Source organism: Rhizobium sp. X9 (assembly GCF_018873185.1).
Classification (GTDB): Bacteria; Pseudomonadota; Alphaproteobacteria; order Rhizobiales; family Rhizobiaceae; genus Agrobacterium; species Agrobacterium oryzihabitans.
This window is the reverse complement of record NZ_CP071312.1, coordinates 519,044-576,714: the sequence shown is the minus strand read 5'-3', so window position 1 is coordinate 576,714 and position 57,671 is coordinate 519,044. Positions and strand designations below refer to the sequence as shown.

48 protein-coding genes, 1 pseudogene and 1 riboswitch (1 of these 50 cut by a window edge) are annotated in these 57,671 nt (G+C 60.4%); of the genes and pseudogenes, 40 read left to right on the top strand and 9 right to left on the bottom strand.

The annotated features are described in order from the left end of the window. From JZY08_RS17580 to argE, 4 genes are all read right to left on the bottom strand, one after another. On the bottom strand, positions 1-700 hold the beginning of the coding sequence (locus JZY08_RS17580; RefSeq protein ID WP_216332856.1) for an aldehyde dehydrogenase. Its footprint begins 764 nt before the window's first position; only the first 700 of its 1,464 coding nucleotides appear in the window; the start codon lies at positions 698-700; its stop codon lies beyond the left edge, outside the window. A gap of 269 nt (positions 701-969) precedes the next feature. Continuing rightward, on the bottom strand, positions 970-1,326 hold the full coding sequence (locus tag JZY08_RS17575) for a cupin domain-containing protein (protein ID WP_035243536.1): 357 nt from the start codon (positions 1,324-1,326) through the stop codon (positions 970-972). Positions 1,327-1,352: 26 nt separating this feature from the next. Then, positions 1,353-2,276, bottom strand: coding sequence for a glyoxylate/hydroxypyruvate reductase A (locus tag JZY08_RS17570; RefSeq protein WP_216332855.1), 924 nt, complete (start codon positions 2,274-2,276; stop codon positions 1,353-1,355). A gap of 24 nt (positions 2,277-2,300) precedes the next feature. Beyond that, complete coding sequence (gene argE / locus JZY08_RS17565; protein WP_216332853.1) at positions 2,301-3,425, bottom strand: acetylornithine deacetylase; 1,125 nt, start codon at positions 3,423-3,425, stop codon at positions 2,301-2,303. 229 nt (positions 3,426-3,654) lie between these two features. On the opposite strand from argE, the gene JZY08_RS17560 reads away from it, so the two are divergent. From JZY08_RS17560 to JZY08_RS17540, 5 genes are all read left to right on the top strand, one after another. Next, positions 3,655-4,533, top strand: coding sequence for a GNAT family N-acetyltransferase (locus tag JZY08_RS17560; protein WP_003500464.1), 879 nt, complete (start codon positions 3,655-3,657; stop codon positions 4,531-4,533). Positions 4,534-4,572: 39 nt separating this feature from the next. Further along, positions 4,573-4,808: riboswitch (cobalamin riboswitch) on the top strand. 165 nt (positions 4,809-4,973) lie between these two features. After that, entirely contained in the window at positions 4,974-5,996 is a 1,023-nt protein-coding gene (locus JZY08_RS17555; protein WP_216332851.1) for an ABC transporter substrate-binding protein, read from the top strand. After that, a complete protein-coding gene (locus JZY08_RS17550; RefSeq protein ID WP_216332849.1) occupies positions 5,993-7,021 on the top strand; it encodes an iron ABC transporter permease in 1,029 nt (342 codons plus the stop codon). The genes JZY08_RS17555 and JZY08_RS17550 overlap by 4 nt, the downstream gene beginning before the upstream one ends. Next, the gene (locus JZY08_RS17545) at positions 7,018-7,818 is read left to right on the top strand and encodes an ABC transporter ATP-binding protein (protein WP_216332847.1); all 801 of its coding nucleotides are present in this window, start codon (positions 7,018-7,020) and stop codon (positions 7,816-7,818) included. The genes JZY08_RS17550 and JZY08_RS17545 overlap by 4 nt, the downstream gene beginning before the upstream one ends. After that, entirely contained in the window at positions 7,815-8,282 is a 468-nt protein-coding gene (locus tag JZY08_RS17540; protein ID WP_216332845.1) for a pseudoazurin, read from the top strand. The genes JZY08_RS17545 and JZY08_RS17540 overlap by 4 nt, the downstream gene beginning before the upstream one ends. Positions 8,283-8,402: 120 nt before the next feature. Here JZY08_RS17540 and JZY08_RS17535 read toward each other — a convergent pair whose 3' ends face one another. Further along, a complete protein-coding gene (locus JZY08_RS17535; RefSeq protein WP_216332843.1) occupies positions 8,403-9,233 on the bottom strand; it encodes a class I SAM-dependent methyltransferase in 831 nt (276 codons plus the stop codon). 113 nt (positions 9,234-9,346) lie between these two features. Between JZY08_RS17535 and JZY08_RS17530 the strand changes: the two genes are divergently transcribed. The 11 genes and pseudogenes from JZY08_RS17530 to JZY08_RS17485 all read left to right on the top strand — a co-directional run bounded on the left by JZY08_RS17530 (position 9,347) and on the right by JZY08_RS17485 (position 22,298). After that, positions 9,347-10,480 carry an ABC transporter substrate-binding protein gene (locus JZY08_RS17530; protein ID WP_216332842.1) on the top strand — a complete coding sequence of 378 codons (1,134 nt, stop codon included), beginning with the start codon at positions 9,347-9,349 and terminating at the stop codon, positions 10,478-10,480. A gap of 96 nt (positions 10,481-10,576) precedes the next feature. Beyond that, a pseudogene (locus tag JZY08_RS17525) lies at positions 10,577-11,717 on the top strand (ABC transporter substrate-binding protein). Next, positions 11,714-12,781, top strand: coding sequence for an iron ABC transporter permease (locus JZY08_RS17520; protein WP_003500477.1), 1,068 nt, complete (start codon positions 11,714-11,716; stop codon positions 12,779-12,781). Before JZY08_RS17525 ends, JZY08_RS17520 begins: the two are co-directional and overlap by 4 nt. After that, on the top strand, positions 12,775-13,527 hold the full coding sequence (locus JZY08_RS17515; RefSeq protein WP_216332840.1) for an ABC transporter ATP-binding protein: 753 nt from the start codon (positions 12,775-12,777) through the stop codon (positions 13,525-13,527). Before JZY08_RS17520 ends, JZY08_RS17515 begins: the two co-directional genes overlap by 7 nt. A gap of 226 nt (positions 13,528-13,753) precedes the next feature. Next, on the top strand, positions 13,754-14,254 hold the full coding sequence (locus tag JZY08_RS17510) for an RNA polymerase sigma factor (protein ID WP_003500480.1): 501 nt from the start codon (positions 13,754-13,756) through the stop codon (positions 14,252-14,254). A gap of 111 nt (positions 14,255-14,365) precedes the next feature. After that, positions 14,366-15,361 carry a FecR family protein gene (locus tag JZY08_RS17505; protein ID WP_216332839.1) on the top strand — a complete coding sequence of 332 codons (996 nt, stop codon included), beginning with the start codon at positions 14,366-14,368 and terminating at the stop codon, positions 15,359-15,361. Beyond that, positions 15,327-15,653 carry a hypothetical protein gene (locus JZY08_RS27585; protein ID WP_253204133.1) on the top strand — a complete coding sequence of 109 codons (327 nt, stop codon included), beginning with the start codon at positions 15,327-15,329 and terminating at the stop codon, positions 15,651-15,653. Before JZY08_RS17505 ends, JZY08_RS27585 begins: the two co-directional genes overlap by 35 nt. After that, entirely contained in the window at positions 15,613-18,288 is a 2,676-nt protein-coding gene (locus tag JZY08_RS17500) for a TonB-dependent receptor (RefSeq protein WP_253204166.1), read from the top strand. The genes JZY08_RS27585 and JZY08_RS17500 overlap by 41 nt, the downstream gene beginning before the upstream one ends. Before the next feature lie 104 nt (positions 18,289-18,392). Further along, positions 18,393-19,148: a hypothetical protein gene (locus tag JZY08_RS17495; RefSeq protein WP_142170641.1), complete on the top strand. Its 756-nt coding sequence runs from the start codon at positions 18,393-18,395 to the stop codon at positions 19,146-19,148. Between the two features lie 14 nt (positions 19,149-19,162). Beyond that, positions 19,163-20,998 (top strand): type I secretion system permease/ATPase, encoded by a 1,836-nt coding sequence (locus JZY08_RS17490; RefSeq protein WP_216332835.1) that lies wholly within the window; start codon positions 19,163-19,165, stop codon positions 20,996-20,998. After that, positions 20,985-22,298, top strand: coding sequence for an HlyD family type I secretion periplasmic adaptor subunit (locus JZY08_RS17485; RefSeq protein WP_216332833.1), 1,314 nt, complete (start codon positions 20,985-20,987; stop codon positions 22,296-22,298). The genes JZY08_RS17490 and JZY08_RS17485 overlap by 14 nt, the downstream gene beginning before the upstream one ends. 24 nt (positions 22,299-22,322) lie before the next feature. Here JZY08_RS17485 and JZY08_RS17480 read toward each other — a convergent pair whose 3' ends face one another. Further along, on the bottom strand, positions 22,323-23,219 hold the full coding sequence (locus tag JZY08_RS17480; protein ID WP_216332830.1) for an SMP-30/gluconolactonase/LRE family protein: 897 nt from the start codon (positions 23,217-23,219) through the stop codon (positions 22,323-22,325). Positions 23,220-23,275: 56 nt separating this feature from the next. Beyond that, complete coding sequence (locus JZY08_RS17475) at positions 23,276-23,989, bottom strand: GntR family transcriptional regulator (protein WP_216332828.1); 714 nt, start codon at positions 23,987-23,989, stop codon at positions 23,276-23,278. A gap of 117 nt (positions 23,990-24,106) precedes the next feature. Here JZY08_RS17475 and JZY08_RS17470 point away from each other — a divergent pair, with 117 nt between their 5' ends. The 5 genes from JZY08_RS17470 to JZY08_RS17450 are packed head-to-tail and all read left to right on the top strand — an operon-like array spanning position 24,107 to position 29,718. After that, positions 24,107-25,159 carry a Gfo/Idh/MocA family protein gene (locus tag JZY08_RS17470; RefSeq protein WP_216332827.1) on the top strand — a complete coding sequence of 351 codons (1,053 nt, stop codon included), beginning with the start codon at positions 24,107-24,109 and terminating at the stop codon, positions 25,157-25,159. Further along, positions 25,152-26,168, top strand: a complete 1,017-nt coding sequence (locus JZY08_RS17465; protein ID WP_216332824.1) for a Gfo/Idh/MocA family protein — start codon at positions 25,152-25,154, stop codon at positions 26,166-26,168. Before JZY08_RS17470 ends, JZY08_RS17465 begins: the two co-directional genes overlap by 8 nt. After that, a complete protein-coding gene (locus JZY08_RS17460) occupies positions 26,165-27,244 on the top strand; it encodes a Gfo/Idh/MocA family protein (protein WP_082185702.1) in 1,080 nt (359 codons plus the stop codon). The genes JZY08_RS17465 and JZY08_RS17460 overlap by 4 nt, the downstream gene beginning before the upstream one ends. Position 27,245: 1 nt before the next feature. Beyond that, positions 27,246-28,970 carry an L-arabinonate dehydratase gene (gene araD / locus JZY08_RS17455; RefSeq protein ID WP_216332821.1) on the top strand — a complete coding sequence of 575 codons (1,725 nt, stop codon included), beginning with the start codon at positions 27,246-27,248 and terminating at the stop codon, positions 28,968-28,970. 37 nt (positions 28,971-29,007) lie between these two features. Further along, on the top strand, positions 29,008-29,718 hold the full coding sequence (locus JZY08_RS17450; protein ID WP_216332818.1) for a ribonuclease activity regulator RraA: 711 nt from the start codon (positions 29,008-29,010) through the stop codon (positions 29,716-29,718). 6 nt (positions 29,719-29,724) lie between these two features. Here JZY08_RS17450 and JZY08_RS17445 read toward each other — a convergent pair whose 3' ends face one another. Further along, a complete protein-coding gene (locus JZY08_RS17445) occupies positions 29,725-32,076 on the bottom strand; it encodes a LuxR C-terminal-related transcriptional regulator (protein WP_216332816.1) in 2,352 nt (783 codons plus the stop codon). A 136-nt stretch (positions 32,077-32,212) separates the two neighbouring features. Here JZY08_RS17445 and JZY08_RS17440 point away from each other — a divergent pair, with 136 nt between their 5' ends. The 19 genes from JZY08_RS17440 to JZY08_RS17350 all read left to right on the top strand — a co-directional run bounded on the left by JZY08_RS17440 (position 32,213) and on the right by JZY08_RS17350 (position 56,618). Next, a complete protein-coding gene (locus JZY08_RS17440) occupies positions 32,213-33,241 on the top strand; it encodes an ABC transporter permease (RefSeq protein ID WP_003500503.1) in 1,029 nt (342 codons plus the stop codon). Beyond that, the gene (locus tag JZY08_RS17435) at positions 33,241-34,122 is read left to right on the top strand and encodes an ABC transporter permease (protein WP_019564714.1); all 882 of its coding nucleotides are present in this window, start codon (positions 33,241-33,243) and stop codon (positions 34,120-34,122) included. The genes JZY08_RS17440 and JZY08_RS17435 overlap by 1 nt, the downstream gene beginning before the upstream one ends. A gap of 3 nt (positions 34,123-34,125) precedes the next feature. Next, entirely contained in the window at positions 34,126-35,772 is a 1,647-nt protein-coding gene (gene nikE / locus JZY08_RS17430) for an ABC transporter ATP-binding protein (RefSeq protein ID WP_216332813.1), read from the top strand. A gap of 17 nt (positions 35,773-35,789) precedes the next feature. Next, a complete protein-coding gene (locus tag JZY08_RS17425) occupies positions 35,790-37,346 on the top strand; it encodes a hydantoinase/oxoprolinase N-terminal domain-containing protein (protein ID WP_216332811.1) in 1,557 nt (518 codons plus the stop codon). Beyond that, entirely contained in the window at positions 37,339-38,472 is a 1,134-nt protein-coding gene (locus JZY08_RS17420; protein ID WP_216332808.1) for a DUF917 domain-containing protein, read from the top strand. Before JZY08_RS17425 ends, JZY08_RS17420 begins: the two co-directional genes overlap by 8 nt. Before the next feature lie 49 nt (positions 38,473-38,521). Continuing rightward, entirely contained in the window at positions 38,522-40,117 is a 1,596-nt protein-coding gene (locus JZY08_RS17415; protein ID WP_216333438.1) for an ABC transporter substrate-binding protein, read from the top strand. A 114-nt stretch (positions 40,118-40,231) separates the two neighbouring features. Further along, positions 40,232-41,308 (top strand): DUF917 domain-containing protein, encoded by a 1,077-nt coding sequence (locus tag JZY08_RS17410; protein ID WP_216332805.1) that lies wholly within the window; start codon positions 40,232-40,234, stop codon positions 41,306-41,308. Beyond that, positions 41,305-42,843, top strand: a complete 1,539-nt coding sequence (locus tag JZY08_RS17405; RefSeq protein WP_216332803.1) for a hydantoinase/oxoprolinase N-terminal domain-containing protein — start codon at positions 41,305-41,307, stop codon at positions 42,841-42,843. The genes JZY08_RS17410 and JZY08_RS17405 overlap by 4 nt, the downstream gene beginning before the upstream one ends. 47 nt (positions 42,844-42,890) lie before the next feature. Continuing rightward, positions 42,891-43,835: an isoaspartyl peptidase/L-asparaginase family protein gene (locus JZY08_RS17400; protein WP_216332801.1), complete on the top strand. Its 945-nt coding sequence runs from the start codon at positions 42,891-42,893 to the stop codon at positions 43,833-43,835. A gap of 115 nt (positions 43,836-43,950) precedes the next feature. Next, positions 43,951-44,856: a LysR family transcriptional regulator gene (locus JZY08_RS17395; RefSeq protein WP_216333437.1), complete on the top strand. Its 906-nt coding sequence runs from the start codon at positions 43,951-43,953 to the stop codon at positions 44,854-44,856. Positions 44,857-45,036: 180 nt separating this feature from the next. Next, on the top strand, positions 45,037-45,981 hold the full coding sequence (locus JZY08_RS17390) for an ABC transporter permease (protein WP_216332799.1): 945 nt from the start codon (positions 45,037-45,039) through the stop codon (positions 45,979-45,981). Further along, positions 45,978-46,796: an ABC transporter permease gene (locus JZY08_RS17385; RefSeq protein WP_216332796.1), complete on the top strand. Its 819-nt coding sequence runs from the start codon at positions 45,978-45,980 to the stop codon at positions 46,794-46,796. The genes JZY08_RS17390 and JZY08_RS17385 overlap by 4 nt, the downstream gene beginning before the upstream one ends. Continuing rightward, a complete protein-coding gene (locus JZY08_RS17380; RefSeq protein WP_216332794.1) occupies positions 46,793-48,427 on the top strand; it encodes an ABC transporter ATP-binding protein in 1,635 nt (544 codons plus the stop codon). The genes JZY08_RS17385 and JZY08_RS17380 overlap by 4 nt, the downstream gene beginning before the upstream one ends. Before the next feature lie 13 nt (positions 48,428-48,440). After that, positions 48,441-49,277: a serine hydrolase gene (locus JZY08_RS17375; protein WP_216332792.1), complete on the top strand. Its 837-nt coding sequence runs from the start codon at positions 48,441-48,443 to the stop codon at positions 49,275-49,277. A gap of 36 nt (positions 49,278-49,313) precedes the next feature. Next, entirely contained in the window at positions 49,314-50,858 is a 1,545-nt protein-coding gene (locus JZY08_RS17370; protein WP_216332790.1) for an ABC transporter substrate-binding protein, read from the top strand. Between the two features lie 128 nt (positions 50,859-50,986). Beyond that, the gene (locus tag JZY08_RS17365) at positions 50,987-52,429 is read left to right on the top strand and encodes a M20 family metallopeptidase (protein WP_216332789.1); all 1,443 of its coding nucleotides are present in this window, start codon (positions 50,987-50,989) and stop codon (positions 52,427-52,429) included. A 416-nt stretch (positions 52,430-52,845) separates the two neighbouring features. Then, a complete protein-coding gene (locus JZY08_RS17360) occupies positions 52,846-53,775 on the top strand; it encodes a sugar ABC transporter substrate-binding protein (protein WP_035243545.1) in 930 nt (309 codons plus the stop codon). A 236-nt stretch (positions 53,776-54,011) separates the two neighbouring features. Continuing rightward, positions 54,012-55,553: a sugar ABC transporter ATP-binding protein gene (locus JZY08_RS17355; protein ID WP_216332788.1), complete on the top strand. Its 1,542-nt coding sequence runs from the start codon at positions 54,012-54,014 to the stop codon at positions 55,551-55,553. Between the two features lie 33 nt (positions 55,554-55,586). Further along, a complete protein-coding gene (locus JZY08_RS17350) occupies positions 55,587-56,618 on the top strand; it encodes an ABC transporter permease (RefSeq protein WP_216332786.1) in 1,032 nt (343 codons plus the stop codon). A gap of 102 nt (positions 56,619-56,720) precedes the next feature. Here the strand turns inward: JZY08_RS17350 and JZY08_RS17345 are convergent, their stop codons facing one another. Beyond that, a complete protein-coding gene (locus JZY08_RS17345) occupies positions 56,721-57,476 on the bottom strand; it encodes a gamma-glutamyl-gamma-aminobutyrate hydrolase family protein (protein ID WP_216332785.1) in 756 nt (251 codons plus the stop codon). Between the last annotated feature and the right edge of the window lie 195 nt (positions 57,477-57,671).

Below are 57,671 nucleotides of genomic sequence, written 5' to 3'. Positions count from 1 at the left end.
AGCTGACCTTGGAGATATCAGGGTGCCCGGTGATGGCATTGCCAGTCACGGGCCCATCGCCGAGCACGATGTTGATGAGACCGGCGGGCAGTCCGGCCTTGATCGCCAGCTGCGCCATGAAAATACTGGAGAAGGGCGTCATTTCCGATGGTTTCAGTACCACGGCGTTGCCGGCTGCAAGTGCCGGGCCAAGCTTCCAGCCGGCCATGGACACCGGAAAATTCCACGGCGTGATGGCGCCGACCACGCCATAGGGTTCGGTCATGATCATGCCGAGGCTCGCATCGTCGGTCGGCACGAGATCGCCGCCTTCCTTGTCCGCGAATTCGGCGAAGAAGCGGATTTGCTCGGCGGTGACGGCGATATCGCCGGCGATCAGCTGGCCCACCGGCCGGGTTGAGGAGAGCGCCTCGATTTTCGCCAGCGTTTCGGCTTCCGCTTCGATCAGGTCGGCCCAGCGCTGCAAGACCTTGGTGCGCTCACGCGGCCGCACGCCGCCCCAGTTGCTGCTCTTCAGCGCGGCCTTGGCGGTCTGCACCGCCTCATCGACCAGCGCCGCATCGGCCTTCGGGCAGCCGGCATATTCGATGCCGTCCGAGGGGCGGTGCATGTCGATGCCATTTTTAGCCGGGATCAGCCGGTCGCCGATGAAATGGCCGATCGGCAGGGACAGGCTGTCTGGATCGAAGCTGAGCGTCATGGGGAATCCTCTGTGGATATGCCTTTACGCTACCCCCTGATGGCAAGCAGCATCCACCGACTGCGGTGTGGGTGGTGAACGAAAATCCTGTTTTGCAGGCGGCACACGGCGCAATCTTCGGCGCGCATAAGTCCCTCATTGAGAATTGCGGCAGCCGGGCCAAAAGACGATCAGGTATGATACCCATACCGGCATCGGTCTGACATCCTGTTGCGGGCTGGCGGTTTCCTGCACGCCAGCCCGCAATGCTTACAATTCCGCTTAACAAATTACCCGGTGACCGTAACGTAAATCTTGCGCACGGTTTCGATGGTCTTCCAGACGCCGACGAAGCCGGGCTTCATCACGAAGCTGTCGCCTGCGGTGTAACGCTGCGGTTCGCCACCATCCGGCGTGATTTCGATAACGCCCTCAACGATGTGGCAAAACTCAAAGGTCTCGCCCTTGATCGAGCGGTTTTCCCCGGGGGTTGCTTCAAAGATGCCGGTGCGCACGGTGCCGTCGCGGGCTTCGTCCAGCGCCCAAACCCTGGTTGTCGGATCGCCGGAGACAAGGCGTTCAGGCAGGACCTTGGAGGTCTTCGGCTCGAAAGCGGGGTGGGTGTCGATGGTCTTGAGAAGTGGCATGGGTGTCCTTTCCTGGAACGGGATGATCAATATCCGCGATTGCGGTCGACGAGGCCGAGCGGTTCGAGACCGGACTGGTATCGTTTGATGTTCTCGACAACGGTGCGGGCGGCGGAATGCGGCTGGGTGACGCTGGCGATATGCGGCGTCAGGAGAATTTTCGGGTGCGACCAGAAGCGATGGTCTTCCGGCAGGGGCTCCGGATCGGTGACATCGATGACGGCGCCTGAAAGCCAGCCGCTATCCAGCGTGTCGATGAGAGCCTCGTGGTCAAGCTGTTTGCCGCGCCCGGCATGAACCAGGCCAGCCCCTTCGGGCAGCATGGCCAGATGCTTGGCATTCAGAAGCCCTGTCGTCTCGTCGGTCAGCGGCAGCAGGCAGACGAGAATATCGCTGGTGGAGAGGATGGTGGCCAGCCCCTCAGCGCCATGGAGGCAGGTCACGCCATCGATGTCGCGCGGTGAGCGGCTCCAGCCGGAAAGCGGGAAACCGAAAGGTTTCAGCCGCTCCAGCGCCGCAACGCCCAGCATGCCGAGACCAAGAACGCCCACCCGGCACTCTTCCGCCTGCCGCTGCGGCAGGGCCTTCCACAATTGCTCGCGCTGCTGGTTCAGATAGACCGGCAGGTTGCGGTGAAGGGCAAGCACGCCGAGGCAGATATATTCCTGCATCATGCGGATGATGCCCTCATCCACCATGCGCACGACTTTCACCGTTTCGGGGATGGTCTCGATGTGAAACTGGTCGACGCCAGCGCCGATCGAAAACAGCACTTCGAGATTGCGATACCGGGCGATATCCTGCGGCACCGTCCAGGTGATGAGGTAACGGACGGCATCCGGATCGACACTGGACGCATCCATCGAAAACGGTAGATCAGGCAGCTCTGCGGCCAGAGCCTGCCGGAATATCTCGCCGCGCTTTGCGTCGGAATTGAAGAGAAATGTCATCTGAAATCCATGCTTCCCGAAGGTTTAAGCCGTGCAGCGGCGGCCAAGCGTTTCCAGTATCGACTGGCAGGCGGAAAGTTCGCTTGTCGTTATGAACTCGTCCGGTTTGTGGGCGCGGCCGATATCGCCCGGCCCGCAGATGATGGCGTCGATGCCCGCCGCCTGGAACAGCCCCGCCTCCGTGCCGTAGCTGACGGCGGCGAGACAAGCGGTGCCGGTCAGTTCCTCCAGAAGCAGGACGAGCGGAGTATCGGCCTCCAATGAAAGCGCCGAATAATCGCTCATCGGCGTCCAGTCGATATCGATGCCCTTTGCGGCAAATGCCTCCACGCTCTCCCGCACCGGCTGCAGCAGGGCAAGTGGCGAGACGCCTGAAATGGCCCGTGCCTCCAGCTCGATGGCTGAGAAATCGGGGATGATGTTGATCGCCTGACCGCCTTTGACCGTGCCGATCTGAAGCGAGGAATAGGGTGGCTCGAAGGTTGTTTCGAACGGTCCGCGCGTCAGCGCATCCGCCGTCTCGACGGCCTTCGCCATAATGCTCGTCATCAGGTGGATGGCGTTCAGGCCCTGATCGGGACGCGACGAATGGCCGGAGCGGCCACGGATGGTGATGCGTGCTGCGGCCTTGCCCTTGTGAGCGCGCACGGCCCGCATATGGCTTGGCTCGCCGATGATCGCCCCCGCCGGTCTCGTGCACAACTCCGGCAATCGGGCAATGAGGTGGGGAACGCCACGGCAGCCCGCCTCCTCGTCATAGGAAAAGGCAATGTGTATGGGCCGCTTCAGCGCCATGCGTGAAAAAGCCGGAGCTGCAGCGAGAACCGTGGCCAGGAAGCCCTTCATGTCGGTGGTTCCGCGTCCGTAAAGACGGTCCCCTTCGGTTCTGAGCGTAAAGGGATCGGAAGACCATTCCGGCTCTCCGGCGGGAACCACATCCATGTGGCCGGACAGAACATAGCCGGCGGCGTCGGCAGGTCCGAAGGTGGCAAACAGATTGGCGCGGTCGCCCTCGGGCCCCGGCAGCAGCGATACTGTCGCGCCTTGGCTCTCCAGATAATCGGCAATCCATCCGGCAATGTCGCCATTGGCGGTGCCAACCACCGATGGGAAACCGACAAGACGCTCAAGGATTTCGATTGCGTTCATGGCCGTCTCCGCTGGCCGGCCGCTTACGCTTGACCGGATTGTCATCGCAAAAGCTTAGAATGGTCTGCGGCGTTTATCTGCCGAAATGCGGATGATTTCGGTAGATTGTTGTGTCCTTCCAGTGCTTTCAGGAAATTCGTGCTGGTGAGGCTGGTTATCTTCGGGTGTCGTGGCTGGGCTGCCTGGACCGAATGACGGTTCCGCGCAGAAGGGATGAGGGCCTTTTGGTATGGACCTGCTCAAAGTCGATAGTTTCGAGTTGCGGACGGTGGATATCGCCGAAATGGATGCCGATCATCTGCATGCGCTTTCCATGGCTGTCGGGTGGCGTTATCACGCAAATGAATGGTGTTTCCTGCGCCAGTGCGGCGTTGGACTTGCCGCGCTGGACGAGATTGACCGCGTTGTCGCAACCGCGATGCTCTTTCCCTATGCCGAGGGTTTTGCAACACTCGGCATGGTCATCGTTTCCCCCCGCCTGCAGGGGCAGGGCGTCGCACCATGGCTGGTGCGGCAGTTGATCGCGAAATTCCCCACCGTCTCCCTGCGGCTGAACGCGACGGACGTGTCGCGGCGGCTGTTTTCCGGGCTCGGCTTTGTGGGAGATACGGAAAAAGTGCATCTCCTTCGGGGAAAGCCGCTGTGCCCTGTCGAAATGCCCACACCTGGTAAGAAAAGAAGGATCGAGCCACTGTCGGAAGATCATCTGGCGGACGTGGTGGCGATCGACCGGCTAGCCTTCGGCGTCTCGCGCCGTGGCGTCCTCCAGCGGCTTCTGAAGGAGAATACGGGTTACGGATTGTTCGAGGCGGATCACCTCATCGCTTTTGCATTGCGCCGAGTGGCGGGGCGGGGCCACATCGTCGGCCCGGTCGTTGCGCGCGAGGAAACCGATGCGATCGCGCTGGTCCAGCGGCATTTTGCCGATCTGGATGATCAGCTGGTGCGCCTCGATGCCGTGTGCGACAGCGGGCTTTTCACCGATTTTCTGGTGCAATCCGGGTTGGTGGTGATCGAGACGCTGACCACCATGTCGAAAGATGGGCCTCAACCGGTCGGCTCGGGCGCGGCGAAAATTTTCGCGCTGGCAGGTCCGTCTTTGTGTTGAGCTGCGGCACTATCGCAATTGACGCCCCGCCGCTTGGCCCGTATGTCAGAAACCGACGGTTCCTGAAGCCGAAGGGCAAAGGGATTAATAGGGAACATGGTGCGGGTGATGTTTTTCGCCCAATGCCGTGGCTGCCCCCGCAACTGTAAGCGGATTGCCGCTCATCCCCGTGACGCCTGAAAGCGTCATGCCACTGTATCCTCCGGGATACGGGAAGGCAGATGAACGGTGCATATTCGCGAGCCAGGAGACCTGCCGTCATAATATGGACCATCGTTACGGGCGGGGATGCCCGGAAGAGGAGCTGATTATGACCTTTCCGTCTGCGGAAACGTATTCCGTGCCCCGTTCTCCATCTCCACACACGCCATCCGTTTGTCGCCACGCGTTTTGATACGCGCCGCTTCGGATCACGCCACCTAATTTAGACTGGAGAACATATGTTTTATTTCAAACACCTGCCGGTTACGGCCGCTCTTATGGCCGTCGCATTTGCCGCCGGCACTGCCCATGCCACTGAGACCGTCTATCCGCTGACGATCAACAGCTGCGGCGAGGATATCACCTTCAGGCAGGCGCCTTCGCGCACTGTCTCCGTTGGCCAGAGCACGACAGAGGTTCTTTATCTGCTCGGTGTTGCCGACAGGGTGGTTGGCACGGCGCTGTGGATCGGCCCGGTTCTGAAGGGTTACGAGGAGGCCAATGCAAAGGTCGAGCGGCTGGCTGACAATGATCCGAGTTTCGAGGCCGTGGTCGGCAAGAAGCCGGACCTCGTGACGACGCAGTTCCAGTGGCAGATCGGCCCGGAGGGTGTTGTCGGAACACCGGCGCAATTCGCCGAGCTCGGTATCCCCGTTTATACCTCGCCCGCCGATTGCATGGGCAAGGACAATTCCGGCGGTGGCGATGGCGTGCGCAACACCGTCTTCACCATGGACCTCATCTATCAGGAAATCCGCGACCTCGCCAAGATCTTCAACGTGCAGGATCGCGGCGAGGAAGTTGTTGCCGACCTGAAGAAGCGCGAAGAGGCAGCCCGCGCCAAGATTGCATCGGCGAATGGCAAGCTTTCCGCCGTCTTCTGGTTCTCCAGCGCCGAACTCGATATCGATCCCTATGTGGCCGGCCGCAAGGGTGCGCCAGGTTACATCATGTCCGCGCTCGGGCTGAAAAATGTCATCGAAAGCGATGAGGAATGGCCAACCGTCGGCTGGGAAACCATCGCCAAGGCCAATCCGACCGTGATCGTCGCCGGCCAGATGGATCGCCGCCGTTTCCCTGCCGATGATGTTGCCGTCAAGCGCAAGTTCCTTGCGACCGATCCGGTTGCCAGCATCATGCCGGCCGTCAAGGACAAACACGTCTTCGACATGGACGCACAGGCGATGAACCCGACCATCCGCACGATCGAGGGCATCGAAACGCTGGCCGACGCGATTTCCGCCGCCGGCCTCGCCAAGTGAACGGTTTTTCCGTCCATCTAGGCAGGGCTGGTCTGGCTTTTGCCGCGCTGGCCCTGCTGCTCGTCGCGCTGATGGCCGGAGCGGCCATCGGTGAGACTGCCATTCCCTTCGATGTGGTGGCCAAAACCATCGCCAACCGTGTCTTCCACGCGGGTTATCCGCTGGAGCCGCTGGATGAGGGCATCGTGTGGAGCTACCGTCTCAGCCGCGCCGTCGTCGCCGCCTGTTGCGGTGCTTCGCTGGCGCTCGCCGGTGCGGTGCTGCAATCGCTTTTGCGCAATCCGCTCGCCGATCCCTATATTCTCGGCATCTCCGCCGGTGCGTCCACTGGCGCCGTCGCGGTGGCGCTTCTGGGCTTCGGCGCCGGGTTTCTGACGATGCCGGCAGGCGCTCTGATCGGTGCTTTTGTCGCTTTTTCGCTGGTCAGCCTTCTGGCGGTCAGGGCAGGACACGGCAACAGCGCCATCATTCTGGCGGGGGTCGCCGGTTCGCAGCTGTTCAACGCCCTGACATCTTTCATCGTCACCAAATCCGCCAATGCAGAACAGGCGCGCGGCATCATGTTCTGGCTTCTGGGCAATCTTTCGGGGGTACGCTGGCCGGATGCCTGGCTGGCTTTGCCGGTCAGCCTTGCGGGTCTTGCGGTCTGCCTCTGGTATGCCCGCGCACTCGATGCCTTCGCCTTCGGCGGTCAGGCCGCAGCCTCGCTTGGCATCCCCGTGCGCTGGGTCTATGCGGTGCTGATCTCGGTTTCGGCGATCATGACGGCGGTCATGGTGTCGCTTGTCGGCTCCATCGGCTTCGTCGGCCTCGTCATTCCGCATGCGGCGCGCATCTTCGTGGGCGTTCGCCATGGGCTGTTGCTGCCGGTGACGGCGCTGACCGGTGCGATTTTCATGATCGTCGCCGATATTCTCTCCCGCATCGTCATTCCCGGCCAGGTCCTGCCGATCGGGGTCATCACCGCGCTCGTCGGTGCGCCCGCCTTTGCCTTCATCCTCGGGCAGAAAAGGGGGCGGTCATGAGATTGTCCGCCCACGATCTGCATTTCCATGCCGGCAACATCGAAATCGTCCGCGGCGTTTCGCTGGATGTGGGTTCCGGCCAGTTCCTCGGCATTATCGGGCCGAACGGCTCGGGCAAAAGCACGCTTCTTTCCATGCTGGCCGGCATCCGCAAACCGCGCAGAGGTCACGTCACGCTTGGCGAGGAGCCGCTTGCCTCATTCGGGCGGCGCGAGCTTGCCCGCAGGCTCGCCTTCGTGGAGCAGCAGGCCGAAACCACCGAACGTATCAGCGCGCGACAGGCTGTCGAACTTGGACGCACACCCTATCTCGGCCCGCTTTCCGCATGGTCGTCAAAGGATGATGCTATCGTCGATGCGGCGCTTGAAAATGTCGACATGGCGGACAAGGCGGATCGCAACTGGCATCACCTTTCCGGCGGCGAACGCCAGAGGCTGCACCTCGCCCGCGCGCTGGCGCAGGAGCCACATATCCTGCTTCTGGATGAGCCGACCAATCATCTCGACATCGGCCACCAGATCGGCCTGCTCGATCTGGTGCGCCGGCAGGGCCTGACGGTCGTGGCGGCGCTGCACGATCTCAACCATGCCGCCATGTTCTGCGACCGCGTCGCCATCTTGCACCGGGGCGAATTGATCGCGGTCGGTCCGCCGCAGGAGGTTCTGACTTCGGCGACGATCGCTTCCGTTTTCGGGGTGCAATCCGTTGTCACCACCGATGAGGGCGGCTTTTCCCACATTCGTTTTCTGCCCGCCCACGGGGCGGCCGATCATGCAAGGAAAGTACTGGCACGATGATGAAACTGATTGCTCCTGATGCGAAATGGCTTTGCGCTTTAGCTGGCATTGCCTTGGCGGCAAACGCAGTTTTTCCCCTTCCCACCACAGCCGAAACCTTCGAGGTGAAGATGCTGAACCGGGGCGAAAAAGGCCCGATGGTGTTTGAACCCGATTTTCTCGAGATCGCCCCCGGTGATCGCGTCCGCTTCGTGCCGACGCATAAGAGCCACAATGCCGCGACCATTGACGGCATGGTTCCCGAAGGTGTCGAGGGGTTCAAAAGCCGGATCAATGAAGAATTCGAGACCGGTTTCGAGCAGCCGGGCTTTTATGGCATCAAATGCTCGCCGCATTACGGCATGGGCATGGTGATGTTGATCAAGGTGGGTGAGGCGGCCTTGCCGGACAGCTATAAGACGGTGGATGTGCCCGGTCGCGCGAAGCCCCGCTTCGAGGAATTCTTCGAACGGGCGGAAAAATGAGGTGTTGGCACTGAGTTCTCTGCCGTCATGCCGGACTAGATCCGGCATCCAGCCACGGCGCGTCCGCGTCGTGAGGAAAGTCTTTCGCGATTAATGACTTGATCGCGCTGGACCCCGGATCTAGTCCGGGGTGACGGAGTACTCGCCCGGCTTAACCGCACAGACCGCATAACGGTGCTGCAGGCCGCGCAAAATGCCCTTCATGAGGCTGAAATTCTTCGCCTGGGCGCGATGAATCGCCTGAAGCTGCTGATCGATCGCGACGTGCTCGAAGCCTGTTTCGCGCAGAAGTGCGGCGACATCACCGGCTCTTGCGCCTTTTGAAAAATAGACCCGCGAGAGGATGCTGTTGAATGTATTTTCCGGATCTGCCGGCCTGTGCGGCTGGTCGGGTTTCACAAGGCCGATATTTTCCAGACCGGCAGCCAGTTTCTTGACCAGTTTTTCGCGCCAGCCGGTATTGACGAAATCACCGTCGACGATCAGAAGCCGCCCGCCCGGTTTCAATACGCGGAACCATTCGGCAAAACTCGCCTGCGGGTTCACCAGCGTCCACACCAGATGGCGCGTGATGATGACATCGGCGCTTTCGTCCGGCTCCATCGTGTTTTCGGCATCGCCGACGAAGAAGCGAATGTTGCGTCCACGGCTTTTCGCTTTTTCCCTTGCAAGCGCCAGCATGGTTTCCGACCAGTCCATGCCGGTAACCTGAAAACCGAGATCGTCCATCAGATGCGAGATGACGCCGGTTCCGCTGGCGAGATCAAGCGCCTTGCGGCCTTCACCCTGTCCCAGATGCTTCAAAACCAGCGCGTGCCAGGCCGCGCGCTCTTCCTCCGAGAAAATTTCGTGCCCTGGCGAAAGGTCGAAGGTCGCGGCGCGGCCCGACCAGTAAGCCTTGATTTCGTCTCTCAGGCTGTCGTTTTTGCCATACTGGATAGTGTCGATCATTAGACTTCAACTCATGCGCCGGTCAGTTGAGAACGGCTCTAAAACATAAAACTTGACTAGTATAGTCAGAAAATCATACAGCCGCGCCAGTCAACACTGGAGAGCAATATCCGATGCGCATCTCAGCCAAATCTGCGGCACTTGCCCTTGGCCTTCTCGTCTCCGCCGCCTGGCCGGCATTTGCCGAAAAGGTCACCGTCAAGGATGTGACGGGCCGGGATGTCGAAGTCAACGTCCCTGTTTCGCATATTATCCTCGGCGAAGGCCGGCAGATCTATTTCCTGGCGGCGCTCGACAAGGACAATCCTTTCCAGCACGTGGTCGGCTGGCGGGACGATCTGGCGAAAGCCGATCCGGAAACCTATGACGCCTATATCTCCAAATACCCCGATATCGCCAAGCTGCCCACCTTCGGCGGCATGAAGGATGGCACGTTCGACATCGAACAGGCGGTTTCGCTGAAGCCGGACGTAATCCTGATGAACATCGACGCTAAGACGGCGACGGAAGAGGCGGGATACATTGAAAAACTCGCCAAGGTCGGCATTCCGCTGGTCTATGTCGACTTCCGTGAAAAGCCGATGGAAAATACCGAGCCCAGCATGCGCCTGATGGGTAAGCTGACCGGTAAGGAAAAGGTTGCCGAGGACTTCATCAAGTTCCGCGCCGATTCCATCGCCGGGGTCACCGATACGCTTGAAAAGGCCAATCCGAAGAAGCCTGTCGTGTTCATCGAGCGCGCCGGCGGTTATTCCGACGATTGCTGCATGTCCTTCGGCAACGAGAATTTCGGCAAGATGGTGGAGCTTGCCGGCGGCATCAACATGGCCAAGGGCATCATTCCCGGCACCTTCGGCACCGTTAATCCGGAACAGATCATCGCGTCTAATCCGGAGCAGATCATCATCACCGGCGGTAACTGGAACGGTTATGTTCCGGGCGGCAACTGGGTCGGCGTCGGTTATGGCGCGGATGTGAAGGAAGCACACCGGAAGCTGGAAAACCTGACCAAGCGCCCGGCCTTTACCGGCGTGCAGGCGGTGAAGGACGGTAATGTCCATGCCATCTGGCACCAGTTCTACAACAATCCCTATCAGTTCGTGGCCATTCAGGAAATTGCCAAGTGGCTGCATCCGGACCTGTTTAAGGATCTCGATCCCGAGGCAACTTTCAAGGAATTGCATGCCCGCTTCCTGCCGCTTGATTACAAGCCCGGCTACTTCGTTTCGCTGAAAGACGCGAAATAAGACAGGGACGGTGAAGAGGAGCGCCGTCTGATCCATGGATGAAGCCGCAGCCATGCGGCTTCATCATTTGCTTTTGGAACTCAATGAGGACTTCTCATGCGGCTCAACGCTCTCAGGCATCTTGCGGTGCTGGCTTTCTCTCTTCTCGCTATGCCCGCTTTGGCAGCGGAGATCACCGACGTCACCGGACGCAAGGTCGAGCTGGATCTGCCGGCCAAGCGTGTCCTCGTCGGCGAGGCACGCCAGATTCACGTCATCGCGACGCTCAAGGGCGACCAGACTTTCGACAACATCGTCGGCTGGCGTGATGATCTTCTGAAGAAAGACCCCGACAGCTACACGGCCTATGTGAAACGTTTTCCGCAGATCGAAAAACTGCCTCGTTTCGGTTATCTGCCGCAGGGCGACTTCAGCCTGGAAACGGCGATCACCCTTTCGCCTGATGTCATTACCCTCAATCTGGAAACAGAAAAAACCGCCAAGGAAAGCGGCTTCGAAGAGAAGGCTGCCGCCGCTGGCATCAAGATCGTCTATCTCGATTTCCGCATCGATCCCGACAAGAACAGCGAAGCTTCGATTGAAATTCTCGGAAAACTGTTTGGTGCTGAAGAGCGCGCCAAAGAATTCATCGCCTATCGCCGCGCGGAAATCGCCCGCGTGACAGACCGGATTGCCAGCGCCAGGGACCTGAAGCGTCCGAACGTCTTCATCGAGCGCTCGCCCGGCATTTCCGGCGAGAACAATTGCTGCCGCACCTTCGGCCCGGCCAATTTCGGCGCCATGGTCGATCTCGCCGGCGGTCACAATATTGCTGATGGCATCATCAAGACGACCTTTGGCGATCTGCAATCCAGAGCAGCTCGTCGTTGCCGATCCGGACCACATCATTGTCACCGGCTCGAACTGGGCGGCGGAATCCGACATCAACCAGTTCGTTCCTCTTGGGCTTGGCGCAGACATGGCGCTCTCGCGCGAACGGCTCGCCGGTCTCATGAAGCGTACGCCGTTTCCGGAATTGAAGGCTGTCAAGCAGGGCAATGTCCATGCCGTCTGGCACCAGTTCTACGGCGCTCCTTACGAGTTCCTGCCGATCCAGCAATTCGCCAAGTGGTTCCATCCCGATCTCTTTGCCGATCTCGATCCGGAAAAGAACTTTGAGGAATTTTACCGGAAATTCCTCCCCGTGACCTATAAGCCGGGCTATTTCGCCTCCCTCGAAAAAGGTACGACTGAATGACTTCGTTGAATGAAGACGCCATTGGCGTGAGCGGGCGCGATCAATATCGCGCCCTTGCCGCTCGAAGGATCGTCATTCTGTTCGGGCTTTTTATCGCCCTGTGTTTCAGCATGGCCGCCGACATGGCGCTCGGCCCGGCGCGCTATACGATCTCCGAAGTTCTGGCGACCATTGCCGATCCGGCTGCTGCCGCAAACCAGCTTCGGGTGGTAATCTGGGATATCCGCATGCCGATCGCGCTGATGGCGGTTACCGTTGGCGCGTCTCTGTCGGTTGCGGGCGCACAGATGCAGACCATCCTGTCCAACCCTCTTGCAAGCCCTTTCACGCTCGGCATTTCAGCTGCGGCAAGCTTTGGTGCAGCACTTGCCCTCGTCGGTGGCGTGGCGATCTTTCCAGGCGCTGTGCATTACATGGTGCCGATCAACGCCTTCATCATGGCCATGGTCGCAGCCCTGTTCATCCATTTCGCCTCGACGATGCGCGGTGTGACGGTGGAGACAATCGTTCTCCTCGGCATCGCGCTGGTGTTCACCTTCAATGCGGCCCTGTCACTGCTGGAATATCTGGCCTCCGAACAGGCGCTCGCCGCCGTCGTGTTCTGGACCATGGGCAGCCTGACGAAGGCGACATGGGAAAAGGTCTATATTACCGCTGCCATTCTCGTCATCACCGTGCCGATGTTCATGCGCAATGCCTGGGCGCTGACGGCACTCCGGCTGGGCGATGATAAGGCGGCGAGCATGGGCATCAATGTCCGGCGGTTGCGGTTGACGACCATGCTGACGGTCAGTCTTCTGGCGGCCATTCCGGTCTCCTTTGTCGGCACAATCGGTTTCGTCGGGCTGGTCGGTCCGCACATCGCCCGCATGGTGGTGGGTGAGGATCAGCGTTTCTTCCTGCCAGGCTCGGTGATCTGTGGTGCGCTGCTTTTGTCGGCCACCTCGGTCATCAGCAAAATCCTCATTCCCGGTGCAATTCTGCCGATCGGGGTCATCACGGCGCTTGTCGGCGTACCGTTCTTTTTCGCGCTTATTTTCGGCAACAGGAGACGCGCATGGTAGCGCTCGCACTGAAGGATGTCGGCGCCGCCTATGGGCGCACCACCGTTCTCTCCAAGGTCGGCATCGATACGCTGGAAAGCGGCAGCGTCACAGCGGTCATCGGCCCGAACGCCGCCGGCAAGTCGACGCTTTTCAAGCGCATCGCCAGCCTGATTTCGGGTCCCGGACTGGTCGAACTCTCCGATACGGCGCGCGGTGAGCGCGCTATCTGCTACATGCCGCAGGATACCGGCGCCAATGCCGTGCTGACGGTTTACGAATCCGTGCTGCTTTCCGCCAAGCAGGGCGGCGGCTGGCGTGTGCATGACGATGAACTGTTCGAGATCGACGCCATTCTCAAGGCGCTGAAAATCCACGATCTCGCCTTTCGTGGTCTGGGCGAACTGTCGGGTGGCCAGCGCCAGCTCGTGTCGCTGGCGCAGGCGCTGGCGCGCAAGCCGGAAGTGCTGTTGATGGACGAGCCGACCTCCGCGCTCGATCTTCACCGGCAGATCGAGGTTCTGGGCTTCGTCACCGATCTTGCCCAGAAGACCGGAATGATCGTGCTGATCGCCCTGCACGATCTCAACCACGCGCTTCGCTATTGCGAGAACACGATGGTGATCGCCCGCGGCGAAATGGTGGTGAGCGGCAGCACCGAGGCGGTGATTACCTCGGCGATGCTGCGCGATATTTATCGCATCGATGCGCGTATCGAACCCTGTTCGCAGGGCAGGCCGATGGTCATCGTCGATGGGGCGATCTGACGGATAAGGACCCGGCCGCATCCGCTGCCGGGTCCGATTGCCGACGCCTCAGACACGTCCTGCGCCGGCCGAGGCGCGAGCTAAGCTCGCACAAATTCTTGATAATTATAGTCATGAAATATCTGTTCGATCCGCAGTTTGAATGCTAGAGGTTTGGGCGGAAAACTGCGTTGTCATTTTGGGGCCGGCAGTGTCGTTGATCCTTCAGATTTCTCTCGGTTGAGACATGGGCATACGGGAAGATGACAAGCGTTATAACGCTTACGTCGCGCATAGGGTCGACCTGATCAAATACGCCACCCTGATTTTAGGGTCGCGGGCGGATGCGGAGGACGTGGTTCAGGAAGCGTTCCTGAAATTCGTTCCGGAAGCCTCCGGCAATCCCTCCAACCTCAAATCCTATCTTTTTCGCATCGTTCGCAATCTTGCGCTCGACAACCGCCGGCGCAATCGGCAAGACCTGCGGGAGCGACCGGATGACACCCCCTTCTGGGGCGTGCCGCAGGACCATGGCACGCCGGAGGAGCATGCGCTCTTCTGCGATGAAGTCCGGCAGATGCAGACTATTTTGGCGGCCCTGCCGGTGCAGGCGCGCGTGGCGTTGGAAATGCACAGATTCGGTGGTTACAATATGGAAGAGATCGCTCGTCACCTCGGCGTGTCCGTGGCCAGCGCTCATCGTCTGATCAGGGGTAGCATTGCCGCGATTACCAAAGAAATGAAGTGAAAAACCTCTGATTGCCCCATCTCGTGAAAAAAATCTTTTCGTCAAACGTCTATATAGCAACGCGGAAGACGAGGCGGCTATTGCGCCTTGCAAAGGAACTGGCCCGGTTCAATGACCATTGATCCAGATAAGAAAATAGAATTGCCGACCGGGAAGGCGGAAGAGGCGGCCGACTGGCTTCTGCGCCTGCATGCGGGATCGGCAGAGCCGCGGCTGAAGGCCGAGTTCGATCGATGGCTCGCCGCATCGCCGGCAAACAGGCTTGCCTGGGAGCGGACGTGCAAGACCTGGCGCAACCTCGGCCTGGTCGAACCGGCTCTCAAGAACCTCTGGGAAGACGCACCACATCTGCCGGCCAAGGCCGAAAAACCGATATCGCGGCGGCGCTTGTCCGTTCGCCATTATGCCGGCATGGCGATGGCTGCGGCGTCCCTCTGTCTTGCGGTGCTGTTCGTGCCTGCGTTTTTCATCCGCATCGAGGCCGATTATCAGACCAGCACCGCCGAAAGCCGCACTATAACCCTCGAAGACGGCAGCCGGGTGCAGCTTGCCGCTGCGAGCGCCCTTTCCACCGATTTCACCGATGGCCGCCGCAACGTGAAGGTGCTGAAGGGCGAAGCCTTTTTTGATGTCGTGCCGGACAGCGCGCGACCCTTTGTGGTGGAGGCGAAAAACGTCACCGTTGAGGTGCTGGGCACTGCTTTCGATGTCGATCTGACCGATGGCGTAACACAGGTCGCGCTTGCGCATGGTTCCGTGGAAGCCTCCTTTCGCAATGCGGCGTCAACGCGGCTTGTTCCGGGCGAGATGCTGATTGTTGACGCCTCCGGCGCGATCCGAAAGGAAAACGTGTCGGTGGAGGATATTGGCGGCTGGCGTAACGGCGAGCTTTATGTGGTGGATGCGACGATCGGCTCGGTCGTGGAGCAGATACAGCGCTATCATCCGGCATGGCTGACGATGGCGGACAAGAGGCTGGCCGAGCAGCGGGTGACGGGTTTCTACGATCTTCGCAACCCGGACCGCGCGCTGGAAGCCTTGGTGGAACCTTATAACGGCAAGGTGCATGCGATTGGCGGCAGCGCCCGCATCATCACCCGCTTCTGAAACAGGTGGAAACAAAAAATCATATTTATTTTCAGTAATTTATAAAATTTCTTCCGAAAGCCTGAAAAAAATTGCCGCGGCAATCGTCTTTTTGTTGAGTAATCCGGTCAAGATATTTCCGGAGAGAAAGACAGGAAGACGAAAGCAATATGCGCTGCCACATACGTATGAACGGTTCAGGGACAAAAGCGGGGAACCGGGCACGCAGAACCGTGCTTTTGGCGACGACGGCAGTCGTCGTTTCAATCTCGATGCCGGTTTTTGCGCAGACCGGGCCCAACGCCGCCAATAGCCAAGGCCCGAGCGGCGAGCAGGGTACAACGCGGCCCTTTAACATTCCCGCCCAGTCGCTGTCCTCCGTCGTGGGTGCTTTCGGACGCCAGTCCGGGCTTCAGGTCACGCTTGCCACACCATCGGCCGGCAATGTGCGCACCAATGCCGTCACCGGCAGTTTCACGGTGCGGGAGGCGCTTTCCCGGCTTCTGGCCGGCACCGGCGTTAATTTCCGGATCGCTGGAAACGGCAGAACCGTCATCATCGGCACAGGGCAGGGCGCCGCAGACCTTTCCGGGGCGGAAGGCACGACCGTTCTGGAAGAAATTACCGTGACCGGCAAGACGGGACGTAATTCCATCGACGGTGCCGGTTATCAGGGGACGCCCGACTGGGTTTATGAAACCCCCGCCAGCGTCAGCGTCGTCAGCCGCCAGGCGATACAGTCCGCCGGCGTGCGCAACACACGCGATGTCTTCAATCGCGTATCGGGCGTTTACGCCGGTGAAGGCAACGGCAGTTTCCCGACCGTTTCACCCAATGTGCGCGGCTTGCAGGAAAGCGGCCGCGTGGTCGTTTCCATCGACGGGGCGCGACAGAATGCGCAGCGTGGTTTCAGCACCGGTGGCGCCTCGATTTATTCTGCCAATAACGGCCAGGCCTATGTGGATGTGGCCTTCATCCGCGCCGTCGAGGTGGAAAAAATGACCAACGCCACATCCGGCAATGCCGGTTCGCTGGGCGGAAAGGTCGAGTTTCGAACCGTCAGCGCCGCCGATCTCATCCCTGAGGGTGCAAACAAGGGCGGAGAGGTGAATGTTTCCCGCGGCACCAATGGTTACGATTTTCAGGGTTCGGTTTTGGCTGCTGTCCGAGAGCCGGATGGCCCACTCTCCTTCGTTGCCGGTTACAGCCGTACAGTCATGGATGAATACAAGATCGGCACCAGAGGCGAGGCCCGAAGCACCGCCTTGACCATGAAGGACCTGCTTGGCCGGGATGGCTGGTCTAGTTTTTTCAAGGGTGAAGGTGACTTCGGGGATGTGAAGGCGTCGCTGTCGTGGATGCACCAGCAGAATGATTTCGTTCAGGGCGCCGCCGAACAGATAGACCGGGAGAGTGTGCGTAACGACAGCATCGTTGCCAAGCTGGACTGGGATCCTCAAAGCGAACTCATAGACTTCAAGTCGTCGCTGTGGCTGAACGACAATATGACGCACGAGTTGCGATCGGCGCGCAAAGGATATGCTGTTGAAACGAACCTTGATATGGGCCTGCGCAGTTTCGGCGGCAGTGTCGAAAACACTAGTCGCTTCGATACGAAGGCCGGTGCGCTCAGCCTAAACTACGGTGCGGAAGCTTTCAGGGACATTTCCTCATCGGTTGCTACAAGTGCTGCCATCGCGAACAATCCCGCCTTTGCCAGCAGCTACACCGCTTTCAGCCCGCCCGGGCGGCGTGACGTGGCGAGCCTGTTTTTAAACGGTGAACTTGAGCCTGCGGACTGGATAGTGATAAGCGGCGGCGTACGGTACGACTGGTCGCGTCTGAAGGGCAAGTCGACATATTACGATGAAATTTCGTATTTGAGCACGATCACCGTTGCATGTGATCCGATTGGAAACAACTACACAGCATCTCAATATTATTACGCTGTTTTCCTTCCGCAGAATCCCGGCACCAATATTACCGAGGCGAGGTTTCTTAGCCGGGTCTGGAGCACAGTTTCTTCCACCTGTATGCCGGGAACCGGGCCATCGGCTACGCGATACGATCCCGTCACCGAAAATCCCGCCTATGAGATGGATATCGACCGTACCTATAGTGCTTGGCTGCCCTCCGCCACGATAGAATTCAAGCCGTTCGACTGGTTCCGCCCCTATGTGAGCTATTCCCAGAGCTTGCGTCCGCCAACAACTCTTGAGGCTTTTTTCGCCGGTGCGCGTCCAGGGGATTCCGTTGGCTACGAGTATGCGCCGAACCAATTTCTGAGAGCCGAAAAAGCCACAACCTATGAAATCGGCGCGAATATGAGTTTCGACGGTGTGCTGCTGGACCACGATTCCGTGCGCATCAAAATGGCCGCCTTCCGCCGCGAGGTTAAGGATTATATCGCTCTTGGTTATCTCGTCACGGATCAGGTCGCGAACCGCACCTATACCAGCTTCGTCAATCTCGATGGAACGACTTACATGCGTGGGCTCGAATTCGAGGGCAATTATGATGCGCGGAGCTTTTGGCTCGGCGGCTCGGCAACGCTGCTGAAGACTGACTGGCCGGACAAAACACAGGTATTTTCGAACGGCACGACCACGACAAGCGGTGAGATCGTCGCGTGGCCAGGCGATGTCGCGCCCAAGGTGAAGCTCACGCTCGATGGTGGCATGCGTTTTCTAGACGAAAAACTCTCTCTGGGAGCACGGCTCAACCATGTCACGCCGACACAGTCACGCACGCTCGATACGGAGGGCAATCTGCGCGAGGTGACCGATCCCTACACGACGGTGGATCTCTATGGTTCCTATGCCTTCAACGATAAGGCGACACTTCGTTTCGCCGTCAACAATCTGACGGACCGCAAATATATTCCGGCCACAAGCGCCTACACCGCGCCGGGCCGCACCTTTATCGCGACGATGAACGTGAAGTTTTGATGCGCGGAAGAAACTCTCCGGGCTGGGTTGCAGCCCCTCCCGGAGATGAAACGCCTTCGTCTCATGACAAAGGTATCCCTATTGGCCAGCAAAGGAGTACACCTATGGCTACCACAATTCAACTGACGCAGTCTTCCTCCGACCTGATCGGTTATCTGAACGGTTGGACGAGCGGTTTTGGTTCGACCTATGGTGCGTTCTACGACGCTCAGACCAGCTCTCTCGCCACGACCACCATCGATCCGAACACGACCTATGAGGCTTGGGGCGATGGCAGCAACGGCGGCAAGGGCATCGTCATGAGCGGCGCTCTGCAATACTCCCAGGGTAACCTGACGGGGTCGGTTGACAGCATCGTTCTGGGTACCGGCTACAGCCAGTCCACCAGCGGCATCGCCGTCAGCCAGCAGGAACTGCTGATCGATCCTGACAGCTCCTATTCGCTCGCTGGTGCGCGCGACCTGCTCGATCTCGCCGTTTACCAGCTTGCGCGTTTCGGCTCGCTGGCCGGTTTCTATGACTACTTCGCTGCCACTGGCACTGTGATCGAGGATACCGCGTCTTCGAACACGCTGACCGGCTTTGCCGGCGCTGATACATTTGTGTTCTCGGGTGGTAACGATATCGTAACCGCAGGACCAACCGGCACCTATGGTTATCAGGATGGTACTGATAAGCTTGATGTATCGGGTTGGGGCTCGACCTCGGTCGCTGACCTGTTCTGGTATAACCTCAACGGCAATGCGGTAGTGGAATCTGACTCCAACGCATCAGTTTCGATCACACTCGTAGGCGTCGATGCAAATGTACTCGACGCATCGGACTTCATTTTCGCCAGCGCAACGGCGCTTGCCGCGTAAAGGAAAATCAGGCTGTGGGCTTTCAAAACCACCAGCAGACACCGCCGCAGTCCCTCACTGCGGCGGTTGTTTCGCCCCTTAAAAGCACGTTTCTCGGCGTTGCGCTCGTCAGTGGCGTGGTCAATATACTCGCGCTCACGTCGCCGCTCTTTATGTTGCAGGTTTATGACCGGGTGCTGGCAAGCGGCAGCCTGCCGACGCTGGTCGGGCTCGCCCTTCTCGCGCTTGGCCTTTACGGCTTTCAGTGCCTGCTCGATATCATCCGTGCCCGCGTTCTGATCCGCATCGGTGAAGATTTCGACATGCGTTATTCCGGCAGGGTGCATGATGCGGTGGTGCGTCTTCCGCTCGTCAACCGCATGCCGGGTGACGGTCTGCAGCCGCTGCGCGATCTCGACAATGTGCGCGGTTTTCTCTCCGGCACGGGACCGACCGCCTTTTTTGATCTGCCGTGGATGCCGCTTTATCTCGGCATATGTTTTCTGTTTCATTTCTGGATCGGCGTAACGGCGCTTGCTGGCGCGGTGCTGCTCGTTTCCCTCACGATCCTCACCAACATCTTCTCGCAGAAGCCGATCCGCGACACTATGGTGGAAAACATGGCGCGCAACCGGCAATTGGAGGCCTCGCGCCGCAATGCCGAGGTCGTGCAGGCCATGGGGCTCGGCGGCCGGCTCGGCAAACGCTGGCAGATCTCCAACGAGGCCTATCTCGCCGCCAATCGCAAGGCGGGAGATGTGGCCGGCGGTCTCGGCAATATTGCGAAATCCCTGCGGGTCGTGCTGCAATCGGCCATTCTGGCGGTTGGTGCGTGGCTGGTCATCAACCAGGAAGCCTCTGGCGGCGTGATGATCGCAAGCTCGATCATGATGGGTCGGGCGCTCGCGCCCGTCGATCTGGCGATTTCCAACTGGAAATCCTTCGTGGCGGCCCGGCAGAGCTGGGCGCGGCTGAAAGAGCTTTTCGCGCAGATGCCGGCCACGGCCGCAGCAATGGCTCTGCCGAAGCCCGAGACGGAACTGCGGGTCGAAAACGTCACCATCGTTCCGCCGGGGGAGAGAAAGCCGACCGTTGTAGGACTTGGTTTTGTCGTGACCGCCGGAAACGCGCTCGGCGTCATCGGCCCGTCCGGCTCGGGCAAATCCACCCTTTCGCGCATTCTCACCGGTGCCTGGATGCCGGCCGCCGGCAAGGTGCGGCTCGATGGCGCGAGCTTCGATCAATGGGATCGCGAAGCTCTCGGCCGCCACATCGGTTATCTGCCGCAGGGCGTGGAGCTTTTCGACGGCACGATCGGCGAAAACATCTCCCGTTTCGAGGACAAACCCGATCCCGAGGCCATCATCATGGCGGCGAAAGCTGCGGGTGCCCACGAACTGATCCTGCGTTTCGAAAAGGGTTACGACAGCGACATAGGTGAAGCCGGCTCCGCGCTTTCGGCAGGACAGCGCCAGCGCATCGGTCTTGCCCGTGCACTTTATGGCGATCCTTTCATTGTGGTGCTGGACGAGCCGAACGCCAATCTCGATGCGGAAGGCGAAGCGGCCGTCGTCAGGGCGATTGCGTCTGTCAAGGCGCGCAACGGCATCGCCGTTGTCGTTGCGCATCGGCCGAGCGCGATTGGTGCCGTCGATTTCATTTTGATGATGGAGGAGGGGCGGATGAAAGCCTTCGGCCCGCGCGACGAGGTGCTGTCAAAGGTGCTGCGCGTTCCGCAGGGGCAGGCGGTCAAGGGATTTGCCGCATCCGCCCAGACGGTCTCACCGCTGCGTGTCGTTGCCAATACCCAGGTTCAGCCGGTTGTCCTGGAAGAGGGTAATCAGGAAGGAGATGCGGATGTCAAAAATTGATCAGCGCACCCATGTGTCCCGCTCCATCCGCAAACATCTTCTTGCCGGCCTTGCCGCAAGTGTTGCGCTGCTGGCCGGTGTCGGCGGGTGGGCCGCGACGACCAATCTTGCCGGTGCGGTCGTGGCGTCCGGGCATCTAGTCGTGGATTCCTACAGCAAGAAAGTGCAGCACCCCAAAGGTGGCGTCGTCGGCGAAATTCTGGTGAGCGAGGGTGGCAGGGTAAAGGCCGGCGATGTCGTCATGCGTCTCGACGCGACCCAGACCCGCGCCAATCTCGCCATCGTCACCAAGCGGCTGGACGAGCTCAGCGCACGCATGGCAAGGCTGGAGGCCGAGCGTGACGATCTGGCGGAACTCACTTTTCCGCAGGCTCTTGTCGCGCGCAAGGACGATCCGGATGTCGCTTCCGCCATGCGCAGCGAAACCAAGCTGTTCGAATTCCGCAAATCTTACCGCGAGGGGCGCAAAGCGCAGCTATCCGAGCGCATCACCCAGTTCGAGCACGAGATTGAAGGCCTGAAGGCGCAGGAGGTTGCCTATGACAATGGCCTTGCCGTTCTGCAGGCCGAGATCATCTCGCAGAAATCCCTCCGGGAACAGGGTGTCGTCTCCGTGCAGCGGCTGAACAGCCTGCAGACCCAGGCCGCGACATTTGGCGGCGAGCGTGGCGAAAAAATCGCCTATCAGGCGCAGACGGCAGGCCGGATCACCGAGACGAAACTGCAAATTCTCCAGATCGATCAGGAACTCCGCACCGAGGTCGGGCGCGAACTTCGCGAGATACAGGCTCAGATGGGCGAATATGTCGAGCGGAAGGTGGCTGCCGAGGATGAGCTGAAACGTATCGATATCATCGCGCCGCAATCCGGCATGGTGCATGAAATGGCGGTGCATACCGTGGGCGGCGTGGTGACACCCGCCGATCCGATCATGCTCATCGTGCCCGACGGAGATGAGCTGGCGCTGGAGGTGCAGATCGTACCGAAGGATATCGACCAGCTGCAGCTGGGGCAAAAAGCCATGCTGCGCATGACAGCCTTCAACCAGCGCGTCACGCCGGAACTGGAAGGCCATGTCAGTCGCATCGCGGCGGATATCACCACCGACCAGCGCAGCGGTCTGTCCTATTATCTGGCGAGAATTTCAGTGCCGGTCTCCGAGCGGGAAAAGCTGAACAATGCGCCGCTGGTGCCGGGCATGCCTGCTGAGGCCTTCATCCAGACCAGCGAAAGGACCGCATTGTCCTATATCGCCAAACCGCTGACGGACCAGATCAGCCGCGCCTTCCGGGAGGACTGAAGCTTCAGGCAGACAGCGGACGGGTCATGCCCCGTCCGCAAAGCGGAAGGCAGGAAAACCATGAACATCGGCCGGAATGGCCCAGACGCCGCCGGAATGGGGAAAGCGCGAACGGGTCTCCTCACTCATCTTGTTTCCGTGTGAGGTGACGAACAGGGTCCGGAAATCCTCGCCACCAAAACAGGACATGGTGGGATGCGGTACGGGCATCCGGATTTTATTGAATGGCTTGCCGTCATCATCGTAAACATTCAGCACGCCAGCGGAAACGCCGGCGCTCCAGTACCTGCCGGCGCCATCCACGCAGCCGCCGTCCGGACGGCCATCTTCCTCGGTTGGCCGAGCGATGATCCGGCCGTCGTCGAAAGTGCCGCTGCTCTTGTCGAAACGTCGCCTGCGAATCCATTGCTGAACGGAATCGCTATGCCACATCACCGATCCGTCGGCGGAAAAGGCGAGGCCGTTGGGACAGGTCATCCCCGTCTCCATAAGACGTATGTCGTTTGCGGTGACCCGCCATAATTGACCTTTCGGTCGTATCTCGCTGAACGGCCCACCATCCATGGTGCCAACCCAGAATGCGCCGTCCGGGCCGACACGGCCATCATTCAGCCGGCAGGGCAGGGCATCGGGCGCGGGTATGGTGACGAGTATTTGCACCGTGTCGCTTTCAGGATCAACCAGCAGGATCTGCATTCCACACGCGACGATCAGCCTGCCGCTTTCACAAAGGCCAAGACAGGAGACGGTGTCCGCAAGGGTGCATGTCCAGTATGTCCGGCTGGAAGGGGCGAAGGAATGGAGCTTTTTCTCCACGATATCGCACCAGAAAAGGGCTTGTCGCCGTTCGTCCCATACGGGGGATTCCGCAAGCGTGCCGATCACGTCGCAGAAAAGTTCCGCCTGTCCCAAATTCCGCATTATCTCTGCCATTGTAATTTCAGTTCGTCCGGTCTGATGTTTGCAGGATTTTCGCCCTAGTCGAAATATTCGCGGTGAGCCTCGTATATTTGCGACAAAATGCCAAGGACGCGTCGCAGATGCTGGCGCAGCCATTCCACGGCGCGCTCTTCATCCCTGGCTTTGACCGCGTCATAGACAGCCTCATGTTCGGAAAGCAGGCGGGCCATATGGGCCTCATCGGTTATGGCGAGCACCCGCAACCGGTCCAGTGCCGCCTTTTCCCGCATCAGCAGTGTTTCCAGACGGTCAAGGCCGGTGGCGGCGGCCAGCGCGCTATGAAACTGATCGTCATGCATGCGGAACGCTTTTCTGTCGCCGTCCACGATCGCCTGGCGCTGGGCGGCCAGAGCCTGTTCGATGTCGCGCATCGCCCGGGTGGACAAATCCATCTGGCAAAGCCTGCGAATGGCGGCCACTTCAAGCGCCTCGCGGATGAATTGAGCGCTTCTGATCTGCTGTTCCGAAAGCTTTGAAACATAGGTTCCCCGGCTTGGCAGGGTAACGATCAGCCCGTCATCGCGAAGACGGCTCAATGCCTCGCGAACAGGCGTGCGGCTGGAATTGAAAAGCTGGCCGATATCGTTTTCCGACACGGCCTGACCCGGTGCAAGCTGTCTTGCGAGGATGGCGCCCTTCAGCGCGGCATAGATTTGGTCCACCGCGGGACGGTTCAAATCCAGCGGCTCCATCTCCGGGGTCGGGCGCTCTGTCGTCAGGCCTTTTCGCATTTTTCCCCCTGCTTCCGGCAATTCTCATAATCCTGTTTACCGGAATGCAAATTTATTGACAACCGGCATACCGGTATGCACTTTTACCGCCAAGCGTGGGTTGGGAGGCTCGCGGTCATGCGGACAGGCAAAACTTTTGTCATTGTTGGTGCGGGAATGGTGGCCAGAACCCATGTGCTGGCAGCGGCCGCCTGTGCCGATAAAATGACGCTCAAGGGACTTGTCGATGGCGGCTCCGGGCGGGCGGCACGCCTTGCAGAAGAGGCATCCAAACTTGTCGGGAATGATGTCGCCGTCTATCGATCCATTGAGGAGGTCGCCGACGATCCCGAGGTGGATTTTGCCATTGTTGCGACACCGCCGAACGCCCGCGCAAGCGTGGTCCAGCCGCTCGCGCGCGCCGGCAAACATATCCTTCTTGAAAAGCCGGTTGCCCGCGGCACAGTGGAAGCCGAGGAACTTGTTGCTTTCTGCCGCGGGGCCGGTGTCACGCTCGGCATTGTTTTCCAGCACCGTATGCGGGCGGCATCCCGAAAGGCGAAAGAGCTGATTGCCAGCGGCACCCTCGGTGCACTCGGTGTCTGCGAGATTTCCGTGCCCTGGTGGCGCACCCAGGCCTACTACGACGAGCCGGGGCGCGGATCGCGGGAGCGGGATGGCGGCGGCGTTCTGATATCGCAGGCGATCCATACGATCGATCTAGCGCTCAGCCTTGCCGGTCCGGTCGCGCGGGTGCAGGCCATGGCGGCAACGACGCGGTTTCACAGGATGGAGACGGAGGATTTCGTCTCTGCCGGGCTGCGTTTCGAAAACGGCGCCGTAGGCTCACTGGTGGCAAGTACCGCCAGTTTTCCCGGCGGGGCGGAAACAATTACCCTGCATTTTGAAAAGGCAAGTCTGAGACTCGCTTCCGGAGTGCTGCATGTGGACTGGAGGGACGGGCGCAACGAGGCTTTTGGCGGTGCTGCGTCCGGCACCGGCGGCGGCGCCGATCCCATGGCCTTCACCCATGAATGGCATCAGGCTGTCCTTGAGGATTTCGTCGATGCCCTCGTTTCGGAGCGTGATCCGGTGGTAACCGGTAAGGCCGCGCTCCTTTCTCACCGACTGATCGATGCAATTGTCAAATCCGCCGAAGGCGGCAAGGAAGTGGAACTGCGCAATGACTAAACCAATCAAATTTGCGGCTCTCGGTATCGAGCACCGGCATATTTTTGGCATGTCACAGAACATGCTGAATGCCGGGGCGGAATTTGCCGGCTGGTGGACGGAAGGCGAACCAGAAGTCGTGGAAGGTTTCCTGAAACGGTTCCCCGACGTTCCGCGCATGAAGAGCGTTGAAGACGTGCTTGACGACCCGACCATCGACCTTGTCCTGATCGCCGATGTTCCGAAGAACCGTGCCGATCTTGCTGTCCGTGCCATGGATGCGGGCAAGGATGTGATGTCGGACAAGCCGGGATGCACGACTCTCGCGCAACTGGAACGTTTGCGCGAGGCCGTTGCCCGGACCAAACGCATCTGGTCGGTCAATTTTTCGGAACGTTTCGAGGTGCCAAGCGTGACGAAGGCCACGGAGCTGGTGGCCGCAGGCGCAATCGGACGGGTGGTACAGACCATCGGCATGGGGCCGCACCGTCTCAACCGGGCGCTGCGCGCCAACTGGTTTTTCGATCTGGAGTCCTATGGCGGCATCCTGACCGATATTGCCAGCCACCAGATCGACCAGTTCATGTTCTTTACTGGCTCGACGCAGGTGGAAGTGGTTTCGGCGACGGTGGCGAATTACGCCAATCCCGGCGATCCGGGTTTGCAGGACTTCGGTGAGGTGCTGCTGCGCGGTGACCGGGGCCACGGTTACATCCGCGTCGACTGGTATACGCCCGATGCGCTGCCGACCTGGGGCGATGGCCGCCTGACCATTCTGGGAACGGAAGGCTATATCGAGCTCCGGAAATATGTCGATCTCGGCAACAAGCCGGGCACTGACCGGCTCATTCTCGTCAATGGCGACCGCTGCGAATATATCGATGCTTCCGATGCCGGCCTGCCCTATTTCGACCGCCTGTCGGCCGATATCCGCAACCGCACCGAAACCGCCATGCCGCAAGCGCACGTGTTCAAGGTTTGCGAACTGGCGCTTCAGGCGCAGGCAAAGGCTGAAGGGAGAGCGGCATGATCGGCGTTGCAATCATCGGCGCCGGCATCGGCGCATTGCATCTGAAGGGGTATCGCGCACTTTCCGGGCGTTACGCGGTCAAGGCAATCTGCGATCTCGATCTGGAGCGGGCGCGCAAGCTTGCCGAGGATGACCCCTCGATAAAGGTGACCGCCAGCCTGGATGAGGTACTGGCGGATGAGAGCATCTCGCTGATCGACATATGCCTGCCGCCGCACCTGCATTTTCCGGTTGCCCTGCAGGCCCATGCCGCCGGCAAGGATGTGATCTGCGAAAAGCCGCTGGTGCGTTCGCTGGAAGAGGCGAATGCGCTGCTGCTTTCGGTGAAGAACACGGGGCGTCAGGTCTTCCCGGTTTTCCAGTATCGTTTCGGCCATGCCATGCGGCAGCTGCGCGCGCTCATCGATGCCGGTCTTGCGGGCAAAGCCTTTGTCGCCAGTTCCGAAGTGCACTGGAACCGGGGCGCAGACTACTACTCCATTCCTTGGCGCGGCACGTGGAAAGGCGAATGCGGCGGCGCGACCCTCGGCCATGCCATTCATGCCCATGATCTCATCTGCCACGTGCTGGGTCCCGTCGAGGAAGTATTCGCGTTTGCCGATACGCGGGTGAACACCATCGAAACGGAAGATTGCGCCGCCATCAGTCTGCGCATGAAGAGTGGGGCATTGGTCACAAGCTCCGTCACGCTCGGCGCGGGTAATGATACGTCACGGCTGCGCTTCTGTTTCGAGGGGCTGACCGCCGAAAGCGGCACCAAGCCTTATGCGCCGGCCGAAGACACCTGGCGCTTCACGGCACGCGCGCCGACGACGCAGGAGGAGATCGACGCGGTTCTGGCAAAGGTCGGCACAGGGCTGGATGGCTTTGCCGGTTTCCTCGAAGCTATCGCGGATGCGGTGGAGGGCCGTGGCGGCAATGAAGTGACCGTGGCTGACGGGTTGCGATCCATCGAACTCGTCACCGCCATCTACAAATCCGTGCGTCAGGGACAGCCGGTGCGGTTGCCGCTGACTTCCGATGACGATCTCTACAAGGGCTGGGCGCCGCAGGCGCCGGTTTTGCGGGAAGCCTGACATGACCGACAGGAAATTGAGATCCGACCGCTGGTTCGCTCCTGACGACCTGCGCAGTTTCGGCCATCGCTCGCGCATGATGCAGCTCGGTTATGCGGAAGAGGATTTTGTCGGCAAGCCGGTTATCGGCATCCTCAACACCTGGTCGGAGCTGAATACCTGCCACGCGCATTTTCCCGAACGCGTGAAGGATGTGAAGCGCGGTGTCTTGCAGGCGGGCGGCTTCCCGGTCGAGATGCCGTCTCTCTCGGTCGATGAGAGTTTCACCAAGCCGACATCGATGCTCTACCGCAACATGCTGGCGATGGAGACGGAGGAAATGATCCGCTCTCATCCGCTTGATGGCGTGGTGCTGATGGGCGGTTGTGACAAGACGACGCCCGGCCTCGTCATGGGTGCAATCTCGGCCGGCGTGCCGATGATCTATCTGCCGGCCGGGCCGATGCTGCGCGGCAATTATGCCGGCAAGGTGCTGGGGTCCGGCTCCGACGCCTGGAAATATTGGGACGAGAGGCGGGCCGGCAATGTCAGCGATGAGGAGTGGCGTGGGCTTCAGGGCGGTATCGCCCGTTCCGCCGGCGTCTGCATGACCATGGGCACCGCATCGACCATGACGGCTATTGCCGATGCCCTGGGGCTCACCCTGCCGGGCGCGTCTTCCATTCCGGCGGTGGATGCCGAACACCAGCGCATGTCTGCCGCCTGTGGGCGCCGCATCGTGGAAATGGTGGGTGAGGATCTGACCCCGGACGGCATTCTGACGGCGGCCGCGTTCCGCAATGCCGCCATCGTCGCGATGGCGACCGGCTGTTCGACCAATGCCGTCGTGCACTTGATCGCCATGGCGCGCCGCGCCGGTGTGCCGCTGACGCTTGACGATCTGGATGAGCTTGGCCGCGTCACGCCGCTCATCGCCAATGTCCGCCCCTCCGGCAAGGACTATCTGATGGAGGACTTCTATTATGCGGGCGGCCTGCGTGCGTTGATGAAGCAGCTTGAAAGCCGCCTCGACTGTTCCGCCTTGACGGTGACCGGCCGCAGCATGGGCGAAAATCTCGAGGGCGCAAAGGTTTATAATGACGATGTGATCCGTTCACTCGACAATCCGGTTTATGCGGAAGGTTCACTCGCCGTTTTGCGCGGCAATCTCTGTCCGGACGGTGCGGTCATCAAACCCGCCGCCTGCGATCCGAAATTTCACATCCATGAAGGTCCGGCACTGGTTTTTGACAGCTATCCCGAGATGAAGGCGGCGATCGACGATGAAAATCTCGATGTGACGCCGGATCATGTGCTGGTGTTGCGCAATGCCGGCCCGCTTGGCGGCCCCGGTTTTCCAGAGTGGGGCATGCTGCCGATCCCCAAGGCGCTGATCAGACAAGGCCATCGCGACATGCTGCGCATCTCCGATGCCCGCATGTCCGGCACTTCTTATGGCGCCTGCGTTCTGCATGTCGCGCCGGAGAGCTTTATCGGCGGACCGCTCGCCTTGCTGAAGTCAGGCGATATCGTGCGGCTTGATCTGCCGCAGCGTCGTCTGGACATGCTGGTTAGCGATGAGGAGGTCGCTCGCCGTCGGGCCACCTGGCAGGCACCGCCGCCGCGTTATGAGCGCGGCTATGGCTACATTTTCTCGAAACACGTGAGCCAGGCCGATCAGGGATGCGATTTCGACTTCTTGCAGACCGATTTCGGCCGCTCGGCCGGTGAGCCGGATATTTTTTAGGCCATGTGCCATCAAGCAGAATGACAGGAGACACCGGATGAACAACGAGACGCGCGAAAAGCTGATGACGATTTCCGTCGCAACACTGGCAACGGCGCTTTATAAGCGCGGCTTGCGAAACCAGGTCATTCAGGGCGTGCATCCGCTCGGTTACAAGGGCACGAATATGGTCGGCCCGGCTTTTACCCTCAGATACATGCCCGCGCGTGAGGATCGCAACCAGCTCGTTGAATTTCGCAATCCCGCCCATCCGCAACGCGTCGCCATTGAAACCTGCCCGCCGGGCCATGTGATGGTGATCGACAGCCGCAAGGATGCGAGCGCCGCCTCGGCCGGTGATATTCTGGTCACGCGGCTGATGGTTCGCGGCGGTGCGGGCATCGTTACCGATGGCGGTTTTCGTGACGCGGCCACGATTGCCGAGCTGGATATTCCGGCCTACCACACACGCCCTTCCAGCCCGACCAATCTGACCAAACACGAGGCGATCGAGATCAACGGCCCGATCGGCTGCGGTGACGCGCCGGTCTTTCCCGGCGACATCATCGTTGGCGACGCTGACTGCGTCATCGTCATTCCCGCCGGCATTGCCGACGAGATTGCCACCGAGGCGGTGGAAATGACGGCTTATGAGGATTTCGTGGTGGAGCAGGTCAAGGCGGGTCAGTCGATCATCGGGCTTTATCCCTGCACCAAGGAAGAACACCAGACAGCCTTTGCCGAATGGCGCAAGACGAACAACCGCTGAGCCCGGTTACAGCCATCCAAGTGCTTTCGCCGCGCGGATTGCCTCCGCGCGGCGTTTGCAATCCAGCTTGCGGAACAGGTTTCCAAGATGGAATTTCACCGTCACTTCCGAGATGTTGAGCGTCTGAGCGATCTTCTTGTTTGACATGCCGCTGGCCAGCAGTTGCAGCATCTGTGCTTCCCGCTGTGAAAGCCCGCCATGCAGGGCGCGTGCCTGCGGTGAATTCACCGAAGCGGCGAAAATCGACAGCGCGGTTCGGACATCGGAAGAGGTTTCGATGAAACTGCGGATACGGCGATTGTTCAGAAGCGGCGACAGGAATATGCGCTCCTCCGACAGGACGCCGTTGCAGCCAAGGCGCGTTGCCGATTCAAGAGCGGTGAGGATATGGGCGCGGGCGCCGGCATTGTCGCGGCGCTGGTGTGCGGCATAGCTCTGCCAGATTCTGAGCGCGACCTTTTCACGGTTGGTAACCTTGGGATTGGCGATCATCGCGTCGATCTGGCGGGAGAGATAGGCGCGCGGCGTGAAAAGATGCACCGCATCGCGCAACCAGGCCATCACATAGGCGATTTCGTCGCGGCGCATCAGCCGGGAAAGGTCCTCATGCGCACTTTCCACCCAGTTGCGGCCCATCGGCATGCGGATTGCCGAAAGCGTCGCAGCGGCGTCCGCCCAGCGGGTGGCGTTCTGATAGGCAAGGGCTGTTCTGATCTCCATCATTGCATGGAACTGCAGCCCTTCCGAAAGATGGATCCACAGGCCATCAAGAAAGCCCGGACGAACGGTCATCGGAAAATGGTCGATCAACACCTGCGAGGCGTAAAACAGGGCAAACTGCATCAGGCTCGGCCATATCTCGGCGGCAGCGAAATGATCGAATTCATGCTCGACGAAATGCAGCAGGTCGCGCGGCTTTCCCGCCTCATAGGCAAGACAGGCTTCCGCCAGCCGCAACATCCGGAACTCCTGCGCAGCATCATGCGGCACCTGTTCCAGCTGCGCGCGCGCCTCCTGCGCCGCTCGACGGGCGAGAAGCACATCGCCGCTCATCAGCCGCAGCACGATCTGGTGCAGATGGATGAAAAATTCCAGCAGGGGCTGCCCGCCCATCTTGCGCAGATAGATCAGAGCGCGGGCGGCGGCGGCCTCGGCCTCGCGGAAATTGCGGCGGCGGATTTCGAATTCCAGCAGCGCATTGTAGTAGGCCGCCCATTTGCCGTGATCGTCCATGGGATAATCGGCCATGAACTCCGCGAGACGCGTTATCACGGCGTCATTGGGGGTCAGGTCCTCGGCGATCATCAGGTTCAGCCGGAAAGTGCGGGCGGCAAAGGAAAACCGCGAGCCACGGGAAAGCACCTTGAGTGGGTCGAGATAATCCGAACCGAGGCTCTTGCCGAGCAGATGGCGCACGCGCTGCAATTCCCCCTGTTTCAGAAGAGCGCGGGTAACGGCAAAGAGCACGGTTTCATTGGCCGCGATCATGTCCTGCGAAAACCGCATGATGATATCGCGAAACCTGTCGACGCTGCTTCGATAGATCAGTTCGCGCCCATGGGCGCGTTCGAGAATTTGCGCGGCATGGGTCTCATAACCGCGGTCGAGCAGCATCGCCATTGCCGCAAGCGCTCGCCCTTCTCTTTCGAAAGCCGAGGCGACCTCCACCACGGCGCTGCCAGCCTGCAATGTGGCGAGACGGTCTTTCGCCGCCACGGTCAGAAGCCTTATCAGCGTGCCGTGTTTTTCCGGGTTTGCGGTCAGGAACGGCGGCAGGAGTTCGGCCCAGTCCGCGCCTGGTGCTGCCGAGGGATTTTCGAGCCAGAGCGAAAGCGCAACCGTCTGCGCCGGTGACAGGTGTGGAAGATAATTTTCCCGCAGATAGTCGACGCACAGTTTTTCGTCGGCCAGGCGGGCGAGAGACAGAAAGGCAGGCCACCCCGCATAGTCATCAAGCGCGAGGCGCTTCTGTTCCGTTGGGAGGCCCGCGGCCTCATCTTGGCCGAAGACCAGTTCATCCGCCCCGATCGTCAGCGAGCCGCGATGCAGGATCTGCCGTGCCAGCCCGCTGACACGTTGATCCGGACGGCAGGCAATGACCACGAAACGCACGGTTTCCAGAATAGGGGCGGGCATGCGGACCGCGCGTGCGAAGACCGGCACATCCCAAAGCAGACAGCCTTTTGCCGCATCATCACTTCTAGGCTGGTGCGTCCGGCATACCTCGGTTCCCAGCTCGTGTGCCAGCAAGTCCATGAGAACGCTTTTTCCCGCACCTGCGGGTGCGCGCAGAAAGATCACGCCTGCGGTTTCGCTGGCGATGCGGCGGCAGAGGTGGGTGCGCGGCAGAAGCGTCATTGAGAAAGGGATAGGCGATTTGAATTCAAAAACCTATACTCATTCATCAAAAAACTATACCTTTCGGCGATTGTTCGAAAGGACATGTGGTGAAAACTTGTGCTCAGGCAACTGATGCACAAGGAACGTTCCAACGATGCAGCAACATCCGCTGGTCGCGATTTTGAACAGGCTCGGCGCTTTCGTGCTGGTCATGATCGCCCTGTCCATCATGATTTTCGTTCTCGCCCGCGTGGTGCCGGGTGATCCCGCCCGCATGGCGCTCGGCCCCGCGGCAACGCAGGAACAGGTGGATGCGCTGCGCGGCGAGATGGGTCTCGATAAGCCGCTCGCCGCCCAATATCTCGACTATATCGGCAATGCCCTGCACGGCGATCTTGGTTTCTCACTGGTTTCCCAGCGTCCGGTCACCACCGATCTGGCGCAGACCGTTCCCGCCACCGTCGAACTTGTTCTGGTCTCGGTCATCTTCATGTTTGCCGTCGCCATCCCGCTCGGCGTCATCACCGCGCATTACCGCGACCGGCCGCTCGACCATATCGGCCGCATCCTGTCGCTCACAGGCGTGACGATCCCGAGCTTTCTCTTTGCGATCACGCTGCAATTGCTCGCCGCCCGCTTTCTCTCCGGCTGGCCGATCATCGGCAGGCTCGATCACTCGCTCGGCTGGCAGGGCGGCCCGACGGGCTTCATCCTGATCGACGGGACGCTTGCCGGACGGTTCGATGTGGTGCTGGATGCGCTGAAGCACCTTGCGCTGCCGGCCTTTGCGCTCTCCATGGCCGGCATCGGCCAGATCACCCGCATCACGCGTTCCTCGATGATCGAGAACCAGCGCAAGGATCACGTGCTCACCCTGCAAAGCTTCGGCGTGCCGGAGCGGGTCATCATCTTCCGTTATCTCTTGAAGCTCTCCTCCATCGCGCCGCTGACGATCATGGGGCTCGAATTCGCCTCGCTGATCGGCAATGCCTTCGTGATCGAAATGGTCTTCGCCTGGGGCGGCTTCGCTTCCTACGGGCTGAACGCCATCCTGCAGAAAGACCTCAATGCCGTGACCGCCGTGGTGCTGGTGGCCGGCCTGTTCTTCATCGTTGCGAACCTGATCGTGGATGTCCTGATCTCGATCATCGATCCGCGCCTGCGCCGCAAGGAGGCTCGCTGATGGCTGATATGAAAATGCTCGAACCCACCGATCGCGGTTTAAGCGCCGGTTACATGATGTGGTACCGTTTCAGCCGCAACCCGGCGGCGGTCATCGGCTCGCTGATCCTCCTGTCGGTCTTGGTTCTGGCGATCTTTGCGCCCTGGCTCACGCCCTATCCCAAACATATCGGCGCTGTCGTCGATTTCCGTGCCCGCCACATGCCGCCGGATCTGGAGCACTGGTTCGGCACGGACAAGGCCGGACGCGACATTTTCTCCCGTACCGTCTTCGGGCTCAGGGTCTCGCTTCTTCTCGTCATCGGCGTGCTCGGCATTTCGGTTCCCGTCGGTACGGTGCTTGGCCTAGTCGCCGGGTATTTCGGTGGCTGGACTGAAAAAATCATCAGTGGACTGACGAATGTAATGCTGGCCATGCCGCCGCTCGTCATGGCGCTGGCGGTCTCCAACCTGCTGGAACCCACCTTGATGAACGCCATGATCGCGATCACGCTTCTGTGGTGGACCTGGCATGCGCGGCTGATCTATTCGGTGTCGAAATCCATCGCATCCGAGGATTATATCGAAGCCGCGCGTCTTGCCGGTGCCGGACCGCTGCACATTCTCTTTCGCGAAATCCTGCCCAATTGCGTCTCAGTCATATCAGTCAAGACGACGCTGGATGCGGCTTTCGTCATCCTCTTCGGCGCGACGCTGAGCTTCCTCGGTTTTGGCGTCAAGCCGCCGACCCCCGATCTCGGATCGATGGTTGCCGACGGGCGCCAGTTCATGCCGGATTTCTGGTGGGAAGTCCTCTGCCCCGGTGCGGCCGTGCTTTACGTGACGCTGGGTTTCAATCTGCTGGGCGACGGCCTGCGTGACATGTTCGACGTGGAAAGCTAAGCCATGACTGAACCGCTTCTCAAGGTCGAAAACCTCAACGTCACCTTCACCAATTATGGCCGCACGCGCCAGGTGTTGCGCGATGTCGCCTTTACGGTTGCCGCTGGTGAGCGCGTGGCGCTGATCGGTGAAACCGGATCGGGTAAATCCGTCACCGCCAAGGCGATCATCGGCACTTTGCCGAAGAATGCCTCGATCACCTCCGGTGCGATCGTGATCGATGGCCGGGATGTGCTCGCCATGCCGAGAAGGGAACGCGAGGCGCTGAAGGGCACGGCATTTTCGCTGATCATGCAGGACCCGCTGTCTTCCTTCAATCCGGTCTTCAAGATCGGCACGCATCTTGATGATGTCATGCGCTTTGCCGACAAACGCGATGGCATCAACTCGTCCAAGGCCGAGCGCCGCACCCGCATTGCGGCGGTTCTGCGCCGGGTGCAGCTTGCTGATACCGAGCGGGTGATGAATGCCTATCCGTCCGAGCTGTCTGGAGGCATGCGCCAGCGTGTGTTGATCGGGCTTGCGCTGCTGCACCAGCCGAAGCTCCTGATCGCCGATGAGCCCGGCACGGCGCTGGACGTCACCACGCAGGATGAAATTCTCAATCTCATCAACCAGCTGGTTGCCGAAGAAAACATGGCGCTGCTGATGATAACCCACAATCTCGGCGTCGTGCGCAAGGTGGCCGACAGGGTCGTGGTTATGCACCATGGCGATATCGTCGAGACCGGTCCCTGCGCGCAAATCCTGCATGCTCCCGCTGCGGATTACACGCGGTCGCTGCTGGATGCGGTGCCGCCGCTCTATGGCCCGCGCGTCACCGATCTGGCGCAGAGCACACGCTCGCCGATCGTCACCATCGAGGGGCTGAACAAGATTTACGGCAGACGCAACGGTTACCACGCCGTGCGCGACGTGAACCTGACGCTGAAGGATGGCGAGATTTTCGGTCTTGCGGGTGAATCCGGTTCCGGCAAGACCTCGGTCGCCCGCATGATCATGGGCCTTTCGCGTCCCACGTCTGGCAATCTTGTCATCGACGCCCCGGCACCAGAGCGCGGCAAACGGCTGACGCAGATCGTTTATCAAAATCCAGGCACGTCCCTCAATCCGAAGCGCACGGTGAAACAGACGCTGACCCTGCCGCTGAAATCCATCGGCATGGATGGGCAGGCGCGTGAAAGCCGTATGCAGGAACTGATGGGGCTGGTGCGGTTGCCGCAATCCTATCTCGGCAAATATCCGCACGAACTTTCCGGCGGCCAGAAGCAGCGCGTGGCGATAGCCCGCGCGCTGGCGGCGGAGCCGAAAATCCTCATCCTCGATGAGCCGACGGCCGCGCTTGATGTCTCCGTGCAGAAGACCGTTATCGACCTTCTGCTGCAGCTGCGGGAGGAGCTTGGCCTGACCTACCTGATGATCTCGCACGACCTGTCGCTGATGCGCAATTTCTGTTCGCGCATCGCCATCATGCTGCGTGGCGAGATCGTCGAGGAGGGGGTGACATCTGCGGTCTTCGCTGAGCCGTCGCATCCCTATACCCGCGCCCTGATCGCGGCGATCCCCGTCGTCACCGACGAGGAAGAGCGTCTGAAACCCACCGTGACCGAGGAAGAGCGCATGCGCTTCCTCGTAAAAACGACCGATTGATAAAAGAGGAGCCTGACGTGTATCGCGTTGGAATTGACGTCGGCGGCACGAATACCGATGCCGTTGTGTTACAGGATAAAACCGTTCTGGCGGGGGTGAAAGCCTCCACCACCGAAGATGTGACGTCCGGTGTCATCGAAGCCCTTGAAAAGGTGATCGGGGCGTCGGGCATCGACAGGGCACGCATCGGCGCCGTCATGATCGGCACCACGCATTTCACCAATGCGGTGATCGAGCGGCGGCATATGGACGAGGTGGCCGCCATCCGGCTCGGCCTGCCGTCGGGCGCTGGTCTGCCGCCCATGGTCGACTGGCCGGATGACCTCAGGGAAATCGTCGGCAACCATGGGTATCAGGTTCGGGGCGGATATGAATTCGACGGTCGTGAAATCTCAGCCCTTGATGAGGACGAAATCGTCCGCATCGCCGCCGACATCCGCGCCAAGGGCCTGAAGGCGGCCGCCGTCACCTGCGTTTTCAGCGGCATCAATGATGCGATGGAAGTGCGGGCGAAGGAGATCCTTCAGGAACGCTGCCCCGGCCTGCCGGTGGTGATGTCCAAGGATATCGGTCGGCACGGTCTGCTCGCCCGCGAGAGTGCGGCGATCATGAACGCCAGCCTCCTGTCGCTTGCCGACCGCACCGTTGCGGCTTTCGGCGAGGCGCTGAAGGCGGCGGGGATTACCTGCCCGTTCTACATCACCCAGAACGACGGCACGCTGATGGCGGCGGATGTGGTGCGCGGCTTCCCTGTGCTTACCTTCGCCTCCGGTCCGACGAACTCCATGCGTGGTGCTGCCTTCCTCACTGGCCTCAAGGATGCCGTGGTCGTGGATGTTGGCGGCACCACCTCCGATGTCGGGTCGCTGTCGCATGGCTTCCCGCGCCAGGCGTCCACGACGGTGGATATTGGCGGCGTGCGCACCAATTTCCGCATGCCTGACGTCTTCTCCATCGGTCTTGGCGGCGGGTCGCTGGTCGTCAATGGCGACCATGGCCTGACCGTCGGCCCGAAATCCGTCGGTTACCGCGTCCGCCGCGAGGCGCTCTGCTTCGGTGGCACGACCCTGACGGCAACCGATATCGCGGTTGCATCCGGCAAGGCGGATGTGGGCGAAAAGGCGCTGGTTTCCACTCTGGACAAGCGGCTGGTGGATGCTGCGGTCAAAAAAATCAACGACATGCTCGAGTCCTGCGTGGAACGCAGCCGCATTTCGTCATCGCCGGTGCCGGTGATCGCCGTTGGCGGCGGCTCCATTCTGATGCCTGACCGTATCGGTGATCTGGAGGTTATCCGGCCTGAGAATTTCGCGGTGGCGAATGCTGTCGGTGCGGCGATCGCGCAGATCAGCGGCGAGACGGACCGCGTCTTCTCGCTGATCGAGGGGCGCACGCGTGAGAGCGCGCTTGCCGAGGCCGAGGCCGAGGCACGCGAGAAGGCGATTGCGGCAGGCGCACTGGCCGAAACGCTGGAAGTCATCGAGCGCGAGGACATGCCGCTTGCCTATCTGCCCGGCAATGCCACCCGCATTCATGTGAAAGTCGTTGGAGAAATGGGAGCCAATCATGGCTGAGACGCGCAAGCTTAAATATGACGAAGCGGCATTGCGAACGCTGACCCGTGAAGATCTCGATGCGCTGGAAATCGGCGCCGGCATTCTCGGCACGGGCGGCGGCGGCAATCCCTATCTGGGCAAGCTGCTTGCACTCGAGGCCATGAAGGCCGGTTACGAGATGAAGATTCTTGCAACCGACGCCATCGAGCCGGACGCGCTCTGCATGTCCATCGGCGGCATCGGCGCACCTGTCGTTGGTGTCGAGCGCATTCGCGAAGGCCGTGAGGGCCTGCGTTGCCTCAGGGCGATGGAAGAGCTGATCCGCACCCCGGTCGACGCCATCGTCTGCGAGGAAATCGGCGGTTCCAATTCCATGAACCCGCTGGTCACTGCGGCGCTGGGCGGCCTGCCGATCCTCGATTGCGATGGCATGGGCCGGGCTTTCCCGGAAATGCAGATGACCACCTTCTCCATCTACGGCCACAGTTCCACGCCGTCGGTGATGTGCGATCTGCACGGCAATGCTGTTATCTTCAGCCACGCCGTTTCCGAAGTCTGGCACGAGCGCATGGCGCGCGCCTGCGTCGTTTCGCAGGGCGGCGGCGCGATGCTGGCGACCGCGCCGATGCAGGCGCATTACGTGCACCAATACGGCATTCCGAAAACCTACACCAAGGCGATCGCCATCGGTGAGGCGGTGATCCGCGCCCGCAAGCAGCAGGACGACCCGATTGCCGCGGTCTGTGCACTGGAAGGCGGAAAGCGCATCTTCAACGGCAAGATCACCGATCTGAAGCGCCACCTGCGTGGCGGTTTTGCGGTCGGCGATCTCACGCTCTCCGGCTTCGATGATTGCGCGGGCCAGACGGCGGGCGTCGCCATCCAGAACGAATTCCTGCTGTTCCGCCGTGACGGCAAGGTGGAAGTGACCGTGCCGGACCTGATCGTCCTGCTCGATGTCGACACCGGTTATCCGATCACCACCGAAGTGCTGCGCTACGGCCAGCGCGTGGCCGTCATCGCCATCCCCTGCCACGACCTGCTGCGCAGCGCCCGCGCGCTTGAGGTCGTTGGGCCGGCGGCCTTCGGTTACCCGGACATTCCTTTCTCACCGCTGCCCGTCCCGGTCAGCAAGGCTGCCTAACCATAAGCGGGGCCAATGACCCGCAATAAAGAGGAGAACGACAATGAAAATGAAAATGCCTGTACTTTCTTCCCGTCTCGCCGCGCTGGCGCTCGGCACGGCGCTCGTGCTGCCACTTGTGTCTTCCGCAGCCCTTGCGGAAGACAAGGTATCGGTCGCAGTCAATACCATGCAGATATTCAGCTCGCTCGACCCGGCGAAGGTGACCGATTATACCGGCTACATGGCCATCGTGAACATGTATGACGGCCTCACCACGGTGAACGCCAAGGGCGAAATCGTGCCGCATCTGGCGAAATCCTGGGAGATTTCCGAGGACGGCCTGACCTATACCTTCCATCTTCGCGACGACGCGAAGTTCCAGGACGGCACGGCGGTGAAGGCTGGCGATCTTGTCTGGTCGGTGCAGCGTCTGCTCGGCATCAACAAGGGCCCGTCGAACCTCATCGTCGGCGTGCTGAAGCCTGAGAACGTTACCGCACCTGATGATGCGACGCTCGTCATGAAGATCGAACGTCAGTTCTCGCCCTTCATGGCGGCCACGCCGCTGATGATGGCGCTGAACAAGACGCTCATCGAAACCAATGCCAAGCCCGAAGATAAATGGGGCGAGGCCTATGTCGGCGAACATTCCGCCGGTTCCGGCCCCTACAAGCTCGTCAGCTACAACCGTTCTGCCGATATGGTTATCGCCCGCAATGCGGACTATTTCCTTGGCTGGACCAAGGGCAAGCCGATCGATGAAGTGCGCTTCGTGCAGACGAGCGACGACGCCACTGTCAAGGCGCTGGCGGAAAAGGGCGAACTTGGCCTTTCCTCGCACGGTCTTGGCAACGACACCTATGAATCTATTGGCCGGATGAAGGGTTACAAGCTGATCCAGACCCGCACCGCCGGCGGTTTCGTCATCAAGCTCAACACCAAGGTCTATCCGACCGATGATGTCCACGTTCGTCGCGCCATTGCCTATGCGACCGACTACAAGACTATCCAGGAAGTGATCTATCCCGGTTTCGACATGCAGGGACCGCTCTCCGACGCCTTCAAGGACGCACATAATGGCGATATCCAGCCCGGCGTCTACGATCTGGAAAAGGCGAAGGAAGAACTGGCGAAGTCGAAATATGCCGGCCAGAAGATCACGCTGGTCAACAGCTATGTCGCTTCGCTGGCCTTTGAGGCGGAAGTGGCGCTGCTTTTGCAGTCCAGCCTCGAGCAGATCGGCATCACGCTCGATATCAAGCCGGAGCCGTGGAACCGCATCGTGGAGCTGTCCTCCAAGCCTGAAACGACGCCCGCATCGACGCAGGTGAACATCTCGCCCACCTATCCGTCGCCGGATGCGATGTTCTACAACCAGTACCATTCCAAGGCCTCCGGCACCTGGATGTCGATGGAATGGCTGCAGAACGCGGAAATCGACGGCCTCATCGACAAGGTCCGCGCCACCACCGATGTCGGCGAGCAGAACGCCACCTACAAGGAACTGCAGACGAAGATCGCCGATCTCCAGCCGGATGTCTGGGCGGTTGCACCGAACCGCCGTTATGCGGCGAACAAGTGCCTTCAGGGTTACGAGTTCATTCCCATGCAGAGCTGGGACCTGAACTTCTCCAACTTCCATTGGGACTGCAAGGCGGAGTGATTTCCGCCGCATGAAACCGGTCCCGCCTGAGGGCGGGGCCGATGAGACTTGGGACTTCAAAGGGAAGGAGCATCGCTTGCGCCGGAACGGCCGCGGCATGCCCGAGGATGACGCATGATCCAGGAATTTTCCGAAGACGATATCGAACCTCTTGCCACCGGCGCCTGGATTCTGGGAACCGGCGGTGGAGGCAATCCCTATATCTCGACGCTCAACCTGCGCCGTCTTTATGCCGAAGGCAGACGCGTGAAGGTCATGGATCCCATGGCGCTCGCCGATGACGACATGGTTGCCGTCGTCTCCAAGATGGGTGCGCCGCTTGTCGGTCAGGAGCGGCTGGGGGATCCCGTGCATCTCGCCCGCGCCGTCGAGGTGATGGAGGATTATCTCGGCAAGCCGTTCCGGGCGATCATGAGCGTGGAAATCGGCGGCTCGAATGCGCTTTCCTCCTTCCTCGCCGCCGCCGTGCTCGACCGGCCGGTCGTGAATGCCGATGCCATGGGACGCGCCTATCCCGAAGCGCAGATGACATCCTTCGCCATCGGCAACCTGCCGATGTTTCCGCTGTCGCTGGTCGATGTGCGCGACAATGAGGTGATCGTGACGCGTGCGGCTTCTTGGAAATGGATGGAGCGCATCTCGCGCAAGGTCTGCACCGAAGTCGGTTCCACCGCCGCCACCTGCAAGGCACCGCGCACCGGCAAGGAAGTCAAGGAATGGGGCATTCACTACACCGTCACCAAGGCGACCGAACTCGGGCGTGCGGTGATGGCAGCGCGTGCACGCCATGACGATCCGGTTCAGGCGGTTCTTGACCATGAGGGCGGCAAGCAGCTGTTCCGCGGCAAGGTGGTGGATGTCGCCCGCGAGACCACCGGTGGTTTCCTGCGCGGCAGCACGACCATTGAAGGTATCGATGCCGACCGCGGTTCGCGCATGAAGCTGGCCTTCCAGAACGAATGGGCGGTCGCCTTCCGCGATGGCCAGCCGGTCGCCATGACGCCGGACCTGCTCTGCCTTCTCGACACTGTCTCGGGCGGCGCCATTGGCACGGAATCGGTGCGTTACGGCCAGCGCGTCACGGTTGTCGCCCTGCCGGCGCCGGAGCTTTTGACGACACCTGCCGGCATCGCCGCCGTCGGCCCGCGCGCCTTCGGTTATGACATTGATTTCAGATCGGTATTCCCATGAAACGCATCGGTATTGACGTTGGCGGCACCAATACGGATGCCGTTCTGATCGATGGAGACACCATTGTCGCTTCCATCAAGGTTCCGACCACGCAGGATGTCCTCTCCGGCGTAAAGGCGGCGCTTGCCCATGTGGCGGGCCATGTCGGCGCGGCGGATCGCCCGATCGACGCGGTGATGATCGGCACGACGCATTTCACCAATGCGGTGGTGGAGCGTGCCCGGCTGGAGCGGGTTGCGGCCATCCGCATCGCGCTACCAACAGGTTCTTCGCTGCCGCCCATGTGCGACTGGCCGAGGGATCTGCACGAGGCCGTCGATCCGCTGATCTTCATGGTTCATGGCGGCCACGAATATGATGGCAGCCCGCTGGTGCCGATGATCCCGGATGAAATCCGTGAAGCGGCGATGAAAATCCGCGATGCGGGCATCACCTCCATCGCCATTTCCGCAACCTTTTCGCCGCTGACCACGGAGTGCGAGGTGAGGGCGGCGGAGATCGTCCGTTCGGTAATCCCCGATGCACGCATCACGCTTTCCCATACGCTCGGCCGCATCGGACTACTGGAGCGGGAAAATGTCGCTCTCCTGAACGCGGCGCTGCAGACGCTTGGCAAGACCACGGTACAGGCATTTTCGGATGCGCTGCGAGAAGCGGGTGTGAAGGCGCCGTTCTATCTGACCCAGAACGACGGCACCGTGGCGCTTGCGGATATCGCTGCTACCAACCCCGTGCACAGCTTCGCTTCCGGCCCGACCAATTCGATGCGCGGTGCCGCCTTCCTCACCGGGCTTTCCGACGCCATGGTGGTGGATGTCGGCGGCACCACCTCCGATATTGGTTGCCTTGTCGGCGGGTTCCCGCGTGAGGCGAACAATATCGTTCATATCGGCGGGGTGCGCACCCTTTTCCGCATGCCCGATCTTCTGCCGATCGCACTTGGCGGCGGCACCATTGTCGACCCGCAGACAGGCAAGATCGGCCCGCGCTCGGTGGGGTATCGCATCCTGACCGAAGCCCGCGTTTTCGGTGGCGAGACACTGACGACATCGGATATCGCCGTTGCCGCAGGCCTGATCGAGATGGGCGACAGGGATCGTGTTAAGGACCTCGATCCGGCATTCGTGCAGGCGACGCTCGGCCGTATCCGCGACATGGTGGCCGACAGTTTCGATCAGATGAAGACATCAGCCGAAGACGTGCCGCTGGTTGCGGTCGGCGGCGGCGCATTCCTGATACCGGAGCAGGTGCCGGGCGCATCCGAGGTGCTGCGTGTGGAAAATGCAGGTGTTGCCAATGCGCTGGGTGCAGCCATGGCGCAGGTTTCCGGCGAGGTGGATCAGGTCTTTTCCGGGTTGAGCCGCGACGAGGCCCTTGCGAAGGCCGAGACCGAAGCGCAGAACGCGGCGGTTGCTTCGGGAGCGGAGCGCGCGAGCCTCAAGACGCTTGAGGTGGAGGATATTCCGATCGCCTATCTGCCTGGCGGCGCGCGGCGGGTCCGCGTGCGGGTCATCGGCGATATCGCCTTTCATTGATGATTTAAGAGGCCCTGCCTGTGGCGGGGCGACAGTGGAGTGAGGACATGACGAAGATCGCATTGGCCATTCACGGTGGTTGCGGCGTGATGCCGGAGGACAGCATGACGCCGCAGGAGTGGGAGGCGGCGCGCCACGATCTGGCGGCGGCGCTGCGCGCCGGTTATGGCGTGCTGAAGGCTGGCGGCACTGCGCTGGAAGCGGTTGAGGCGGCGGTCGTCGTCATGGAAGACAGCCCGCATTTCAACGCAGGTCATGGGGCGGCGCTCAACGAGAATGGCGTTCACGAACTCGACGCGTCGATCATGGACGGCAAGACCCTGGCGGCAGGCGCGATCAGCGCCTCCCGCGCCATCCGCAACCCGGTAAAGGCGGCCCGGGCGCTCATGGAGGATGAACGCGCAGTCTATCTCACCGGTGAAGCGGCTGACCGGTTTGCGCAGGAGAAGGGGCTTGCCACGGAGCCTCAATCCTATTTCACCACGCAAAAGCGTGTCGAGGCGCTGACGGCCATGAAGGTCCATGCTGCATCTGGTACGGAAGCGACCGAAAACGAAAAGCACGGAACCGTCGGTGCGGTGGCGCTCGATGCGGCGGGGCATCTCGCAGCGGCGACCTCCACCGGCGGCTACACCAACAAGCCTGACGGCCGGGTGGGTGACAGCCCGGTGATCGGGGCCGGCACCTATGCCCGTAACGGTGTCTGCGCCGTTTCCGGCACCGGCAAGGGTGAATTTTTCATCCGTTATGTCGTCGGCCATGAGATCGCGTCCCGTGTCGCCTATCTCGGGCAGGATCTGGAAACCGCCGCCGGCAATCTCGTCCACAAGGATCTGGCGCCTTACGATATCGGCGCGGGCCTCGTCGCAATCGATGCTGAAGGCGGCATATCCGCGCCCTATAATACATCAGGCATGTTCCGGGGCTGGGTGACACCATCAGGAGAGGCCCGCGTTGCCACCCACGACAGGGTCTATGAGGTGGAATTGTAACCGGCAACCGAGCGGACCGCATGACAATGCAAAAAAAACCGGTGACATGAAGGCTTATCGGCGGCAAAAGGTCAGAACCGAAACCGGCTCGTCTTTCATCCATGGTGCTGGCCTCATGAATATCAAGCAGCTCGAAGTCCTGCGCACGCTTCTGTCCACCGGCTCGACCATCGCCACCGCCAAGGCCATGGGGCTCAGCCAGTCCGGTATCAGCCGGCTTCTGGCGCAGCTCGAGGCGGATCTGTCGCTGACGCTGTTTGCCCGCGACAAGGGGCGGCTGATCCCGACGCCGGAGGCGGCGCTTCTTGCCCGGGACGCGGAAAATGTGCTGCTTGCCGTCGACCGCATGTCCGGCCACGCCGAGGATTTGCGTAATGGCGCGGCCGGTCCGGAAATCGTCCGCATCGGCCTGCCGAGCAGCATGTGGGAGAATTTCGCGCCCGCCATGCTGATCGACTATGTCAGGGATTTCCCCGGTGTGCGCATCGAGACTTTTTTCGAAACGACCACTGCCATCAACAAGCTGGTTGGCGAGCGGGTGATCGATCTTGGTTTCCTGCGTATGGAAGGTGAGATCGGACCGGGCATCGATGTCGAGCGTGTTGCCACCGGCAAAAGCGTCTGCGTGGTCCGGCAGGATCACCCGCTGGCCGAGCTTGCCGAGATAACGGTGAAGGACCTGCGCAACGTTCCGCTTATTCTGATCGGTCGGCAGCGGCCGAACCGCATGGCGCTTGATCAGGTTTTCAAGAAGGCGGGCGTCAAGCCGATGGTGAAGATCGAAACCCACACCAACAGTTCCGCCTGCGCCTATGTCGCGCATGGGCTGGGCGTTACGATCATCAGCAGTTTTTATGCCAACCTCTACAGGCACCTTCCAGTCGTTGCGCGGCCCTTCATTCCGCAATCGACGCAGGAGTTCGGTCTTGCTCGGGCCTCGGGCGCACCGCTGTCCATTGCCGCGCAGGCACTTAGCGACGCCTTGAAGCAGCAGATCCAGCTTTCGCAAAAAATCGACTGAAAACAGGGTTTTTCGCGGGAAATCTCAATGTCCCTGTCAGGATGAAACGTGCCACCATTCTGCATAGATATATGACGTTTATGCATAATATTGCGTGTTATTTATCAATCCGTCATAGTCGCCAGCAACGAAACCGATAGAGGCGGGAGCACGTTCCCGGCCATCAATCGTGGGGAACCGATGATAAGATTCATACTGAGCCGTCTTTTGATGGCGCTGCCGACGATCGCCTTTGTGTCGATCACGGTCTTTGCGCTCATCCGCTTCATTCCGGGTGATCCGGCCGCCCTGATGCTGGGCGACATGGCGCAACCGGAACAGATCGAGGCGATGAGAACAGAGCTTGGCCTCGACAAGTCCATGCCGCAACAGTTCGTCATCTGGGCGGGCAATGTGCTACAGGGCGATTTCGGCCGCTCCATCGTCAATGACGAGGCAGTGCTTCCGCTGGTCGTGTCACGCTTCCTCGTCAGCGCCGAGATCGTCGTGGTCGCGGTGCTGCTCGCCAGCCTGATTGCGGTTCCGGCGGGTGTGATCGCCGCCTGGAAACAGAACAGCCTGACCGATCTCGCGCTGGTGGGAACGGCGACTCTCTTGTTGTCCATCCCGACATTCTGGCTCGGGCTTTTGCTTCTCTTGTTCTTCGGTCTCAAGCTCGGCTGGCTGCCGGTGCTGGGATACGTCTCGATCAGCGACAATCTCGTTGGCGGCATGCTCTATCTCGTCCTGCCGGTGATGACGCTGGTGATTCATGAAATGGGTGTTCTGATCCGCATGGCGCGCGCCTCCACGCTTGAGGTTCTGCGGCTGGACTATATCACCCATGCCCGCGCCAAGGGCCTTTCGGAAAGTGCGGTTCTCTGGCGGCACGCCTTCAAGAATGCCTTTGGTCCGACATGGACGATGATCGGCCTCATCCTCGGCAATCTTCTCGGTGGCATCGCGGTCATCGAGACGGTGTTCAGCATTCCGGGGCTCGGGCGGCTGATGGTCGACAGCATCTTCGCGCGTGACTACCCCGTCATACAGGGCTGCCTGCTGTTCGTTTCCCTGTCCTACGTGCTGGTCAATCTCTTCGTCGACCTTCTTTATCCCCTCTTCGATCCGCGTGTGGTTGCCGAATGAAAAAGTTCACACTCAACGGGCTTATCGGCGGCTTCCTCATCGCCCTCCTGCTCATCACCGCAGTGACCGGCCTGTTCTGGACGCCCTATGATCCGATGAAACTTGGTTTCGCCTCGCGTCTGGCCGCACCCGGCCCAAGCCATCTTCTCGGCACCGACGAGTTCGGGCGCGATGTTTTGAGCCGCCTGATGGTCGGCGCGCGCGCCAGCGTCTGGATTGGCTTCCTGACGGTCAGTTTCGCGACGATCTGCGGCACTTTGATCGGTCTTGTCAGCGGTTATGCGCGCGGCTGGGTGGATGGCGTCATCATGGCCGTCAACAATGCGCTTCTCGCCTTTCCGGGCATCCTATTGGCGCTCGGTCTTCTCGCGGTCTTCGGCGCCAACCAGTACGGCATCATCTTCGCGCTCGGCATCGCCTACACGCCGTCCATGGCGCGTGTGGTGCGCGGCGCGGTATTGTCGCTGCGTGAGCGCGAGTTCATCGAGGCATCGCTGGTGATGGGCAATGGCGAGATCTACACCATGTTCCGCCACATCCTGCCCAATTGCATAGCGCCGATCACGGTGCTCGCCACCTCCATGTTCGGCTGGGCTATCCTCTCGGAAAGTGCGCTGTCCTTCCTTGGCCTCGGCGTGCCGCCACCGGCCCCCACCTGGGGCAACATGCTGGCCGCCGGCCGTCCCTTCATCCAGCAGGCCGTCTGGCTCGGGCTTTTCCCCGGTCTCTGCATCGCGCTGACACTGCTTGGCATCAATCTTCTGGGCGATGCCCTTCGCGACAGGCTTGATCCGCGCATGAGAGGTCTCAAATGACTGTTAATACACTTCTCACCGTTCGCGGCCTTTCGCTCGAAGTCGCCAGAACGGGCCATCGGGTGGTCAAGGATGTCTCCTTCGATATTGCTGCGGGCGAAATCTTCGGCATCGTCGGCGAAAGCGGATCGGGAAAGACGCTGGCCACCCGCGCGCTCATCTCGCTTCTGCCTCCGGCGATCGCCGTTACCGGCGGATCGGTCGTCTACAAGGGAAAGGACGTGATGTCCCTGCCGGTCAGGGAACTTCGACGCCTGCGCGGCGCGGAGATCGGCGTCGTTTTCCAGGAGCCGATGACCTCTCTCAATCCGTCGATGACAATCGGCCGGCAGCTGGAAGAAGGCCTGATCCTTCACACGAAACTGTCGCCGGAAGAGCGCCGCGAGAAAATTCTCGACATGCTGAAGCGGGTCGGCATCCGCGATCCCGAAGGCGCGCTTGTTGCCTATCCACATGAGTTTTCCGGCGGTATGCGCCAGCGCATCATGCTGGCCTCGGTCATGCTTCTGAAGCCGGCCTTGCTGATCGCCGACGAGCCGACGACGGCGCTCGATGCCGTCATCCAGCGCGACGTCATGGAACTGATGGTCGAATTGACGCGGGCGGAAGGGACTGCCGTCCTCCTCATCAGTCACGATCTGCCGATGGTGGCGCGTTATACGAGCCGTATCGTGGTAATGGAAAAGGGCGCGATCGTCGAACAGGGCAGAACCGAAGACCTGCTGGACGCGCCGCAGCATCCCTATACGAAAAAGCTGCTTTCCTCACTGCCCTTCCGGGGCGAGCCGCGTGTCGTCGACACCAGCAAGGCGCCGATGGTTTCAGCCAGAAACATCGTCGTCGATTATCCCGGTCGCAAGTCGCTGCTCAAGAAAGCCAAGCCGAAGCGGGCGCTGCACGGCGTCAGCATCGATATTCACGAAGGTGAAGTTGTGGCGCTCGTGGGTGGCTCCGGCTCCGGCAAGACCACGCTTGGCCGCACCATCGCCGGTCTCGTGCAGGAAAGCGAAGGGCAAATCCGGTTTCAGGGGCGGCAGCGCAACGAGGACTGGAACGACTATCGCCTGAATTGCCAGATGGTGTTTCAGGATCCCTATTCCTCGCTCGATCCGCGCATGACCATTCAGGCGCTGGTGGAGGAGGCGTTGCGCCTCGTGCCCGGTCTCGACCAGGCCGCCAAGCGCAAGCGGGCGCTGGAAACGCTGGAAGAGGTGGGGCTTGGCGCCGACTATGCCGCCCGTTACCCGCATGAGCTTTCCGGCGGCCAGCGCCAGCGCGTGGCGATTGCCCGCGCCATTGCCCGTCGTCCGCGGTTTCTGATCGCCGACGAACCGGTTTCAGCACTTGACGTGACGGTGCGGGCGCAGGTGCTCGATCTCTTTTCCGATCTGCAGAAACGTTACGGTTTCTCCTGCCTGTTCATCAGCCACGATCTCGGCGTGGTCGAACAGGTGGCGGACCGCGTCGTCGTCATGCAGGACGGCCGCATCATCGAAGAGGGCGACCGCGACACGATTTTCGACAGCCCGAGAGAGGCCTACACACGCCGGCTCCTCTCGGCCATTCCCGCCCTCGACCAGAATGAAAAGGGCGGTGTGACACTCAAATGGCGTCTGGAAGAAGAAGTTTAACAGGAAGATGACAATGACTGTGGCTGCCCAACTGAATGCTATCTGTGATTCACAGCCTTTCGTGACACGTTTCATGGTGCGCAATCTCCTGACCGGCGAAGAGATCGGGCGGGGAGAAAACGAGGAGACGCCATCGGGCAGCACCCGCAAGACGTCGATCATGATGGCCGTGCTCAAGGCGGCCAGCGAAGGGCGGATCGACCTCGACCAGCCCGTCACCTATGAAAAGCGGCTGGCGGAAGAAGTGGCGAGCGGCATGTTCCGTTATATGACGCCGGGCATCGTCATTTCGCTTCGCGATGCCGTCGCCGGCATGATGGTGCTGAGCGACAATGTCTGCACCAAGATGGTGCTGGAAAGGCTGACGCTGGAAGAGGTGGACGGCTATTGCAAATCGCTCGGCATGGCCAATACCCACCACCGTTTCCTCATTCCGCCGCTAGCGCTGGCGGCGGATCATCCGTTGAAAACCGTCACCACCACCTCGGCTGCGGACCAGGTTCTGCTGCTTCAGACCATTCTCGATGCGCAATCCTCGCTCGAGGCGCAGGCAAAGCTCGGCTGCAGCCCGCAATTGTGCGAGTGGGCGATGCAGACGCTGAAAAACCAGATATTGCGCTATGGAATCCGCTCCCGCCTGCCTTTCGAGGCGATGGTGGCGAGCAAAAGCGGACGCGGCAAGCGCGGGCGTATGGATGCCGGCATCGTCTACAGAAACGGCGCGCCGTCTTTCATCATCACCGCCTATACCGACGAGGTGCCGCAGGTCATGCCTGACGGCACGCCGGGATACACCGTCGCGCTCGAAACAATCGGCCGGCTGGCACAAGCCTGCTGGGACGGCTTTTAATCAAACACGATCAACGACAACAAAGAGGGTAGAACAGTGAAAAAACTTCTTCTCGCAGGCGCGGCCCTGCTCGTAACAGCCAATATCGCAGCGGCCCGCGATATCACCATCGCGCAAAGTTCCGATCTGCGCAGCAGCAATCCCGGGGTCAACCGTGACGGCAATACGGACGGTGTTATCCTGCACATCGTCGAAGGCCTCGTCGGTTACAACAATGGCGGTGAAGTAAAGCCGCTGCTTGCCGAGAGCTTCGAGGTTTCGCCAGATGGTCTCACCTATACATTCAAGCTGCGCACGGATGTGAAATTCCATAACGGCAAGCCGCTCACCGCGGAGGATGTCGTCTGGAACTGGACGCGCTACCTGAAGCCGGAAACCAAATGGGCCTGCCTGAATGATTTCGTGGAAGGCGGCGCCTCGCATGTCACCGGCGTCAAGGCCACCGATGCATCCACGGTTGAGATTGCGCTTGAGAAGCCGTCCGCCGTTTTCCTCGGCCTGATGTCGCGGCCCGAATGCGGTTATACCGGCATGATCTCGCCGGAATCCGTTGCGGCTGACGGCAGCTTCGTCAAGCCCATCGGTACCGGCCCGTTCCAGTGGGACGAATGGAAGAAGGGTGAATATATCCGCCTCGCCAAATTCGCGGATTATGTTTCGCCGGCAAATGACGGCAAGCCGGACGGCATGGTCGGTTCCAAGCGGCCTCTAGCCGACGGCATCAAGTTCATGGTTATTCCGGACGCCTCGACCGTGAAGGCGGGCCTCGAATCCGGCGTGCTCGACACCGCCGAGATTTCTCCCGATCTCATTCCGGAGTTCAAGACCAATGAGAAGATGCAGCTCATTGTCGCCCGCAACAACGGCAAGAACCTGTTCTATATCCAGACCCGCGACAAGGTGCTGAGCAATCCCGGCGTGCGCCGCGCCATGGCGATGGCACTCGATCTCGACGAACTGGTCGCCGCCGCATCGAACGGTACGGGCGAAGCCAATGGTTCGATGGTTTCGCAGGACTCGGTCTATTTCGACGAGACGCAGAAGAAGCGTCCGGCCTATGACATCGAGGCGGCGAAGAAGGAACTGGAGGCAGCCGGTTACAAGGGCGAGCCGATCTCGATCATCGCCAACAAGCGCGGCAACGTGCCGAGCTTCCCGGCCGCCGTCATGGCGCAGGCCATGATGCAGCAGGCGGGTCTCAACGTACAGATCGAGGTGCTGGATTACGCCACGCAGGTGGATCGTCGCCGTTCCGGCAATTATCAGGTGATCTCGCAGTCGGTCGCCCCGCGTCTCGATCCGGCCCTGATGTATGCCTTCTACGTCGGCAACAAGGACAAGAACGCCTCCCTGATGTGGGATGATCCGAAGGCTATCGAGCTGATGAAGGCCGCCTATGTCGAGGCCGACCAGACCAAGCGCCAGAAGATTTTCGACGAGTTCCATGAGCTGATGCTGAAGGAAATGCCCGGCATCTTCCTCTACGACATGGTCGATGTCTGGGGCGCTACGAAGAAGCTCAAGGGCCAGCCGGTCTGGCAGTCGAACGCCCGCCTCTGGGAAGTCTCGGTCGATAACTGACCCAATATCGCCCGCGCCGGACGCAAAGCCTGGCGCGGGCATTTTCCATCATAGACCGTAATGATTTGGCGGCCCTCCGCCGAAGCGTTTGCGTGCGCCCTTAAAGGGCAGGAATGCGAGGACAAGCCATGAACCGTGAAGCCGTGATGTCGATTGCCGCCAAGATCGAGGCAATGAAGCCCGATTTCACCAGAATGAGCGACAGCATCTGGGATTTTGCCGAACTCAAATTCGAGGAAAAGCAATCGGCCGGGATGCTTGCAAGTGCGCTTGAGGAGAATGGCTTTGCGGTGCGCCGCGGCGTTGCGGGCATGGACACGGCCTTCATCGGCGAATTCGGCGCCGGCAAACCGGTCATCGCCCTGCTTGGTGAATTCGACGCGCTGGCCGGCATGAGCCAACTCGCCGATGTGGCTGAGGTTCAACCGCGTGAACCCGGCGCCACTGGCCATGGCTGCGGCCACAATCTGCTCGGGGTCGGTTCGCTGATGGCCGCCATCGCGCTCGCCCGGTATCTCAAAGCCAACAATCTGCCCGGCACCGTGCGCTATTATGGCTGCCCCGGTGAAGAGGGCGGTTCCGGCAAGACCTTCATGGTCCGCGCCGGTCTGTTTGACGATGTCGATGCGGCGCTGACCTGGCACCCGGCGCCCTTCAACGGCGTGCGCTCCACCAACAATCTCGCGGTTCTGGAATATTTCTACCGTTTCAAAGGCGTCGCTTCCCATGCCTCCAACGCCGCCCATCTCGGCCGCTCGGCGCTCGATGCCGTTGAACTGATGAATGTGGGCGTCAACTTTCTGCGCGAACACATGCCGCAGGACTGCCGGGTGCATTATGCCATCACCGATACCGGCGGCAAGGCGGCGAATGTGGTGCAGGCAAAGGCGGAAGTACTCTATCTGATCCGTGCACCGGAAATGCGCCAGGCGCTCGATCTCGCTGCAAGGGTGGACAAGGTCGCGCGTGGTGCTGCCATGATGACCGAAACGGAAGTGGAGATCGTCTTTGATACTGCCTCCACCAATCTCCTGCCCAACATCACGCTTGAAACCGCAATGCATGAAAACATGGTGGCGCTCGGACCCATCGCCTTTGACGAAGCGGATATCGCCTTCGCCAAACGCATTCAGGATACCTTCACCGAAGAGGCGATCAAAAGCAGCATCGGGCTTTATCAGATCAAGGGCGATGTCTTTTCCAATCGGAAGATCGACGGGTCGATGCCGCTGCATCTCGGCCTGCGCGATTTCGAAGGCGAGTCGCATTTCCGGGCGGGATCGACCGATGTCGGTGATGTCAGCTGGGTGACGCCGACCGCGCAGTGCTGGACGCCCGCATGGGCGATCGGGACCAATCCGCATACGTGGCAGGTGGTGGCGCAGGGCAAAAGCCCGGCCGCCCACAAGGCCATGGCGCATGCCGCCAAAACGCTCGCATCGACCGGCCTTTCGCTGATGACCTCGCCCGAACTGCTAGAAAGCGTCAAGAATGAATGGCGGGAGAAGACCGAAGGCAGCGATTATGTCTGCCCCATTCCGGCGGATGTCATGCCCGGTTCGCACGGCTGAAACACGCACGTTCCGGCGTCCGTCTCAACGGAGGTCTGCGGGTCCGAGATTGAAAGCGGACCTTTCACCATACTCGACGTCATCCTCGGACTTGATCCGAGGATCCATAATTTCAACGGCTTATGGATCCTCGCCTCAAGGGCGAGGATGACGCAGGAGGGGTTTGGCACCCCTATCGGCATCCGCCTTCGAGGCCCTTCCCCTCCAAAACCCCCGATTATCACCGCCTTGTGTGCCGCTTCGCCGACCGGCCGCGAAGAAACCATTGACGTTCGAACTAAAAATGGAATAAATATACCGAACAACAGAAAATCGGTTTCATTATTCCGTTTTCTGAATGTGAGGAGGTAGCGACGGGCTCTAGGGTCCGTTTCCGGCTGGGAGAGGTGGCGCCGGACACCACGGAGGAGAAAACAATGAAAAAGCTTATCATCAGTGCGGCCATGTCTGTGCTTTTGGGCACGGCGGCACATGCCGAGACCGTCGGTGTTTCGATGGCCCTGTTCGACGACAACTTCCTGACCGTGCTGCGCAACGGCATGCAGGATTATGCCAAGGAACAGAAAGGCGTCACCCTGCAGGTTGAGGACGCGCAGAACGACGTTGCCAAGCAGCAGAGCCAGATCCAGAATTTCATCGCCTCCAAGGTGGATGCGATCATCGTCAACCCGGTTGACACGGATGCGACGGCAGCCATGTCGAAGCTTGCCGCCGACGCGAAAATCCCGCTGGTCTACGTCAACCGTCAGCCGGTGAACGTGGACACCCTGCCCGATGGCCAGGCCTTCGTGGCATCGGAAGAAACCGTTGCCGGCACGCTGGAAACCAAGGAAGTCTGCCGCCTTCTCGGTGGCAAGGGCAAGGCCGTGGTCATGATGGGCGAATTGTCCAATCAGGGCGCGCGGATGCGCACGCAGGCCGTTCACGATGTTCTGAAGACCGATGAATGCAAGGGCATTTCGGTGGTTGAAGAGCAGACGGCAAACTGGCAGCGCACGCAGGGTGCTGACCTTGTTACCAACTGGCTGTCCAGCGGTATCGAGTTCAACGCCGTCATCGCCAACAACGATGAAATGGCGATCGGCGCGATCCAGGCCCTGAAGGCCGCAGGCAAGGACATGAAGGAATATGTCGTTGCCGGTGTGGACGCCACGCAGGACGCACTTGCCGCCATGCAGGCGGGCGATCTCGATGTGACGGTGTTCCAGGATGCTGCGGGCCAGGGCAAGGGTGCTCTCGACGCCGCGCTGAAGCTCGTCAAGGGCGACAAGGTGGAGAAGAAGGTTTACATTCCTTTCCAGCTCGTCACGCCGGAAAACGTCAAGGACTACGTGGCCAAGAACTGACGAAACCGGTTCCGGCATTTGCCACCGTTTAAATCAATCTCGGAAGCAAATGCCGGATCTGGACGGCTTGCGGAGCTTATGCTCCGGGCCAGGTAGAGTAATAGAATTTCAGTGAATTCAAAGTGTTACAGCGCCTTTGTGTCATAACCGACACGGCGCTGTGAGCCTCCCCGGAAAACGGACGCCGTTGGGCAGAGCCATTTTTCCGGTTATTTTTGTCTATTGTGGAGGGTGAGATGGTCGTCAGTCCATCGACAATGGCCGCCGTGCGTGCCAGCGGCGCCGTGCCGAATGCAGAATTTCTTCTCGCCGCGGACGGTATTCGCAAGGAATTTCCCGGCGTCGTCGCGCTTGATGACGTTTCGTTCCACCTCAAGCGCGGCACCGTGCATGCGCTGATGGGCGAGAACGGCGCCGGCAAATCGACGCTGATGAAGATCCTCGCGGGTATCTATCAGCCCGATGTCGGTGAAATTCGCCTGAAGGGGGCTGCCATACGCCTCGATTCACCGCTCGACGCGCTCGAAAACGGTATTGCGATGATCCATCAGGAACTCAACCTGATGGCCTATATGACTGTCGCGGAAAACATCTGGATCCGCCGCGAGCCGAAAAACCGGCTGGGCTTCATCGACCATGGTGAAATGTATCGCCGCACGGAGACGCTGCTGGAAAGGCTCGGCATCGATCTCGATCCGGAAACGCGCGTCGGCGAATTGTCGGTCGCAAGCCGCCAGATGGTCGAGATCGCCAAGGCGGTTTCCTACGATTCCGACGTTCTCATCATGGACGAACCGACATCGGCGCTGACGGAGCGTGAGGTCGAGCATCTTTTCCGCATCATCCGGGATCTCAGGGAACGCGGTATCGGCATCGTCTACATCACCCACAAGATGAACGAGCTGTTTGAGATCGCCGACGAGTTTTCCGTCTTCCGCGACGGCAAGTATATCGGCACCCACGCTTCCACCGATGTGACGCGTGACGACATCATCCGCATGATGGTGGGCCGCGAAATCACGCAGATGTTTCCGAAGGAAGAGGTTCCGATCGGCGACGTGGTGCTGTCGGTCAAGAACCTGACGCTCGACGGCGTGTTCCGTGACGTTTCCTTCGAGGTGCGCGCCGGTGAAATTCTCGGCGTGGCGGGCCTCGTCGGCTCGGGCCGCTCCAATGTCGCCGAAACGGTGTTTGGCGTAACGCCCGCATCCTCGGGCACGGTTGCAATCGACGGCAAGGCGGTTTCCATCGCCAGCCCGACAGAGGCTATCCGTCATCGCATGGCGTTTTTGACGGAGGACCGCAAGGATACCGGATGTCTGCTGATCCTCAACATTCTGGAGAACATGCAGATCGCGGTCCTGCAGGACAAATATGTCGCCAATGGCTTTGTACAGGAAAACGCGCTTTCGGATGCCTGCGAGGAAATGTGCCGCAAGCTGAGGGTCAAGACGCCGCATCTATACGAGCGTATTGAGAATCTGTCGGGCGGTAACCAGCAGAAGGTGCTGATCGGCCGCTGGATGCTGACCAAGCCGCGCATTCTTATTCTGGACGAGCCGACGCGCGGCATCGATGTCGGGGCGAAGGCTGAAATTCACAAGCTGGTTGGCGAGATGGCGCGTCAGGGCGTCGCCGTCATCATGATTTCCTCCGAAATGCCGGAGGTTCTGGGAATGAGCGACCGCATCATGGTCATGCATGAAGGTCGGGTGACGGGCTTCCTTGATAGAAGTGAAGCCACACAGGTGAAAGTGATGGATCTCGCATCGCGGTGAGGCGCGCCGGGATTTCTCGAGGAGGAACACGCAATGAATACGAACGCCGCCGCCAACGCAGAGTTGGACGCAAAATCCGGACGCAAGCCGCATAGGCGCATTCCACCGGAAGCGAATATATTTTTCATCTTGATCGGCATCGCGCTGGTTTACGAGCTGCTCGGCTGGATTTTCATCGGCCAGAGCTTTCTGATGAACCAGCAGCGCCTGACGATCATGATCCTGCAGGTGTCGGTCATCGGCATCATTGCGGTCGGCGTCACGCAGGTCATCATCACCGGCGGCATCGATCTGTCCTCCGGGTCGGTCGTCGGCCTGACGGCGATGTTATCCGCCAGCGTCGCGCAATCCTCGACATGGCCGCGCGCCCTTTATCCGGGCCTCACAGATCTGCCTTTCTTCATACCGCTGGCTGTCGGCATATTGGCCGGGGCTTTGGCCGGGTTCATCAACGGACAGCTTATCGCCCGCACCAAGATTCCGCCCTTCATCGCGACGCTTGGCATGATGGTGACGGCGCGTGGCCTTTCCAAATGGTACACGAAGGGCCAGCCGATTTCCGGTCTGACCGACGGTTTTACCTTCATCGGCACGGGTGTCTGGCCTGTCGTGGTATTTCTCGCCGTCGCGGTCATCTTCCATATTGCGCTTCGTTACACGCGCTATGGCAAGTTTACCTATGCGATTGGCGCCAACCAGCAGGCAGCCCGCGTTTCCGGTATCAACATCGAGGCGCATCTGATCAAGGTCTATGCCATTGCCGGCATGCTCGCAGGTCTTGCCGGCATCGTCACGGCCGCCCGCGCGCAGACGGCGCAGGCCGGCATGGGCGTGATGTATGAACTGGACGCCATTGCAGCGGCCGTTATCGGCGGCACGTCGCTCGCCGGTGGCGCCGGCCGCATTACCGGAACGGTGATCGGCACCATCATTCTCGGTGTCATGACGTCCGGTTTCACGTTCCTCAGGGTCGACGCCTACTACCAGGAGATCGTCAAGGGTCTCATCATCGTGGCTGCCGTCGTTGCCGACGTCTACCGCCAGAAGAAACGCGCAAAGCGCTGAACACTCCTCCTCCCGGACTTGGGGCAAGCTTCCATGCTTGCCCCTTTTTTTATGTTCTGGCGAGAAGGAGCTGATTTGTGTTGGAGCGCAGGGCGGACGCTCTCAGGCCTTGCTGTTTCGGTATTCGTGAACGGCCTTGCCGAAGGCTTCGAACAAAGCGCGCGATGGCGCGTCCGTCTCGGCCCAATATTCCGGATGCCATTGCACGCCGACGGCGAAACCCTTGGCGTCAATGACCGAAACGGCCTCGATCGTGCCGTCCGCTGCGGTTGCCTCCACCTGCAGGCGCGGCGCCGTTTCAGCAATTGCCTGCCGGTGCAGTGAATTGATCTGTATTTCACCCGACATGCCGAGATGCTGCGCAATGCAGGAGCCTTCCCGCACATGCACCGGCTGGCGGATCGCGAAGGCCACGTCGCGGTCGTCATGTTCCGGCTTACGATGGTCCCAGATGCCGGGCTGTTCCTGAATTTCGGAAGCAAGCGTGCCGCCCAGCGCCACGTTCAGCTCCTGAATGCCGCGACAGATGGCGAGCATTGGAATGCCGCGTTCGATGGCGCGATGGATCAGTGGCAGGCTGGTGGCGTCACGGGCCTGATCGAAGGGGCCGTCGCTATCCTGCGCTTCCTTTCCGTAAAGGGAAGGGTGCACATTGGTGGCGGAACCGGAGACGAGCAGGCCGTCCACACGGTCGAGGATGGCGTCCACCTCGTTGCCGTCCTCGAAGGCCGGAATGATGAAGGACATGACGCCCGCCACCTTCAACGCGGCGGCAAGATACTGGTTCTGCGCCGCGTGCCAGTCGGCTCCGGTGAAATGCCGGATGTCGGCGGGAACGGCGATAATCGGTTTTGGCATGATGGCTCCGGGGCGAATCTCCAAAAATTTGTGCGACTGCCGGCGGGCCAAGTCAAGCATGCCTTTTGCGTTCTGTCGGCAATGTATGCGCCTAAAGTATAAGGCGGGGTCATGATATTTCAGTTGCAAATAAAATAGAGAGGAGACTTCCGGAAATTTCTCCAAAAGGCCGGTTTGTGTGCGGTTAATTCTTGG

Coding starts and splice junctions, on each gene's coding strand:
- JZY08_RS17575 (WP_035243536.1), bottom strand. CDS start 1,326: ATGCCACTTCTCAAGACCATCGACACCCACCCCGCTTTCGAGCCGAAG.
- JZY08_RS17570 (WP_216332855.1), bottom strand. CDS start 2,276: ATGACATTTCTCTTCAATTCCGACGCAAAGCGCGGCGAGATATTCCGG.
- argE (WP_216332853.1), bottom strand. CDS start 3,425: ATGAACGCAATCGAAATCCTTGAGCGTCTTGTCGGTTTCCCATCGGTG.
- JZY08_RS17560 (WP_003500464.1), top strand. CDS start 3,655: ATGGACCTGCTCAAAGTCGATAGTTTCGAGTTGCGGACGGTGGATATC.
- JZY08_RS17555 (WP_216332851.1), top strand. CDS start 4,974: ATGTTTTATTTCAAACACCTGCCGGTTACGGCCGCTCTTATGGCCGTC.
- JZY08_RS17545 (WP_216332847.1), top strand. CDS start 7,018: ATGAGATTGTCCGCCCACGATCTGCATTTCCATGCCGGCAACATCGAA.
- JZY08_RS17540 (WP_216332845.1), top strand. CDS start 7,815: ATGATGAAACTGATTGCTCCTGATGCGAAATGGCTTTGCGCTTTAGCT.
- JZY08_RS17535 (WP_216332843.1), bottom strand. CDS start 9,233: ATGATCGACACTATCCAGTATGGCAAAAACGACAGCCTGAGAGACGAA.
- JZY08_RS17530 (WP_216332842.1), top strand. CDS start 9,347: ATGCGCATCTCAGCCAAATCTGCGGCACTTGCCCTTGGCCTTCTCGTC.
- JZY08_RS17520 (WP_003500477.1), top strand. CDS start 11,714: ATGACTTCGTTGAATGAAGACGCCATTGGCGTGAGCGGGCGCGATCAA.
- JZY08_RS17515 (WP_216332840.1), top strand. CDS start 12,775: ATGGTAGCGCTCGCACTGAAGGATGTCGGCGCCGCCTATGGGCGCACC.
- JZY08_RS17510 (WP_003500480.1), top strand. CDS start 13,754: ATGGGCATACGGGAAGATGACAAGCGTTATAACGCTTACGTCGCGCAT.
- JZY08_RS17505 (WP_216332839.1), top strand. CDS start 14,366: ATGACCATTGATCCAGATAAGAAAATAGAATTGCCGACCGGGAAGGCG.
- JZY08_RS17500 (WP_253204166.1), top strand. CDS start 15,613: ATGCCGGTTTTTGCGCAGACCGGGCCCAACGCCGCCAATAGCCAAGGC.
- JZY08_RS17495 (WP_142170641.1), top strand. CDS start 18,393: ATGGCTACCACAATTCAACTGACGCAGTCTTCCTCCGACCTGATCGGT.
- JZY08_RS17485 (WP_216332833.1), top strand. CDS start 20,985: ATGTCAAAAATTGATCAGCGCACCCATGTGTCCCGCTCCATCCGCAAA.
- JZY08_RS17480 (WP_216332830.1), bottom strand. CDS start 23,219: ATGCGGAATTTGGGACAGGCGGAACTTTTCTGCGACGTGATCGGCACG.
- JZY08_RS17475 (WP_216332828.1), bottom strand. CDS start 23,989: ATGCGAAAAGGCCTGACGACAGAGCGCCCGACCCCGGAGATGGAGCCG.
- JZY08_RS17470 (WP_216332827.1), top strand. CDS start 24,107: ATGCGGACAGGCAAAACTTTTGTCATTGTTGGTGCGGGAATGGTGGCC.
- JZY08_RS17465 (WP_216332824.1), top strand. CDS start 25,152: ATGACTAAACCAATCAAATTTGCGGCTCTCGGTATCGAGCACCGGCAT.
- JZY08_RS17460 (WP_082185702.1), top strand. CDS start 26,165: ATGATCGGCGTTGCAATCATCGGCGCCGGCATCGGCGCATTGCATCTG.
- araD (WP_216332821.1), top strand. CDS start 27,246: ATGACCGACAGGAAATTGAGATCCGACCGCTGGTTCGCTCCTGACGAC.
- JZY08_RS17450 (WP_216332818.1), top strand. CDS start 29,008: ATGAACAACGAGACGCGCGAAAAGCTGATGACGATTTCCGTCGCAACA.
- JZY08_RS17445 (WP_216332816.1), bottom strand. CDS start 32,076: ATGACGCTTCTGCCGCGCACCCACCTCTGCCGCCGCATCGCCAGCGAA.
- JZY08_RS17440 (WP_003500503.1), top strand. CDS start 32,213: ATGCAGCAACATCCGCTGGTCGCGATTTTGAACAGGCTCGGCGCTTTC.
- JZY08_RS17435 (WP_019564714.1), top strand. CDS start 33,241: ATGGCTGATATGAAAATGCTCGAACCCACCGATCGCGGTTTAAGCGCC.
- nikE (WP_216332813.1), top strand. CDS start 34,126: ATGACTGAACCGCTTCTCAAGGTCGAAAACCTCAACGTCACCTTCACC.
- JZY08_RS17420 (WP_216332808.1), top strand. CDS start 37,339: ATGGCTGAGACGCGCAAGCTTAAATATGACGAAGCGGCATTGCGAACG.
- JZY08_RS17415 (WP_216333438.1), top strand. CDS start 38,522: ATGAAAATGCCTGTACTTTCTTCCCGTCTCGCCGCGCTGGCGCTCGGC.
- JZY08_RS17410 (WP_216332805.1), top strand. CDS start 40,232: ATGATCCAGGAATTTTCCGAAGACGATATCGAACCTCTTGCCACCGGC.
- JZY08_RS17405 (WP_216332803.1), top strand. CDS start 41,305: ATGAAACGCATCGGTATTGACGTTGGCGGCACCAATACGGATGCCGTT.
- JZY08_RS17400 (WP_216332801.1), top strand. CDS start 42,891: ATGACGAAGATCGCATTGGCCATTCACGGTGGTTGCGGCGTGATGCCG.
- JZY08_RS17395 (WP_216333437.1), top strand. CDS start 43,951: ATGAATATCAAGCAGCTCGAAGTCCTGCGCACGCTTCTGTCCACCGGC.
- JZY08_RS17390 (WP_216332799.1), top strand. CDS start 45,037: ATGATAAGATTCATACTGAGCCGTCTTTTGATGGCGCTGCCGACGATC.
- JZY08_RS17385 (WP_216332796.1), top strand. CDS start 45,978: ATGAAAAAGTTCACACTCAACGGGCTTATCGGCGGCTTCCTCATCGCC.
- JZY08_RS17380 (WP_216332794.1), top strand. CDS start 46,793: ATGACTGTTAATACACTTCTCACCGTTCGCGGCCTTTCGCTCGAAGTC.
- JZY08_RS17375 (WP_216332792.1), top strand. CDS start 48,441: ATGACTGTGGCTGCCCAACTGAATGCTATCTGTGATTCACAGCCTTTC.
- JZY08_RS17365 (WP_216332789.1), top strand. CDS start 50,987: ATGAACCGTGAAGCCGTGATGTCGATTGCCGCCAAGATCGAGGCAATG.
- JZY08_RS17360 (WP_035243545.1), top strand. CDS start 52,846: ATGAAAAAGCTTATCATCAGTGCGGCCATGTCTGTGCTTTTGGGCACG.
- JZY08_RS17355 (WP_216332788.1), top strand. CDS start 54,012: ATGGTCGTCAGTCCATCGACAATGGCCGCCGTGCGTGCCAGCGGCGCC.
- JZY08_RS17350 (WP_216332786.1), top strand. CDS start 55,587: ATGAATACGAACGCCGCCGCCAACGCAGAGTTGGACGCAAAATCCGGA.
- JZY08_RS17345 (WP_216332785.1), bottom strand. CDS start 57,476: ATGCCAAAACCGATTATCGCCGTTCCCGCCGACATCCGGCATTTCACC.